This is a genomic window from Amycolatopsis sp. NPDC004378 (assembly GCF_053602455.1).
Genome location: NZ_JBSGDR010000002.1, coordinates 1 through 54,694 on the forward strand (window position 1 = coordinate 1; position 54,694 = coordinate 54,694).

Annotated in this window: 58 protein-coding genes; 27 read left to right on the forward strand and 31 right to left on the reverse strand. The window is 70.9% G+C overall.

From position 1 onward, the window contains the following. Positions 1–134: 134 nt before the first annotated feature. The 4 genes from ACWEN0_RS07505 (at position 135) to ACWEN0_RS07520 (ending at position 4,757) form a co-directional block, all read left to right on the forward strand. Positions 135–425: a hypothetical protein gene (locus tag ACWEN0_RS07505; RefSeq protein ID WP_451969919.1), complete on the forward strand. Its 291-nt coding sequence runs from the start codon at positions 135–137 to the stop codon at positions 423–425. A 135-nt stretch (positions 426–560) separates the two neighbouring features. Beyond that, entirely contained in the window at positions 561–1,706 is a 1,146-nt protein-coding gene (locus tag ACWEN0_RS07510) for an LLM class flavin-dependent oxidoreductase (RefSeq protein WP_451969921.1), read from the forward strand. A gap of 306 nt (positions 1,707–2,012) precedes the next feature. Further along, a complete protein-coding gene (locus ACWEN0_RS07515; protein ID WP_451969922.1) occupies positions 2,013–3,272 on the forward strand; it encodes an MFS transporter in 1,260 nt (419 codons plus the stop codon). A gap of 381 nt (positions 3,273–3,653) precedes the next feature. Further along, positions 3,654–4,757 carry a GGDEF domain-containing protein gene (locus ACWEN0_RS07520; protein ID WP_451971932.1) on the forward strand — a complete coding sequence of 368 codons (1,104 nt, stop codon included), beginning with the start codon at positions 3,654–3,656 and terminating at the stop codon, positions 4,755–4,757. 4 nt (positions 4,758–4,761) lie between these two features. Here ACWEN0_RS07520 and ACWEN0_RS07525 read toward each other — a convergent pair whose 3' ends face one another. Beyond that, entirely contained in the window at positions 4,762–5,406 is a 645-nt protein-coding gene (locus ACWEN0_RS07525) for a TetR/AcrR family transcriptional regulator (RefSeq protein WP_451969923.1), read from the reverse strand. A gap of 88 nt (positions 5,407–5,494) precedes the next feature. Here ACWEN0_RS07525 and ACWEN0_RS07530 point away from each other — a divergent pair, with 88 nt between their 5' ends. Beyond that, positions 5,495–6,709 carry a lipase family protein gene (locus ACWEN0_RS07530; RefSeq protein ID WP_451969924.1) on the forward strand — a complete coding sequence of 405 codons (1,215 nt, stop codon included), beginning with the start codon at positions 5,495–5,497 and terminating at the stop codon, positions 6,707–6,709. 70 nt (positions 6,710–6,779) lie between these two features. Here the strand turns inward: ACWEN0_RS07530 and ACWEN0_RS07535 are convergent, their stop codons facing one another. Continuing rightward, on the reverse strand, positions 6,780–7,190 hold the full coding sequence (locus tag ACWEN0_RS07535; RefSeq protein ID WP_451969925.1) for a DUF3151 domain-containing protein: 411 nt from the start codon (positions 7,188–7,190) through the stop codon (positions 6,780–6,782). Between the two features lie 231 nt (positions 7,191–7,421). Between ACWEN0_RS07535 and ACWEN0_RS07540 the strand changes: the two genes are divergently transcribed. From ACWEN0_RS07540 to ACWEN0_RS07550, 3 genes are read left to right on the forward strand one after another with little or no spacing between them, the layout of a single operon-like run. Further along, a complete protein-coding gene (locus tag ACWEN0_RS07540; RefSeq protein WP_451969927.1) occupies positions 7,422–8,594 on the forward strand; it encodes a hypothetical protein in 1,173 nt (390 codons plus the stop codon). 22 nt (positions 8,595–8,616) lie between these two features. Then, the gene (locus ACWEN0_RS07545) at positions 8,617–8,895 is read left to right on the forward strand and encodes a type II toxin-antitoxin system Phd/YefM family antitoxin (protein ID WP_451969929.1); all 279 of its coding nucleotides are present in this window, start codon (positions 8,617–8,619) and stop codon (positions 8,893–8,895) included. After that, positions 8,888–9,292, forward strand: a complete 405-nt coding sequence (locus ACWEN0_RS07550) for a type II toxin-antitoxin system VapC family toxin (RefSeq protein ID WP_451969930.1) — start codon at positions 8,888–8,890, stop codon at positions 9,290–9,292. Before ACWEN0_RS07545 ends, ACWEN0_RS07550 begins: the two co-directional genes overlap by 8 nt. A gap of 79 nt (positions 9,293–9,371) precedes the next feature. Here ACWEN0_RS07550 and fbaA read toward each other — a convergent pair whose 3' ends face one another. Then, a complete protein-coding gene (gene fbaA / locus ACWEN0_RS07555; RefSeq protein WP_451969932.1) occupies positions 9,372–10,403 on the reverse strand; it encodes a class II fructose-bisphosphate aldolase in 1,032 nt (343 codons plus the stop codon). Between the two features lie 152 nt (positions 10,404–10,555). Next, the gene (locus ACWEN0_RS07560; RefSeq protein WP_451969933.1) at positions 10,556–11,380 is read right to left on the reverse strand and encodes an LLM class F420-dependent oxidoreductase; all 825 of its coding nucleotides are present in this window, start codon (positions 11,378–11,380) and stop codon (positions 10,556–10,558) included. A gap of 63 nt (positions 11,381–11,443) precedes the next feature. Here ACWEN0_RS07560 and ACWEN0_RS07565 point away from each other — a divergent pair, with 63 nt between their 5' ends. From ACWEN0_RS07565 to ACWEN0_RS07590, 6 genes are all read left to right on the forward strand, one after another. Continuing rightward, positions 11,444–12,370, forward strand: coding sequence for an aldo/keto reductase (locus ACWEN0_RS07565; RefSeq protein ID WP_451969934.1), 927 nt, complete (start codon positions 11,444–11,446; stop codon positions 12,368–12,370). 55 nt (positions 12,371–12,425) lie between these two features. Then, complete coding sequence (locus ACWEN0_RS07570) at positions 12,426–13,337, forward strand: SDR family oxidoreductase (RefSeq protein ID WP_451969936.1); 912 nt, start codon at positions 12,426–12,428, stop codon at positions 13,335–13,337. 2 nt (positions 13,338–13,339) lie between these two features. Next, positions 13,340–13,813, forward strand: coding sequence for a pyridoxamine 5'-phosphate oxidase family protein (locus ACWEN0_RS07575; RefSeq protein ID WP_451969938.1), 474 nt, complete (start codon positions 13,340–13,342; stop codon positions 13,811–13,813). A gap of 81 nt (positions 13,814–13,894) precedes the next feature. After that, a complete protein-coding gene (locus ACWEN0_RS07580) occupies positions 13,895–15,367 on the forward strand; it encodes a flavin-containing monooxygenase (RefSeq protein WP_451969939.1) in 1,473 nt (490 codons plus the stop codon). Then, complete coding sequence (locus tag ACWEN0_RS07585; protein WP_451969941.1) at positions 15,364–16,221, forward strand: metal-dependent hydrolase; 858 nt, start codon at positions 15,364–15,366, stop codon at positions 16,219–16,221. Before ACWEN0_RS07580 ends, ACWEN0_RS07585 begins: the two co-directional genes overlap by 4 nt. Further along, a complete protein-coding gene (locus ACWEN0_RS07590) occupies positions 16,218–17,207 on the forward strand; it encodes a PDR/VanB family oxidoreductase (protein ID WP_451969943.1) in 990 nt (329 codons plus the stop codon). Before ACWEN0_RS07585 ends, ACWEN0_RS07590 begins: the two co-directional genes overlap by 4 nt. Here the strand turns inward: ACWEN0_RS07590 and ACWEN0_RS07595 are convergent. After that, positions 17,202–17,486, reverse strand: coding sequence for a YciI family protein (locus tag ACWEN0_RS07595; protein WP_451969945.1), 285 nt, complete (start codon positions 17,484–17,486; stop codon positions 17,202–17,204). The genes ACWEN0_RS07590 and ACWEN0_RS07595 overlap by 6 nt on opposite strands. 189 nt (positions 17,487–17,675) lie before the next feature. On the opposite strand from ACWEN0_RS07595, the gene ACWEN0_RS07600 reads away from it, so the two are divergent. The 4 genes from ACWEN0_RS07600 (at position 17,676) to ACWEN0_RS07615 (ending at position 20,621) form a co-directional block, all read left to right on the forward strand. Next, a complete protein-coding gene (locus ACWEN0_RS07600; RefSeq protein WP_163046624.1) occupies positions 17,676–18,248 on the forward strand; it encodes an RNA polymerase sigma factor in 573 nt (190 codons plus the stop codon). Positions 18,249–18,339: 91 nt separating this feature from the next. Then, positions 18,340–19,491 (forward strand): N-acetylglucosamine-6-phosphate deacetylase, encoded by a 1,152-nt coding sequence (gene nagA, locus ACWEN0_RS07605; RefSeq protein WP_451971935.1) that lies wholly within the window; start codon positions 18,340–18,342, stop codon positions 19,489–19,491. Positions 19,492–19,517: 26 nt separating this feature from the next. After that, positions 19,518–19,874: a hypothetical protein gene (locus tag ACWEN0_RS07610; protein ID WP_451969946.1), complete on the forward strand. Its 357-nt coding sequence runs from the start codon at positions 19,518–19,520 to the stop codon at positions 19,872–19,874. A gap of 45 nt (positions 19,875–19,919) precedes the next feature. Then, complete coding sequence (locus tag ACWEN0_RS07615) at positions 19,920–20,621, forward strand: DedA family protein (RefSeq protein WP_451969948.1); 702 nt, start codon at positions 19,920–19,922, stop codon at positions 20,619–20,621. 70 nt (positions 20,622–20,691) lie between these two features. Here ACWEN0_RS07615 and ACWEN0_RS07620 read toward each other — a convergent pair whose 3' ends face one another. Both ACWEN0_RS07620 and ACWEN0_RS07625 read right to left on the reverse strand, forming a co-directional pair. After that, positions 20,692–22,083, reverse strand: a complete 1,392-nt coding sequence (locus tag ACWEN0_RS07620; RefSeq protein ID WP_451969950.1) for an FAD-binding oxidoreductase — start codon at positions 22,081–22,083, stop codon at positions 20,692–20,694. A gap of 56 nt (positions 22,084–22,139) precedes the next feature. Then, the gene (locus ACWEN0_RS07625; RefSeq protein ID WP_451969952.1) at positions 22,140–22,565 is read right to left on the reverse strand and encodes a PPOX class F420-dependent oxidoreductase; all 426 of its coding nucleotides are present in this window, start codon (positions 22,563–22,565) and stop codon (positions 22,140–22,142) included. 261 nt (positions 22,566–22,826) lie between these two features. Here ACWEN0_RS07625 and ACWEN0_RS07630 point away from each other — a divergent pair, with 261 nt between their 5' ends. From ACWEN0_RS07630 to ACWEN0_RS07645, 4 genes are all read left to right on the forward strand, one after another. Next, positions 22,827–23,357, forward strand: coding sequence for a MarR family winged helix-turn-helix transcriptional regulator (locus ACWEN0_RS07630; protein WP_451969954.1), 531 nt, complete (start codon positions 22,827–22,829; stop codon positions 23,355–23,357). Beyond that, entirely contained in the window at positions 23,354–25,948 is a 2,595-nt protein-coding gene (locus ACWEN0_RS07635) for a DHA2 family efflux MFS transporter permease subunit (RefSeq protein WP_451969956.1), read from the forward strand. Before ACWEN0_RS07630 ends, ACWEN0_RS07635 begins: the two co-directional genes overlap by 4 nt. Then, positions 25,945–26,766, forward strand: a complete 822-nt coding sequence (locus tag ACWEN0_RS07640; protein ID WP_451969958.1) for a YceI family protein — start codon at positions 25,945–25,947, stop codon at positions 26,764–26,766. The genes ACWEN0_RS07635 and ACWEN0_RS07640 overlap by 4 nt, the downstream gene beginning before the upstream one ends. A 131-nt stretch (positions 26,767–26,897) precedes the next feature. Continuing rightward, entirely contained in the window at positions 26,898–27,566 is a 669-nt protein-coding gene (locus tag ACWEN0_RS07645; protein WP_451969960.1) for a DedA family protein, read from the forward strand. A gap of 1 nt (position 27,567) precedes the next feature. Here ACWEN0_RS07645 and ACWEN0_RS07650 read toward each other — a convergent pair whose 3' ends face one another. The 7 genes from ACWEN0_RS07650 to ACWEN0_RS07680 form a co-directional block, all read right to left on the reverse strand. After that, complete coding sequence (locus tag ACWEN0_RS07650) at positions 27,568–27,981, reverse strand: VOC family protein (protein WP_451969962.1); 414 nt, start codon at positions 27,979–27,981, stop codon at positions 27,568–27,570. 176 nt (positions 27,982–28,157) lie between these two features. Next, a complete protein-coding gene (locus tag ACWEN0_RS07655; RefSeq protein WP_451969964.1) occupies positions 28,158–28,898 on the reverse strand; it encodes an SDR family oxidoreductase in 741 nt (246 codons plus the stop codon). Continuing rightward, positions 28,895–29,530, reverse strand: a complete 636-nt coding sequence (locus ACWEN0_RS07660) for a nucleoside/nucleotide kinase family protein (RefSeq protein ID WP_451969966.1) — start codon at positions 29,528–29,530, stop codon at positions 28,895–28,897. The genes ACWEN0_RS07655 and ACWEN0_RS07660 overlap by 4 nt, the downstream gene beginning before the upstream one ends. After that, positions 29,527–30,360 carry a PfkB family carbohydrate kinase gene (locus ACWEN0_RS07665; RefSeq protein ID WP_451969967.1) on the reverse strand — a complete coding sequence of 278 codons (834 nt, stop codon included), beginning with the start codon at positions 30,358–30,360 and terminating at the stop codon, positions 29,527–29,529. The genes ACWEN0_RS07660 and ACWEN0_RS07665 overlap by 4 nt, the downstream gene beginning before the upstream one ends. Continuing rightward, the gene (locus ACWEN0_RS07670; protein WP_451969969.1) at positions 30,357–31,166 is read right to left on the reverse strand and encodes an ATP-binding cassette domain-containing protein; all 810 of its coding nucleotides are present in this window, start codon (positions 31,164–31,166) and stop codon (positions 30,357–30,359) included. The genes ACWEN0_RS07665 and ACWEN0_RS07670 overlap by 4 nt, the downstream gene beginning before the upstream one ends. Beyond that, positions 31,163–32,152, reverse strand: coding sequence for an ABC transporter permease (locus tag ACWEN0_RS07675; protein ID WP_451969971.1), 990 nt, complete (start codon positions 32,150–32,152; stop codon positions 31,163–31,165). Before ACWEN0_RS07675 ends, ACWEN0_RS07670 begins: the two co-directional genes overlap by 4 nt. Beyond that, the gene (locus ACWEN0_RS07680; protein WP_451969973.1) at positions 32,149–33,165 is read right to left on the reverse strand and encodes a substrate-binding domain-containing protein; all 1,017 of its coding nucleotides are present in this window, start codon (positions 33,163–33,165) and stop codon (positions 32,149–32,151) included. Before ACWEN0_RS07680 ends, ACWEN0_RS07675 begins: the two co-directional genes overlap by 4 nt. 106 nt (positions 33,166–33,271) lie before the next feature. On the opposite strand from ACWEN0_RS07680, the gene ACWEN0_RS07685 reads away from it, so the two are divergent. Together ACWEN0_RS07685 and ACWEN0_RS07690 are read left to right on the forward strand one after the other, a co-directional pair. Continuing rightward, the gene (locus tag ACWEN0_RS07685; RefSeq protein ID WP_451969975.1) at positions 33,272–34,309 is read left to right on the forward strand and encodes a LacI family DNA-binding transcriptional regulator; all 1,038 of its coding nucleotides are present in this window, start codon (positions 33,272–33,274) and stop codon (positions 34,307–34,309) included. A gap of 72 nt (positions 34,310–34,381) precedes the next feature. Next, the gene (locus ACWEN0_RS07690) at positions 34,382–35,248 is read left to right on the forward strand and encodes a LacI family DNA-binding transcriptional regulator (protein ID WP_451969977.1); all 867 of its coding nucleotides are present in this window, start codon (positions 34,382–34,384) and stop codon (positions 35,246–35,248) included. 7 nt (positions 35,249–35,255) lie between these two features. On the opposite strand, the gene ACWEN0_RS07695 is transcribed toward ACWEN0_RS07690, so the two are convergent. After that, on the reverse strand, positions 35,256–36,248 hold the full coding sequence (locus ACWEN0_RS07695) for a glycoside hydrolase family 76 protein (protein WP_451969978.1): 993 nt from the start codon (positions 36,246–36,248) through the stop codon (positions 35,256–35,258). Positions 36,249–36,299: 51 nt separating this feature from the next. Here ACWEN0_RS07695 and ACWEN0_RS07700 point away from each other — a divergent pair, with 51 nt between their 5' ends. Continuing rightward, positions 36,300–38,438, forward strand: a complete 2,139-nt coding sequence (locus tag ACWEN0_RS07700) for a molybdopterin-dependent oxidoreductase (RefSeq protein ID WP_451969980.1) — start codon at positions 36,300–36,302, stop codon at positions 38,436–38,438. Here the strand turns inward: ACWEN0_RS07700 and ACWEN0_RS07705 are convergent, their stop codons facing one another. From ACWEN0_RS07705 to ACWEN0_RS07760, 12 genes are all read right to left on the reverse strand, one after another. Further along, a complete protein-coding gene (locus ACWEN0_RS07705; RefSeq protein WP_451969982.1) occupies positions 38,439–39,095 on the reverse strand; it encodes a TrmH family RNA methyltransferase in 657 nt (218 codons plus the stop codon). Positions 39,096–39,110: 15 nt separating this feature from the next. Then, positions 39,111–39,503 carry a DUF2784 domain-containing protein gene (locus tag ACWEN0_RS07710; protein ID WP_451969984.1) on the reverse strand — a complete coding sequence of 131 codons (393 nt, stop codon included), beginning with the start codon at positions 39,501–39,503 and terminating at the stop codon, positions 39,111–39,113. Positions 39,504–39,614: 111 nt separating this feature from the next. Beyond that, on the reverse strand, positions 39,615–39,773 hold the full coding sequence (locus tag ACWEN0_RS07715; RefSeq protein ID WP_451969986.1) for a hypothetical protein: 159 nt from the start codon (positions 39,771–39,773) through the stop codon (positions 39,615–39,617). 22 nt (positions 39,774–39,795) lie between these two features. Further along, positions 39,796–40,233 (reverse strand): Asp23/Gls24 family envelope stress response protein, encoded by a 438-nt coding sequence (locus ACWEN0_RS07720; protein ID WP_451969988.1) that lies wholly within the window; start codon positions 40,231–40,233, stop codon positions 39,796–39,798. Positions 40,234–40,303: 70 nt separating this feature from the next. Then, the gene (locus ACWEN0_RS07725) at positions 40,304–40,615 is read right to left on the reverse strand and encodes a hypothetical protein (protein WP_451969990.1); all 312 of its coding nucleotides are present in this window, start codon (positions 40,613–40,615) and stop codon (positions 40,304–40,306) included. Next, entirely contained in the window at positions 40,612–40,968 is a 357-nt protein-coding gene (locus ACWEN0_RS07730) for an Asp23/Gls24 family envelope stress response protein (RefSeq protein ID WP_451969992.1), read from the reverse strand. The genes ACWEN0_RS07725 and ACWEN0_RS07730 overlap by 4 nt, the downstream gene beginning before the upstream one ends. Beyond that, positions 40,965–41,552 (reverse strand): Asp23/Gls24 family envelope stress response protein, encoded by a 588-nt coding sequence (locus ACWEN0_RS07735; protein ID WP_451969994.1) that lies wholly within the window; start codon positions 41,550–41,552, stop codon positions 40,965–40,967. The genes ACWEN0_RS07730 and ACWEN0_RS07735 overlap by 4 nt, the downstream gene beginning before the upstream one ends. Continuing rightward, entirely contained in the window at positions 41,543–42,097 is a 555-nt protein-coding gene (locus tag ACWEN0_RS07740) for an RNA polymerase sigma factor (RefSeq protein ID WP_451969996.1), read from the reverse strand. Before ACWEN0_RS07740 ends, ACWEN0_RS07735 begins: the two co-directional genes overlap by 10 nt. Before the next feature lie 80 nt (positions 42,098–42,177). Then, entirely contained in the window at positions 42,178–42,741 is a 564-nt protein-coding gene (gene pyrE / locus ACWEN0_RS07745; protein WP_086671745.1) for an orotate phosphoribosyltransferase, read from the reverse strand. Between the two features lie 27 nt (positions 42,742–42,768). Continuing rightward, on the reverse strand, positions 42,769–45,222 hold the full coding sequence (locus ACWEN0_RS07750; protein WP_451969998.1) for an ABC transporter permease: 2,454 nt from the start codon (positions 45,220–45,222) through the stop codon (positions 42,769–42,771). Continuing rightward, positions 45,222–45,956, reverse strand: coding sequence for an ABC transporter ATP-binding protein (locus ACWEN0_RS07755; RefSeq protein WP_451970000.1), 735 nt, complete (start codon positions 45,954–45,956; stop codon positions 45,222–45,224). Before ACWEN0_RS07755 ends, ACWEN0_RS07750 begins: the two co-directional genes overlap by 1 nt. Positions 45,957–46,032: 76 nt before the next feature. Then, positions 46,033–46,800: an SDR family NAD(P)-dependent oxidoreductase gene (locus tag ACWEN0_RS07760; protein WP_451970002.1), complete on the reverse strand. Its 768-nt coding sequence runs from the start codon at positions 46,798–46,800 to the stop codon at positions 46,033–46,035. 71 nt (positions 46,801–46,871) lie between these two features. Here ACWEN0_RS07760 and ACWEN0_RS07765 point away from each other — a divergent pair, with 71 nt between their 5' ends. Next, positions 46,872–47,549, forward strand: a complete 678-nt coding sequence (locus tag ACWEN0_RS07765; protein ID WP_451970003.1) for a hypothetical protein — start codon at positions 46,872–46,874, stop codon at positions 47,547–47,549. On the opposite strand, the gene ACWEN0_RS07770 is transcribed toward ACWEN0_RS07765, so the two are convergent. The 4 genes from ACWEN0_RS07770 to ACWEN0_RS07785 form a co-directional block, all read right to left on the reverse strand. Further along, the gene (locus tag ACWEN0_RS07770) at positions 47,546–48,304 is read right to left on the reverse strand and encodes a hypothetical protein (protein WP_451970005.1); all 759 of its coding nucleotides are present in this window, start codon (positions 48,302–48,304) and stop codon (positions 47,546–47,548) included. The genes ACWEN0_RS07765 and ACWEN0_RS07770 overlap by 4 nt on opposite strands. Positions 48,305–48,541: 237 nt before the next feature. Continuing rightward, complete coding sequence (gene clpB, locus ACWEN0_RS07775) at positions 48,542–51,136, reverse strand: ATP-dependent chaperone ClpB (protein ID WP_451970007.1); 2,595 nt, start codon at positions 51,134–51,136, stop codon at positions 48,542–48,544. A gap of 96 nt (positions 51,137–51,232) precedes the next feature. Then, positions 51,233–52,420 carry an MFS transporter gene (locus ACWEN0_RS07780; RefSeq protein ID WP_451970009.1) on the reverse strand — a complete coding sequence of 396 codons (1,188 nt, stop codon included), beginning with the start codon at positions 52,418–52,420 and terminating at the stop codon, positions 51,233–51,235. 116 nt (positions 52,421–52,536) lie between these two features. Further along, complete coding sequence (locus tag ACWEN0_RS07785) at positions 52,537–53,022, reverse strand: MarR family winged helix-turn-helix transcriptional regulator (protein ID WP_451970011.1); 486 nt, start codon at positions 53,020–53,022, stop codon at positions 52,537–52,539. A gap of 333 nt (positions 53,023–53,355) precedes the next feature. Between ACWEN0_RS07785 and ACWEN0_RS07790 the strand changes: the two genes are divergently transcribed. After that, a complete protein-coding gene (locus tag ACWEN0_RS07790) occupies positions 53,356–54,531 on the forward strand; it encodes a globin domain-containing protein (RefSeq protein WP_451970013.1) in 1,176 nt (391 codons plus the stop codon). The last annotated feature ends 163 nt before the right edge of the window (positions 54,532–54,694 follow it).

Genomic DNA, 54,694 nt, shown 5'->3' on the forward strand with positions numbered 1-54,694 from the left:
CACCCGCTATGCCAAACGCGCCGCCTATTACCAGGCTGAGCTCACCATCGCCGCAATCGTGCTCTGGCTCCGATGACTTACAGGACAGCTCCTAGGCGCCCGGGCCTTCTCGGCACCACTCGCACTGCGAAGACGTGACGGCTGAGATCGGCCCGCCGCACCGCGTCCACACCGCGCAGGACGTCGTCGGCACCCTGCTCAGGGGCAACTGGGCGATCTTCGCACACGAATGGGCCGACCCCGGGGGGATCGACCCGGCGCACTGGCGGGACGTCGTCGAGGCGGCCGCGGAAGCGGCCGGGGTCGACGTCGAGTTCGTCATCATCCCGCGCCGGTCCCTGACCGTCGTGTTCAACCGCGCCGCCCCGCCGACCTTCGACCAGGTGCGCGCGTCGATCGAGGTGATCGAACGCCGGCGGCGGTGAGTTCCACCCTGCGGACTTCGTTGCCGCGCCCGCGTCACGGGCGTAGTTCTGGCAGTACCGAGGCGAGAAGGTTTTGGCCAGCGGCGCGCAGCGCCTCCGTTGAGGGCGGCGGTGGGGGCACGGATGGAGGACGGAATGCCGGTCGAGTTCCTGGGCATCGGGGGCACGCACGACGGGTCCGAGACGCACGCCCGCTCCGGCGGGGTGTTCGACAAGGAGTACACGCTGCGCCTGGCCCGCGCGCACGAGGACTTCGGCTGGGACCGGGTGCTGTTCGCCTACGGCTCCGGCTCGCCCGACCCGGCGCAGGCCGCGGCCTACGTCGCCACCAAGCTCGACAAGCTGCAGATCCTGCTCGCGCACCGCCCGAACGTCTCGTACCCGACGTTCGCGGCGAAGACGTTCGCGACACTCGACCAGATCTCCGACGGCCGCCTCACGGTGCACTTCATCACCGGCGGCAACGACCACGAGCAGCAACGCGAGGGCGACTACCTCACGAAGGACGAGCGCTACGGCCGGACGCGCGAGGCCATCCAGATCATCAAGAAGGCCTGGACGTCCGACGAGCCGTTCGACTTCGAAGGCCAGTACTACCGCTTCGCCGACTACGTCAGCGACGTCAAGCCGGTGCAGAAGCCGCGTCCGGACGTCTCCTTCGGCGGCTCTTCGCCCGCCGCGTACGCCGCCGGAGGGGCCGAAGCGGACATCTTCTGCCTCTGGGGCGAGCCGCTGGCCCAGACCGCGGAGCAGATCGAGTCCGTCAAGGCGGCCGCGGCGGCGGCCGGCCGCACGGACGTGCCGCGGATCCAGGTCGCGTTCCGGCCGATCATCGCGCCGACCGAGGAGCTGGCCTGGGAGAAGGCGTACGCGACCGTCGGGGCGATCAAGGACCGCACGAAGGGCGGGCAGCCGCTGACCCGGCGGCACAAGCTCACCGAGCCCGAAAACACCGGCTCGCAGCGGCTCCTGGCGCTGGCGGCCCAGGGCGAGCGGTTCGACCGCGCGCTGTGGACCCCGACGGCGGCCGCGACCGGCGGCGCCGGCAACTCGAACGCGCTGGTCGGCACGCCGGAAACGGTCGCGCAGGCCCTGCTGGACTACTACGACCTCGGCGTCGAGATCCTGTCGGCCCGCGGCTACGACATGCTCGGCGACACGATCGACTTCGGCCGCTACGTCATCCCGATCGTGCGGGAAGAGGTGGCCAAGCGCGACGCCGAGCGGGCCGCCGGGCGCACCCGGACCCCCGCGGAGGACGCCCTCGCCGTCGACGGCTGATCCCGCTCTTCTCCCGGTAGCCACCTCGCGAACGCGAGGTGGCTACTTTTGCCTCTGGTCCTCCGCCAAGGGGTACGGAATGATCCATTAGTGACTCCTGGGCGACCGGTCAGACACTGCGGGCTATCGTCTGACCCGTTCAGGACACGTCCGTGACACCTTGGATACCGGCGAAAGAACCTAGAGATTTACCAACCGTCACGGGACACTGGCTGAGGTAACTCACGTACCGTGACTGCCTCATGACCGACCGGACGTATCGTCGCCGGGGGTCACGGTCTGCACGATGAGGTCGGGAGATAGCGCATGGCAGCACCGCGGGATCGCGTCACGTTCCGCGAGGTGTTCGGGATCGCGGAGTTCCGGGCGCTGTGGTTCGGGGAACTGCTGTCGATCGCCGGCGACCAGCTGGCGCGGGTCGCGCTGTCCATCCTCGTCTTCACCGTCACCGGGTCCGCCACGCTGACCGGCCTCACCTACGCGCTGACGTTCGCTCCGTCGCTGATCGGCGGCATCTTCCTGACCGGCCTCGCCGACCGGTTCTCGCGCCGCACGGTGATGGTCACGGTCGACCTGCTGCGGGCCGCCCTGATCCTGCTCGTCGCCATCCCCGCGCTGCCGTTCTGGGCGGTCTGCGTCCTGGTCGCCGCCGTCTCGCTGCTGAACCCGCCGTTCAAGGCCGCACAGCTCGCGCTGCTGCCGCAGATCCTCGAGGGCGACCGGTTCGTCGTCGGCATGGGCGTGCGCAGCATGACCGTGCAGTCGGCGCAGCTGCTCGGGTTCGCCGGCGGCGGCGCGCTGCTGCTGGCCCTCGACCCGCACCTCGCGCTGGTGCTCGACGCGGCCACGTTCCTGCTCTCCGCCGCCTTCGTCCGGTTCGGGGTGCAGGCCCGGCCGCCGGCCGCGAACGCCGAGAAGCGGAAGTCCTTCTTCGCCATGGTCGGCACCGGCAGCCGGGTGGCGTTCGCCAACCCCGCGCTGCGGGCCCTCGTGCTGTTCACCTGGCTGATGGGCCTGCTGCCGGTCTACGAGGGGATCGCCGCGCCGTACGTCTCCTCGGCGGGCGGCGGACCCGAGCTCGTCGGGCTCCTGCTCGCGGCCGACCCGGTGGGCAGCGTGATCGGCACGTTCGTCTTCACGCGGTGGGTGCCGGCCGCCGCCCGGCCGAAGCTGATCGGCCCGCTGTCGGCGCTGTGCGCGGTGCCGATGCTCGTCGGCTTCGCGCAGCCGAACCCGTGGGTGTCGATCGTCCTGTTCGTCCTGTCCGGCGCGTTCGGCTCGGTCGCGCTGCTGCAGGCGACGGCGTCGCTGACGCTGGCCGTGCCGGACGAGAACCGCGCGCAGACGATGGGACTGTCCAACACGGGCTTGACGACGATGCTCGGCATCAGCCCGCTCATCGGCGGGGTCCTGACCGACCTCGTGGGGGCGCAGACGACCGTCGGCATCTTCGGCGTTGCCGGATTGATACTCACGGCGCCGCTCGCCCTGGCGTGGTACCGATCCCTGAACGCGGACCGTTCCAAACCCGTGAACGACGAAGCCCCGCGCGCCGAGCACGCCTGAACCACGTGCTCCACGCGCGGGTGTACTAGACCTCGCGACCTTGCGGTGCGCCCTGCTACTGGTCTCTGGTTCGCATCGCTGGTCACCCTTCATCCGGCGTCAGGAAAAAGGTACACACCGAAAGCCCTTGTGGACAGGAGGCAAACGGGCTGAAACTGTCCGTGAGTGGGTTGTCACCGCGCTACAGCGCAAGAGCTTGGGGGAAAAATGGTCACATCGGGGGAACGATCTGGACAAGGCCTGATTTTTGGTGTTGCCGACTGGGCGCTGTGGCGGCGACCGCCACGCTGGATCGCGCTCACCCTGACCGCCATCACCGCGGCGGTCACGTGGGCGGTCGCCGCGGCTTTCACCACTCCGGCCACTCCTGACCAGTTCGGCATGTTCGGCCTGCTGCTGGGGCTGGCCGTCGCGCAGAACGAGATCAGCCGCCGCATCGAGCGTGCCCGGCGCAGCCTGAACGAAACCTCCCACGTCAACATGACGTCGGTCTGGCTCATCCCGGCCGGCCTGCTGCTGCCCGCGCAGCTGGTCGCCCTGCTCAGCGTGTCGCTGTACGTCAACATGGCGCTGCGCAGCTGGTCGGGCACCCGCCCCGGGCAGCCCCACCGCGTCGCGGCCAACGCCACGACCGCCAGCCTGTCGGCGTGCACCGCCGGGCTCGCGGTGCTCGTCTCACCGCAGATCAGCGTGCCGACCGTGTGCCTCGCGGTGGCCATCTACTTCGTCGTCAACGCCCTCCTCACCAGCCTCGGCCTCTACCTGGCCAACCAGGCGAACGCCACGGTGGAGGGGTGCCTGGGGAACATGGACGACAACCTGCTGGAGCTGGCCACCCTGTGCGTCGGCGGGCTGCTGGTGATGGTGCTGACCGACGAGCCGCTGCTGTCGGTGCTGGTCATCCTGCCGCTGTACGTGCTGCAGCGGTCCATGCTCATCAAGCGGCTCGAGGAGCTCGCGACCACCGACCAGAAGACCCAGCTGCTCAACGCCACGACCTGGCAGGACGGGGCACAACGGGAGATCTCGCGCGCCGAGCGGGAAGCCGGCACCTTCGGCGCCATGATGATCGACCTCGACCACTTCAAGCGGATCAACGACACCTACGGGCACCTCGCGGGGGACGACGTGCTCAAGGCGGTCGCCGCCGTGGTCAAGCAGGAGACGCGCGCCCACGACCTGGTCGGCCGGTTCGGCGGCGAGGAGTTCGTCGCCCTGCTGCCCGCGACCTCCAAGGAGGACGCCATCGTCACGGCGGAGCGGATCCGGCAGCGGGTCAGCGAGCTGGTCATCAGCACGAAGACCAACGAAGGCGCGGCTGTCGACATCGAACGCCAGACCGCCTCGATCGGCGTCGCCTCCTACCCGCTCGACGGGTCGTCGATCGAGGAAGTGATGGCCTCGGCCGACGCGGCCGTCTACGCCGCCAAGCACGGCGGACGCAACCGGGTGGTCGGGTCCGCGGCGCTGATGGCCGCGGCTTAGCGCCTCACCGCAGCCGGTCGATGACGTCGCTCGCCTTCGTCTGGAGGCGGGCGACGCCGCCGACCGTGAATTCGGTGAGCAGGTCGATCAGGGCTTCCTGGTCCGGCGGCTCGCCGTCCCAGGTCGCCTGCACCAATGACTCCGTCATCGCGAAGAAGAGCGTGACGAGCGCGCGGTCGGCGCGGCCCGAATCGATGCCGTGCGCGGCCCACCGCTTGCGGGCGGCGTCGGCGTAGACGACCGCCAGTCTCTCCCTCAACCGGGTGAGAGCGGGGTCGCCCGCGCGCTCCGCCGCCCGGAGTACGCCGTAGGCCTCGGGGCTGTCGGCGACGAACGTGACCATGTTGGCGTAGTTGGCCCGCGCCCAGGCCCGGAGACCGGGCTGGAGGTCGGTCACCGCCGGGCTCGCGATGGCGGCGAAGGCCTGCTCCTCGGTTTCGGCCACGACCTCGGCGAACAGCGTCGCGCGGTCGCCGAACTGCTCGTAGACCGCCTGGCGCGAGACGCCGGCTTCGCGGGCGATCTGCTCGATCGTCGCGCCCTGCATCCCGTGCTGCGCGACGACCTTCGCGGTCGCGTGCAGCACGCGGGCGCGCTGCTCCCCGACCGGGAGCTTGCGCGGCCGTCCGCGCGGCGCCGGGCTTGACATGGTGACCCACCTCACCTGATTCTTTTTCCGACACCTCTGTCTGAAAAGGTGTTCCCCGCGCACTAGTCCTGCTCAACGAGGAGCAAGCATGCGTATCTTCTCTCGCCGCGCCCTCTCCGCGGCGGTCGCCACGGTTTCGGTACTGGCCCTGGTGGCTCCCGGCGCCTCCGCGGCGTCCTTCTACGACCCCCCGTCACCGCTCCCGGCCGGGAGCAACGGCGACGTCATCCGGCACGAGGCGTCGACGTTCTACATCGACCCGGTCCAGCTGATCAAGGCCGACGCGGACGTGCAGCGGATCATGTACCGCAGCACCGACACGCACGGCTCGCCGATCGCCGTCACCGGCACGGTGCTGACCCCGCGCTCGGCCTGGCACGGCACCGGCGTGCGGCCGATCGTCTCCTACGCCGTCGGCACGCAGGGCGAAGGCGACGACTGCGCGCCGTCGAAAGCGCTTGCCGCGGGCTTCGAGTACGAGGGCCCGTTCATCGCCGGGCTCCTGACGCGGGGCTACGGCGTCGTCGTGACCGACTACGAAGGACTCGGCACGCCGGGAGACCACACGTACGTCAACCGCGCGTCGGAGGGCCACGCCGTGCTCGACGCGATCCGCGCGGCGCAGCGGCTGCCGGAGGCGAGTCTGCCGCCCGACGGCCCGGTCGCGATCGCGGGCTACTCCCAGGGCGGTGGCGCGTCGGCCGCCGCGGCGGAGCTGCAGCCGAGCTACGCGCCGGAGTTGAACCTGAAGGGCGCGTACGCCGGCGCGGTGCCGGCCGACCTGGCGTCGGTGGCGAAGAACCTCGACGGCCACTACGCGGTCGGCTTCCTCGGGTTCGCGCTGGTGAGCATGAACTACGCGTACCCGGAGCTGAACATCCCGGCCCTGCTCAACGCACGGGGCAAGCAGCTGTTCGAGCAGGTCCGGACCGAGTGCACGGTGGAGGCGATCGCCGCGCACGCGTTCACGCAGTCGTCGACGCTGACCACCGACGGCCGCTCGCTCGTCGCGTACCTCGGAGAGGAGCCGTACGCGTCCCGGGTGGCCGAGCAGAAGATCGGGACGCTCAAGCCGACGGCGCCGGTGCTGATCGTCCACAGCGCACTCGACGACATCGTGCCCTACGCGCAGGACCGCGACCTGGGCCGGACGTGGTGCGGCAAGGGCGTGAAGGTGCAGTTCAGCACGTCCCTGGTGCCCACGCACGTGCTCACCGCCGTGCGCGCGTACCCGGAGGCGTTCGCCTGGCTCGAAGGCCGCTTCGCCGGCCTCCCGGCAGTCAGCAACTGCGGCCTCTTCTGAGGGTCTGCCGCGGCTTGTCGTGAGTGTTCAGGGCGGTGAGATCCGCCCTGAACACTCACGACGTCGGGTTTCACTTCAGGCCGGTGGCTTCCGCGGCGGCGGGGTCGGAGTCCGCGAGGAACGTGCGGCAGCGGTCGTACTCCTCGGTTTCGCCGATCTTCCCGGCGGCCTTGCCGAGGACGGCGAGGGCGCGCAGGAACCCCTGGTTCGGGCGGTGCGCCCACGGCACCGGGCCGAAGCCCTTCCAGCCGGCGCGGCGCAGCTGGTCGAGACCCCGGTGGTAGCCGGTGCGGGCGTACGCGTAGGCCGCGACGGTCTCGTCCGCGTCCAGGGCCTTCTCGGCCAGCGTGGCCCACGCCTCGCTGTAGTCGGGGTGTTCGGCGGCGACGGTCGCCGGGTCGCTCCCGGCGTCGAGCGCGGCCTGGGCGGCGGTGTGCTCGGGCAGCAGCGTCGGCTCGGGGCCGAGCAGGTTGTGCGTCATGGCGCCCATTCTGCCTTCAGAGGAACAGGGCCCCGAGCACACCGCCGCCGGCCAGCACCAGCGCGCCGATCAGGACAGCGGCCACAAGTCGTTTCGGCATCATGGCGGCACACCATGCCAAGCCGCGCACGGTGAAGGCAAATCGTCCACCCTTAGGGGTGACACCCCATTTTCGCGTCCTTTGCCACTGTCTTGGCCCGCTCGTGACCATGACCGGCCATGATGTCCGGCATGGCCAAGGCAGTCGACGTCCCGGCGGACGTGATCCCGCGCAGCCCGATCGGCAAGACGCGGCTGTTCTTCTCGCGGCACTGGCACCGCGGCGCCCCCGGGCAGCCGACGCCGGAGTGGGTCCTGCGGTTCTGCTACGGGATGTGGCTGGCGGCGTTCGCGTTCAAGCTGCTCGGCTCGTCGTGGGACATGTCGTGGCACTTCATGTGGCTGCGCGACGACCTGGCGCCGCCGCACCTCATCAACACCGTCGGCACGGTGATCATCGTCGTGCTGGTGGCGATCCACAGCTACACGGGCCTGGGCTGCGACCGGACGTCGCTGCGGCTGATGCAGATCGGTCTGCTGACGTTCCTGGTCGCGGCGCCGCTGGACGTCATCAACCACCGCGTCAACGGCCTCGACCTGACGGCGTGGAGCCCGTCCCACATGATGCTCTACCTGGGCACGGGCATCATGCAGGCGGGCGTGCTGCTGGGCTGGGTCCGGCTGTCGCCCCCGGGGCGCTTCCGGACGGGTGTGCTGCTGGCGCTGTGGGCGTTCTTCCTCGAGAACACGTTCTTCCCGAACGGCCAGCAGGAGTACGGCATCCTGGGCCTGCGCGCCTGGGAGCGCGGCGCCCCGGAGGCCGAGCCGTCGCTGCTGACCTTCGCGGCCAACCAGATCGGCCACCCGGTCGACCGCGCGGCGATCCTACACTTCACGATGCCGATCCCGGAGTGGGTGTACCCGCTGTGGGGCATCGGGGTTTCGGCGCTGATCCTGGCCCTGGCCCGGCACACGCTGGGCCGCCGCTGGTCGGCTTCCCTGGTGGCCCTGGCTTATGTCGCTTATCGGTCCGTGATGTGGCCCCTGCTGCTCGGGCTCGGCTTCCCGGTGTCGACGGTGCCGTTCTACCTGCTGCTCGTCGGGCTGGCGGTGGATCTGGCGTTCACGATGGGCACGGGGGTGCTGCAGGCGGGCGCGGGAGCTTTGCTGGTGACGGCGTTCGGCTACGGCGGGCTGTGGCTGCAGGCGCAGTTCCGGCCGTGGGTACTCGGCGACGCGCACACGGAGTCGGCCCCGCCCGTGGCGTACTGGACGGCCTTGGTGGTGCTGGCCGGGGTGTTCGTGCTGTGGGCGGCGGCCGGTCCGGCTACGCGCCGGTGGTCCGCGAGGCGGGTAACCGCGTAGCACGACGCGCTACACTCGACTCGTGAAGGTGATCAGCCAGCGGGAGTTCCGCAACAACTCGGCCGCGGTCATGGACGCGGTCGAAGCGGGCGAGACGTTCCACGTCGCTCGCAACGGCGTGGAGATCGCCGAGCTGCGCCCGGTGCCGCGCCTGCCGCGGTTCACCGCGGAAGAGCTGGTCGAACGGCACAAGCGGCTGCCCAAGGTGGACGCGGCGGCGCTGCGACGGGAAGCCGACGAGCTGTTCGGCGAGGACCGGATCGGCGACGACGACAACCCGTGGGAACGCGAGCGTGGCTGAGCGGCACGCAGCCGGGGTGCTCGACACCTGCACCTACATCGACCTCGACACCCTGGACCCGAAGGCGCTCCCGGAATTTCCGGAGATCACCGCGGTCACGATGGCGGAACTCCACCAGGGCGTCGTCACGACGGCGGACCCCGCGGTGCGTGCGGTGCGCAACGAGCACCTGGGCGCGGCGATCGTCGAGTTCACCCCGTTGCCCTTCGACGGAGAAGCCGCGGCGCGCTACGGAACCCTGGTCGCCTTGACGATCGCCGCGGGCCGCTCGCCCCGGCCACGACGGCTGGACCTGATGATCGCCGCGATCGCCTCGGTGCGGAATCTTCCCCTCTACACACGCAATGCCCGCGACTTCAAGGGCTTGGAGTCCCTGCTGGAAGTCGTCGAGGTCTGAACCGGGCCTCGACGAGGCGACACGTCCCGCACACGACGAAGGGCCGCCACGGTGTTCCGTGGCGGCCCTTCGTGGTGTCCTACTTGACCTTCGTGCCTGCCGAGCCGAGGGCCTGGCAGGCCTCGACCACGCGCTGGGCCATGCCGGCCTCCGCGGCCTTCAGGTACGACCGGGGGTCGTAGACCTTCTTGTTGCCGACCTCGCCGTCGATCTTCAGGACGCCGTCGTAGTTCTTGAAGAAGTGGTCGACGATCGGGCGGGTGAACGCGTACTGCGTGTCCGTGTCGACGTTCATCTTCACCACGCCGTACGACACCGCCTCGCGGATCTCCTCCGGGAGCGAGCCCGAGCCGCCGTGGAAGACCAGCTCGAACGGCTTCGAGCCCGCGGGCAGGCCCAGCTTCTTCGCCGCCGCCTCCTGGCCGCCCTTGAGGACGTCCGGGCGCAGCTTCACGTTGCCCGGCTTGTACACGCCGTGGACGTTGCCGAAGGTCGCCGCCAGCAGGTAGCGGCCCTTCTCGCCCGCGCCCAGCGCGTCGATCGTCTTCAGGAAGTCGCCTTCGGCGGTGTAGAGCTTCTCGTTGATGTCGTGCGCGACGCCGTCTTCCTCGCCGCCGACGACGCCGATCTCGACCTCGAGGATGATGTGCGCGGCCGCGGCCTTGGCGAGCAGCTCCTGCGCGATCTCGAGGTTTTCGTCGAGGTCGATCGCCGACCCGTCCCACATGTGGGACTGGAACAGCGGGTTCTGGCCGTTCTTGACGCGCTCGGTCGAGATCTCCAGCAGCGGGCGGACGAAGCCGTCCAGCTTGTCCTTCGGGCAGTGGTCGGTGTGCAGCGCGACGTTGACGTCGTACTTCGCGGCCACGACCTGGGCGAACTCCGCGAGCGCGGTCGCGCCGGTCACCATGTCCTTGACCTTCTGGCCGGACGCGAACTCCGCACCACCGGTGGAGAACTGGATGATCCCGTCGCTCTCCGCCTCGGCGAACCCGCGGATGGCGGCGTTCACGGTCTCGGACGAGGTCACGTTGATGGCCGGGTACGCGAACTCGTTCGCCTTGGCCCGGTCGAGCATCTCCGCGTAGACCTCGGGGGTCGCGATGGGCATCGGTATTCCTCCTTGGCAGGGATGGGTCCCGACCGCATCGTACGAGGTGTACCGCCGTCGCACACCGGTCCCCGCACGGAAACTTCTCCGCACGTCGAATCGGTTCAGAAGGGGACGCCCGGCCGCCGGGCGAGCCGGCGGCCGGACGGGGATCACAGCAGCTCGGCGGCCAGCGCCCGGTAGCCGGGCCACGGGTCCTCGTTCAGGACCTGGACGACGACCTGGTCCGCGCCCGCGTCGAGGTGGGCCGACAGCCCGCGCGCGACCGTCGCCGCGTCGCCGTGCAACGCCAGCGCGTCGATCAGGCGGTCGCTGCCCTCGCCCTCCAGGTCGGCGTCGGTGAAGCCGAGTTTCCGCAGGTTGGCGACGTAGTTCGACAGCCCGAGGTAGTACTTGACCGTGGTGCGGCCGATCGCCCGCGCCTCGGCGGCGTCCGTCGACAGGACCACCTTGTGCTCCGGGGCCAGCAGCTTGCCCGCGCCGAGGATCCCCCGGGTGTCGCGCGTGTGCTCCGGGGTCGTCAGGTACGGGTGCGCGCCGGCCGTGCGCTCGCCCGACAACGCCACCACCTTCGGCCCGAGCGCCGCCAACGCCCGCCCGCCGACGGGGACGCCCGCCTTGTCCAGCCCGTCGAGGTAGTCGACCAGGGCCGCGTACGGCTTCTTGTACTCCTTTGTCGCTTCGCGGTGGCCCGCGCCGACGCCGAGCAGGAAGCGGTCCGGGTACTTGCCCGCGATCCGCTCGTACACCTTCGCGATCGACGCCGGGTCGTCCTGCCAGATGTTCACGATGCCGGTCGCGATGACCAGCGAGTCCGTCGCCGCGAGCAGGTCGTCGACGGAGTCGAGGTCGCCGGCGCCGGGCGAACCGCCCAGCCAGATCGCGCCGTAGCCGAGCTTCTCCGCTTCCGTCGCGAACTTCGCGTCGACGTTCGCGTGGTACCGCCAGATTCCGAGCTTGCCCAGTTCGATAGCCATGGAACACTCCAACGCGTGAGACGGCGATTTTCCTCCCGGTACCGACAAACTAACGTCGATGGCATGACCAAGCTGGGCAACACCGATCTCGACGTCTACGGCCTCAACCTCGGCGGCAACGTCTTCGGCTGGACGGCCGACGAGCCGCAGTCCTTCGCCGTGCTGGACGCCTACACCGCGGCCGGCGGCAACTTCGTCGACACCGCCGACCTCTACGGCGGTGGTGGCGGCTCCGAAGAGATCCTCGGCAACTGGCTGGCCGCGCGCGGCAACCGCGACGACGTCGTGGTCGCGACCAAGGTCGGCATGTGGGACGGCCGGCCGGGGCTGTCCGCGAAGAACATCCAGGCCGCGGCGGAGGACTCGCTGCGCCGCCTCAAGACCGACCACATCGACCTCTACTACGCCCACCGCGACGACCCGGGCACCCCGCTCGAGGAAACGCTCGAAGCGTTCGACGCGCTGGTCCGCGCGGGCAAGGTGCGCCACCTCGGCGCGTCCAACTACAGCGCCGAACGGCTCGCCGAAGCCCTGTCGGTTTCGGACCGGAACGGGCTCGCGCGGTTCGCCGTGCTGCAGCCGCACTACAACCTCGTCGAGCGCGACTACGAGCGTGACCTCGCCCCGCTCGTCGCACGCGAGGGTCTCGCCACCCTGCCGTACTTCGCGCTGGCCAAGGGCTTTCTCACCGGGAAGTACCGCACGAAGGGCGCCGGAAGCGACAGCCCGCGCGCCACCCGGGCGGAGTCCTATTTGGACGGCGACGGCGAGCGCGTGCTCGCGGCGCTGGACGAGGTGGCGGAGGCGCGCGGCGCATCGGTCGCCACGGTGGCGCTCGCCTGGCTGCGGCAGCAGCCGACCGTCGCGGCCCCGATCGCCAGCGCCCGCACGCCCGAGCAGCTCACCGACCTGATCGCGTCGGTGACCCTCGACCTGACTCCGGAAGAAATAGCGGCGCTTTCCCGTGAAAGTGACCCTACTGTCGGGTAGCTTACTGCGGGTAAGGTGGGGTACGGTGCCCTCAAGTGACATCTAGGAGGGCACCGTGGCCAACCCGTTTTCGCTGCTGAGCGGCACCAAGAAGGTCGACGGCAAGGTCGTGCTGATCACCGGCGCCGCCCGCGGCATCGGCGCCGGGCTGGCCGAACGCCTGGCCGCGCGCGGCGCGAAGGTCGCCCTCGTCGGGCTCGAAGCCGAAGAGCAGCAGAAGGTCGCTGGCCGGATCGGGCCCGGCGCGAAAGCCTGGGAAGCCGACGTCACCAGCTGGGACGCCCTCAATGACGCAGTGACCGGCGTGGTCGAGCACTTCGGCGGCATCGACATCGTGATCGCCAACGCCGGCATCGCGACCGCGGGCTTCGTCCGCTCGGTCGACCGGGCCGCGTTCGAGAAGGTCATCGAAGTCGACCTGCTCGGCGTCTGGCGCACGTTCCGCGTCACGCTCCCGCACGTCATCGAGCGCAAGGGCTACCTGCTGGCCATCTCCAGCCTCGCCGCGATCACGCACGCGCCGGGCATGGCGAACTACGCCGCCGCGAAGGCGGGCGTCGAAGCGTTCTCCAACAGCCTCCGCGCCGAGGTCGCCCACCTGGGCGTCAAGGTCGGCGTCGCGCACCCGACGTGGATCCGCACCGACCTCGTCGAGAGCGCCGACGCGCACCCGGTGTTCGGCAAGCTCCGCGCGTCGATGCCGGGCCTGATCGGCAAGACCTACCCGCTCGACGTCGCCCTCGACGACCTCGAAGCGGGCATCCTCAAGCGCGCCCGGACCATCCACGTGCCGCGCTGGGTCGGCGGGCTGAAGCTCCTCCGCGCGTTCTTGCCGCCGATCATCGAGATCGGGTCGCGCAGCCGGGTACCTTCGGCGGACAGGGCCGCGCTGGCCGACATCGAGGCCCGCGGCGCGTTCGAGTCGGCGGTCACCGGCCACGGCGGCCGGGCCGCCACCAAGGGGTGAGCATGTCCCGTCGCGACCAGATCCGGATGACCGAGGACGAAGTGCGCGCGTACTTCGCCGAGCAGAAGGTCATCAACGTCGCCAGCGTCGGCCCGAACGGCCGGCCGCACCTCGCGCCGCTCTGGTACTTCCCGCACGAAGACGGCGTCGCCACCTGGACGTACGGCACGTCGCAGAAGGCGAAGAACCTCCGGCGGCTGCCCGAGGCGACCGTGCTCATCGAGGACGGCGACAGCTACGAAAAGCTGCGCGGCGTCTCGCTCGAGGCCGACGTCCAGCTCGTCGAGGACACGGCGGAAGTCACCCGGATGGGGATCACGCTCATGCAGCGCTACGCCGGCGCCAAGCCCGGCGACCCGGTTCCCGATGAGCTGAGTGCCTTCATCGCAGGTCAGGCCCCGAAACGCATCGGGCTGATCTTCCACCCGACGAAGATCGTCAGCTGGGACCACACCAAGCTCGGTGGGACGTACTAACCAGTAGGGAGTACTTCCAAGTAACTGTTACCTGAGGTAACGTCATCTGGGCAGCCAACTCGACGCAGCGGAGGCCGACAGATGACCGAGCGGTTCAAGGTCGTAATCGTGGGCACCGGGTTCTCCGGGCTCGGCCAGGCGATCCAGCTCGAAAAGGCCGGCATCCGGGACTACGTGATCCTGGAGAAGGCCGGCGAGGTGGGCGGCACCTGGCGCGACAACTCGTACCCCGGGTGCGCGTGCGACGTGCAGTCGCACATGTACTCGTTCTCCTACGAGCAGAACCCGGACTGGTCGCGGTCGTTCTCGCCGCAGCCGGAGATCTTCGAGTACCTCAAGGGCGTCGCGGACAAGTACCGGCTGCGCGAGAAGATCCGGTTCGGCGTCGAGCTCACCGGCGCCCACTGGGACGAAGGCGAGCGCCGCTGGACGGCGACGACGAAGGACGGCCGCGAGTTCGTCGCGCAGTTCCTCGTCTCCGGTGTCGGGGGCCTGCACATCCCGCAGGTCCCCGAACTGCCCGGGATCGCGAAGTTCAAGGGCCAGACCTGGCACTCCGCGCAGTGGAACCACGAGTACGACCTGCGCGGCAAGAAGGTCGCCGTGGTCGGCACCGGCGCCAGCGCGATCCAGTTCGTCCCGAAGATCGCCCCCGACGTCGCCGAGCTGACGCTCTTCCAGCGGACGCCGCCGTGGATCATGCCGAAACCCGACCACGCGATGCCGTCGTGGGCGCAGCAGCTGTTCAAGCGCGTGCCCGGCACCCAGCGGCTCTACCGCAACGCGCTGTACTGGTTCCTCGAGGTCCGCGCCGTCGGCTTCAACGGCCACCCGGCGATCATGAAGGCCGGCGAGCTGATCGCGAAGCGGCACATCGCCAAGGGCGTCAAGGATCCCGCGCTGCGCAAGAAGGTCACGCCGGACTACACGATGGGCTGCAAGCGCGTCCTGATCTCCAACGACTACTACCCGGCGCTGAACCGGCCGAACGTCGACGTGAACACGTCCGGCATCAAGGAGGTCAAGGCGCACTCGATCGTCGACGCGGCGGGCGTCGAGCACGAGGTCGACGCGATCGTCTACGGCACCGGCTTCAAGGTGACCGACGCGCTGGAGTACCTCGACATCACCGGCGTCGACGGCCGTGACCTGGCCAAGGAGTGGGCCGCCGAGGGCATGCGGACGCACAAGGGCATCACCGTGTCCGGCTTCCCGAACCTGTTCTTCCTGCTCGGGCCGAACACCGCGCTGGGCCACAACTCCGTCGTGTTCATGATCGAGTCGCAGGCGAAGTACGTCGTCGACGCGATCAAGCTCGCCGACTCCCGCGACGCGGCCGCGCTCGACGTGCGGCCCGGCGTGCAGGACAAGTTCCAGCAGGAGATCCAGGACAAGCTCGTCAAGGGCGTCTGGACGCAGGGCGGCTGCAAGAGCTGGTACCTCGACGCGAAGGGCGTCAACCGGACGATCTGGCCCGGCTTCACCTGGCGCTACTGGCTCGAGACGCGCAAGGTCGACCCGGCCGACTACGAGCTGTCCGGGCGCTCGTCATGACTTCCCCGGACGAGCAGATCGTCCTGCACGCGCGGGACGTGAAGTTCGACTGGGCGGCGCTGCCGATGCACTGGATCCCCGGCGAGCCGCAGGCCACGCACACCATCAACGTGCTGCACCTGGCGCTGCCGGAGGGCGAGCGCTGGTTCGTCGAGGTGTTCAAGCAGGCGGTGCCGCTGATCCGGGACGACCGGCTCAAGGAGGACGTCCTCGGCTTCATCGGGCAGGAGGCGGTGCACGCCGAGGCGCACGACGGTGCCGCGGCGCACCTCGAAGCCGCCGGCGTGCCGGTGCGGCCGTTCGTCGCGCAGATGGAGTGGCTGTTCCGGAAGCTGCTCGGCGACCGCGACCTGACCGGGCGGGCCGCGGAGGAGTGGCTGGTCGAACGGCTCGGCATCATCGCCGCGATCGAGCACTACACGGCGTTCCTCGGCCAGTGGGTGCTCGACGCGCCGCTGGAGGACGCCGGCGCCGACCCGGTGATGCTCGACCTGCTGCGCTGGCACGGCGCCGAAGAGGTCGAGCACCGGTCGGTCGCGTTCGACCTGTTCGTGCACCTCGACGGCCGGTACACGCGCCGGGTGCGCAGCATGGCGGCCGTGACGCCGGTGCTGGCGTGGGTCTTCGCCCGCGGCACGCGCTACCTGGTGCGCAACGACCCGACCCGCCCGGGCCGCGCGTCCCTGCGCGGGTACCGCCGGGCGGCGAAGCGGGGGCTGCTGCCGACCGGACGTCAGCTGCTGCGCGAAATCCGGCCGTACTTCCGGAAGTCCTACCACCCGGCGGAGACCGGGAACACCGAACAGGCCGTGGCCTACCTGGCGAGCTCACCCGCCGCCCGGGCGGCGGGATGACGCTCGGCCGGCCCGCCCGGCTGGACGGCAGCGGCCGGACCGACCACCTGATGTCCACTTTGGTCGGTGTCGTGGGCGTTTACCGCCGGCTGTCGCGCTTCAGCGGGAAACGCCGTCCGCCGGTGCGGGCGGTGGACCGGAACCTGCCGCTGGTGGTCGAATCCGTCGAACCCGAGGCCGAGGGCGTGGTCGGCCTGCGCCTCGCGAACGGGTCGGCGTTGCCGGGCTGGCGGCCGGGCGCGCACCTCGACCTCGTGCTGCCGTCCGGGCTGGTGCGACAGTATTCGCTGTGCGGCGACCCGTCCGAAACGGACCATTACCGCATCGCGGTGCGGAAGGTCGGCGTCGCGTCGGCCGAGGTCCACGCCCTCACGGCGGGCACGCGGGTCACCGTGCGCGGGCCGCGGACGGCGTTCCCCTTCGTCGGCCCGGGACCGTTCTGGTTCATCGCGGGTGGCATCGGGATCACCCCGATCCTGCCGATGGTCCACCGCGCGGAGGCCATCGGCGCGGACTGGCGGCTGGTCTACGCCGGCCGCAGCCGCGCGTCGATGCCGTTCCTGGACGAACTGCCGGACGACGACCGCGTCCGGATCCGCCCGGACACCGAGTACGGCATCCCGGCGTCGGGCGCCGAACTGCTCGACGGCCTGCCGGACGGCGCCTCGGTGTACTGCTGCGGCCCGGCGCCGATGATCAGCGGTGTCCGCGTCGACCTGGCGCTGACCTCGGGCGCGGTGCACTTCGAGCGGTTCGCACCGCCGCCGATCGTCGAAGGCGAGCCGTTCCAGCTGACTTTGCGCAGGTCGGGTCGAGTGCTCGAGGTTCCGGGCGACCGGACCGCCCTCGACGTCCTCCGCGAAGCGCGGCCGGGTACGGCGTACTCGTGCCGCCAGGGCTTCTGCGGGACGTGCGCGGTGCCGACGGCCGGCGGCGGGTCCATGCGGATCTGCGTCGACCGCGGCACCGCGGTGCTCGACCTATGACCCCTCGGGGACCCAGGCGCCGATCACCGGCTTGAACTCGCGGACGCTCCGCTCGGCGATGACGCCCTCCAGGAAGTACGGGTCCCGGTCGATCGTCTCCTTGAGGTGCGCTTCGTCGTCGGCCTGGTAGAGCGTGAGGCCGCCGGTGCCGTCGCCGAGCGGCCCGGCGACCGCGACCCGGCCCTCCTCGGCCAGCTTGCCCAGGAACTCGCGGTGGCGCGGCCGCACCTCCTGGAGCTTCTCCTGGACGTAGGTGATTTCGACGAGGTACCAGGCCATGCGGATCTCCGTGCTCGGACGGGCGGGACGCGACCGACGCTACCCTGTGTCCCAGCATCCGAACTCTGGCGACGCGGGGCCAACCCGATAGGCTAGGCGTGCGTCAGTACCTGTGTGAGCGCTGTGAATACCGTGAACCTGCTGACGCGGCACACCGTGCAAACCGGGGTCGAGAACAGGCAGGGGTTCATGCTCGAGGGCAATGCGGAACGCAGTGTCGAGGCGACCCTCGGCCACCTGCGGGTCATGGACGGTCCGGCACCGGCTCAGACAGCCGCGCCGCTGACCCTCGAAGACCTCTACCGCCAGCACCGCATGCGGCTGGTCCGGCTGGCGATCCTGCTGGTCGACGAGCCCGCGACCGCGGAAGACGTCGTCCAGGAGGCCTTCACCGGCCTGCATCGCAACTGGGGCCGCCTGCGCGACGCCGCCGCCGCGGTCGGCTACCTGCGCACCGCCGTGGTCAACGGGTCGCGCAGCGTGCTGCGCCGCCGCAAGACCGCGCGGGAGTACGTGCCGCCGCACGCGGTCAACGCGCGGTCCGCCGAGAGCCTCGCGATGCTGTCCAGCGAGCACCAGGCCGTGGTCAGCGCGCTGTCCAAGCTGCCGCCCCGCCAGCGCGAAGTGCTGGTGCTGCGTTACTACGGTGGGCTGAGCGAGGCCGAAATCTCTGAGGCCGCAGGCATTTCCAAGGGTACCGTTAAATCGACCGCCAGCCGGGCTCTCGAGGCACTCCAGAAGGCCATGCAGGCCCCACAGTGACCCGGGTGGACCATTCCGATCACTGAGTCGTATCACCATGCTTGGTCCAGACCAATATATGCTGGGGGGCGTGAGAGGCGCCGGAGATTTCGTGATCATGGGCGGCCGGGTCGCAACCCCGGACCGTCTACTCGACGACGGCTGGGTGGCCGTCACCGACGGGCGGATCGCCGGCGTGGGTTCCGGGACCCCGCCGTCGGGCGAGTACGTGGACGTCGGCGGGGCACTGGTCGTGCCCGGGTTCATCGACACCCACTGCCACGGCGGGGGAGGTGCTTCGTTCACCTCCCTCGATCCCGAAGAGCTCCTGACGGCGGTGCGAGCGCACCGCCGTCACGGCACCACGACCATGCTCGCCAGCCTGGTGTCCGACCCGGTGGACATCCTGCGTGAGCAGGTCGCGGCGCTGCGTGAACTCGCCCAGGACGGCGAGGTCGCGGGCATCCACCTGGAGGGGCCGTTCATCTCGAAGGCCCGTTGCGGGGCGCACGACCCGGAGACGCTGCTCGAGCCGGACACCGGCACGGTCGACAAGCTCCTGAGGGCCGGCCAGGGCGCGATCCGGATGGTCACCATCGCCCCCGAGCTGCACGGCGGCGTCAAGGCCGTCCGGCAGCTCGCCGAATCGGGCGTCATCGCCGCCATCGGGCACACCGACGGCGTCGAGGAGCAGCTGCTGCCCGCCATCGACGCGGGTGCGACGGTCGCGACCCACCTGTTCAACGGCATGCGGCCGCTGCACCACCGCGAGCCGGGCCCGGTCGGGGCGCTGCTGGACGACGAGCGCATCACGATCGAGCTCATCTGCGACCTGGTGCACCTGCACCCGACGGTCGTGCGGCTGGCCGCGAAGCACGCGGGCCGCAACCGCACGGTGCTCATCACGGACGCGATGTCGGCCACCGACGCGGCGGACGGCCGCTACACGCTGGGCCGGCTCGAGGTCGACGTCCACGACGGCGTCGCGACCCTCGCCGACAACGGCTCGCTGGCCGGCAGCACCCTGACGATGGACACCGCCTTCCGCAATCTCATCCGGGGTGCGAAACTCGGCATCCTCGACGCGGTGCACGCGACGTCGCAACGACCCGCCGAGCTGCTCGGCATCGCCGGCCACACCGGCATGCTGTGCCAGGGCTACGCGGCCGACATCGTGATCCTCGACCAGGACCTGCGGCCCGCGAAGGTGCTGCGCCGGGGTGAATGGGTCGCCGAGGTGGGAACGGCTACCTTGAGCACCTAGGTCTGAGCACGAGGAGACGGGCGGAGATGAGCGAGCCGAAGGACCCCGAGCAACTGCTGGCGGACGCCCTTCGCGCGCAAGCGGTCTTCGCCCCTTCGGCGTCGCCTGCGTCGGCTCGCGAGCCCGAGCAGGCCACTGACGCCGTCCCGACCAGCGCGATCAACGAGCTGCCGTCGGCGTACGGGCTGCTGTCCGGCGCGAGCGCGGACTCCCTGGAGCGCGAGCGGGCGGCACTGGACCCGGTCGCCGAGGCGCCGACGGCGTACACCCCGCCGCCGCCACCGAGGCCGTCGGCGCAGCTGCCCGCGTACTGGATCCTGCTGCTGGCGGTGCTGCTGGGCCTCGCGGCGGGGTCCGTGGTGGGCCTGCTCACGCTGGTCTGAACGGGTCTCAGCAGCGGCTCAGGGTGACCCTGTACCGTTTTCCAGGTGATTCTCGCCCAGAGCACGGTCAACACGATGTCGCTGCTGCCGTCATGGCTGGACCCGCAGCACCTGCTGAGCGGCCTGACGACGCCGGTCCTCGCGGTGCTGTGCCTGATCATCTTCATCGAGAGCAGCATCTTCCCGGTGCTGCCCGGTGACTCCTTGCTGTTCACCGCGGGCCTGTTCATCGCGAACGGCACGCTCGACGCGCCGTTGTGGCTGGTCTGCGTCCTGGTGACGGTCGCGGCGCTGCTCGGCAACGTCGTCGGCTACTACATCGGCTACTTCGCCGGGCCCAAGCTGTTCAACCGGCCGGACTCGAAGTTCTTCAAGCGCGAGTACGTCGACAAGACCCACGAATTCCTGGAGAAGCACGGCCCCAAGGCGGTCGTGCTGGCCCGGTTCGTCCCGTTCGTGCGGACGTTCATCACGTGGATCGCGGGCATCGGCCGCATGGACCCGAAGCGCTACTTCACGTACACGATCATCGGCGGCATCCTCTGGGCCGCGGGCATCACGGTGCTCGGCTCGCTGCTGGGGAACATCTCGTTCATCCGGAACAACGTCGACGCGATCTTCGTGCTGATCGTGCTGGTGTCGGTGGTCCCGATCGGCCTGGAGTACCTGAAGTCCCGCCGCGAGAAGAAGGCGGCGGCGACCGCCGACCCGGACGTCACGCAGCGGATCCCGCGCATCAAGGACTGAGGGCGGCCCCCGGGCCGTCGACCGGCGGACCGGTCCGGGCGGACGCGGCACGACCAGGTCATCGAGAACACTAGGTCATCGAGAACATCGAGCCCGGGTTGAACAGGTTCTCTGGGTCGAGGGCCTGCTTGATCTGCCGGTGCACGCGCATGCCCACCGGCCCGATCTCGCGCTCCAGCCACTCGCGCTTGATCTTGCCGACGCCGTGCTCGCCGGTCACCGTGCCGCCGAGGGACAGGCCCACCTCGAGGATCTCGTCGAACGCGCGGCGGGCGCGGGCGAACTCGTCCGGGTCGTCCGGCTGGTAGACGATCGTCGGGTGCATGTTGCCGTCGCCGGCGTGGCCCACCACCGCGATGCGCAGGCCGACCTCTTCGCTGATCTTCTCGCACCCGTGGATCAGCTCCGCGATGCGCGTGCGGGGGACGCACACGTCGTCCGTCAGCCAGACGCCGTACGTCTCCAGCGCCGTCAGCACCACGCGGCGGGCCTGCAGGAGCATCCGGCCCTCTTCGAGGTCTTCGGTCGTGTACGCGAGGTCCGCGCCGCAGTCGACGCAGATCTGCTCCAGCGCCGCCAGCTCGCGGCGGGCGACCTCGCCGCCCGCGTCCGACTGGCCGAGCAGCAGCGCCTTGCAGTCCGAGCCCGCGCCGAGGTCCGTCTTCAGGTACGCCTCGGACGCCTTGATCGAGGACGCGTCCATGATCTCCAGCAGCGACGGCACGAGTCCTTCGCGGACCACGCGGGCGACGGCTTCCCCGGCCGCTTCGGTGGTCGTGAAGCCCGCGACGAGCGTCGCCGGTGCCTGGGGCAGCGGCTTGAGCTGCACCGTCGCCTGCGTGATGACGCCGAGCGTGCCCTCGCTGCCGACGAACAGCCGGGCGAGGTCGTAGCCGGCGACCCCCTTCACCGTGCGGCGGCCGGTCTTGAGCAGCGACCCGTCGGCCAGGACGACCTCCAGGCCGAGCACCGAGTCGGTGGTGACGCCGTACTTCACGCAGCACAGGCCGCCGGCGTTGGTCGACAGGTTGCCGCCGATCGTGCACCAGTCGTAGCTCGACGGGTCCGGCGGGTAGAACAGGCCGTCCTTCTCGACGGCGTTGCGGAAGTCCAGGTTGACGACGCCGGGCTGCACCACGGCGAGCCGGTTCCCGGCGTCGATCTCGACGATCTCGTTCAGCTTGGTCAGCGACAGCGTGACGCAGCCGTCGATGGCGTTCGCGGCGCCGGAGAGCCCGCTGCCCGCGCCGCGCGGCACGATCGGCACCTTGGCCTCGGCACACGCCTTGACGACGGCCTGCACCTCCTCGACGTTCGCCGGCAGCACGACGGCGAGGGGCTTGCCGGCCGGCGCCAGCGGCATCATGTCGCGCGCGTAGGACGCCGTGACGTCGGAGTCGGTGAGCACGGCGCTCTTGCCGAGGAGGTCGCGCAGCCGGGTGACCAAAGCTTCGTTGCCCATGGCCTCATCGTAAGCCCGGATAGTCCGCACTGCGGAACTTCTATTTCAAAACGGCCCTACCGGACCAAGCCCAGCAGCTTGTCGACGTGCACCCGCAGCAGCACCCGCTGGTCGCTGACCATCGCGTCGCGGTACTCGTCCCAGTCGGGGTGTTCGCCCGCGGCCCGGCGGTAGTAGTCGACGAGCGCTTCCACCGTCGCGTCGTCCCGCGAGGCCGCCGGGGCCGTCAGCTCGGCGCGGCCCTCGGCGACGACGTAGCTCCAGCCGTCTTCGCTGCCCACGTGGTACGTCACCCGCGGGTCGCGGCGCATGTTCTTCGTCTTCGCCCGGGTTTCGGTGATCGACGCGGTGATCGTGTTGGTCGCGGGGTCGTAGAGGTGCGTGATGGTGGACAGCTGGGGCCGGCCGTCGCGGCGGATCGTGGCCAGGACGCCGTGGCGCTGCGTGGCGATGAAGTCCTTCAGAGCTGTGTCGTCGGTCATACCCGGTTCAACCCGCGGTGGCCGTCTTTGTTCCGCCCTCGACCGGGTATCCGCGTCACCCATAAGTGCTGATCAGCACGGCAGAGGACGACAAAAGGGACGAACGAGGGCGCGGAAATCTGCTTGCATCGGACAACTAAAGTGTGTTGTGACACATCGGGTGGTCCACGGCTTGCACAACGGTCCGTGAAGGCACATTCTTGCCGTAGGCAACTAGTTGCAGCCGCCAACCAACGCCTCGCCCGCGTGAAGGACTCAGCAATGGCACCGAACAGCTCCGCCACCCGGCCCACGGCCGAACTGGACCTCGCCGACCAGCTCGGGCACGAGCTCGTCCGCCTGGTCCGCCTGATCAACAAGGCGAAGTCCCAGGTGTCCAAGCAGGGGCCGGACGGGATCGAGCGGGCGGCCTACGCGATCCTCTTCACCCTCATCCACGAGGGCCCGCAGCGCACCAGCCGGCTCGCCGAGTCGCTCCACTCCGAGATCTCCACGATCAGCAGGCAGTCGAGCTCGCTCGTCCAGCACGGCCTGGTCGAGCGCCAGGCCGACCCGGAGGACGGGCGGGCCTGCCTGCTCGCGCCGACGGCCGAGGGCATGCGGGTGTTCGAAGAGAACCGCAAGCAGCGCAACCAGTGGCTGGCCGAAGTGCTCGGGGACTGGACCGAAGGGGAGATCCAGACCCTCAACCGGCTCTTCGGCCGGCTCAACACAGGTATCGAGAACCACTCTCCACAGCTGGCCGACGCGCACCCGTCCGCCAGTGCACCGGCCAAGGGGGCCAACGCATGAGTTCCACCACCGAAGCACCCGCTCTGCCCGAGGTGGGGCAACCACCCCGGCTGAGCCACCGCCAGATCGTCACGATCCTGAGCGGCCTGATGTGCGGCATGTTCCTCGCCGCGCTGGACCAGACGATCGTCGGTACGTCGATCGTCAAGATCGCCAACGACCTGCACGGCTTCGACCTGCAGGCGTGGGCGACCACGGCGTACCTGATCACCTCGACGATCGTCACGCCGATCTACGGCAAGCTCTCCGACATCTACGGCCGCAAGCCGTTCTACCTCGCCGCGATCACGATCTTCGTGGTCGGTTCGCTGGCTTCGGCCTTCTCGCAGTCGATGTACGAGCTGGCCGCGTTCCGCGCGGTGCAGGGCCTCGGCGCCGGCGGCCTGATGTCGCTGGCCATGACGATCCTCGGCGACATCGTGCCGCCGCGGGAGCGGGCCAAGTACCAGGGCTACATCCTGGCCGTGTTCGGCCTGTCCACGGTCCTCGGCCCGGTGCTGGGCGGCTTCTTCGCCGGCATCGAGCACGCCGGCAGCATCTTCGGCTACGACATCCACGGCTGGCGCTGGGTCTTCCTGATCAACGTCCCGATCGGCATCATCGCGCTGTTCGTCGTCGCGCGGGTGCTGAACGTGCCGCACGAGCGCCACGACCACAAGATCGACTGGTGGGGCGCGCTCGCCCTCGTCGTCGCGGTCGTGCCGTTCCTGATCGTCGCCGAGCAGGGCCAGAAGTGGGGCTGGGGCGACCAGAAGGCCATCCTCTGCTACGTCGTCGGCGGCGTCGGCATCATCGCCTTCATCGCGATCGAGCGGTGGATGAAGGAAGCCGCGCTCATCCCGCTGCGGCTGTTCAAGAACTCGACGTTCACCGTGGCGATCATCGGCGGTGTCATCGTCGGTGTCGCGATGTTCGGCGCGATCACGATGATCCCGCAGTTCATGCAGGTCGTGCAGGGCTACACGCCGACCGAGTCCGGGTTGCTGATGCTGCCGCTGATGGCGGGCATCATGACCAGCTCGATCGTCTCCGGCCGGCTCACCGGGAAGACCGGGCGCTACAAGATCTTCCCGATCATCGGCACCATCCTGATCGCCGCCGGCGCGTTCTTCTTCGCGCAGGTCAAGTACGACTCGCCGCTGTGGCACCCGCTGGTCGCGGCCGCCATCATCGGCCTCGGCCTCGGCCAGTGCATGCAGACGCTGATCATCGCGGTGCAGAACGCGGGCCCGCGCAGCGACATGGGCGTCTCGACCGCGTCGGCGACGTTCTTCCGGCAGATCGGTGGTACCGCCGGTGTCGCGATCTTCCTGACGATCCTCTTCAACACCCTGCTGCCCAACATCACCAAGGCGTTCGGCGGCAAGCTGCCGGCCGGCGCGGGCGGCGGGATCGGCGACCTGTCGAGCAACACCAGCAACATCCAGAGCCTGCCCGAGGCGATCAAGACCCCGGTGCTGGTCGGCTTCACCGAGTCGATCACGACGGTGTTCTACGTCGCGGGCGCGGTGGCCCTGCTGGCCACGATCGTGCTGCTGTTCATGAAGGAGATCCCGCTGACCAACGCGGCCCCGGCCGCGGCGGCCATGGAGGGCGGCGAGGCGCTGCTCGAGGCGGAGGACCACGCGGACGAGCCGACCGAGATCGTCGAGCCGGTCAAGCCGGCCGACCGCGAGCCGGCCCTGGTCGGCGGCGGGAAGCACGCGCTGAGCACGAACGGCCACGGTGACTACCAGGCCGTGTCGGGTGCGCTGCCGATCACGAACTCCGTCGCGGACTCCGGGCTCGACGTCCCGGTCGGCGCGGGTGGCGTGCCGGTGACCGGGCACGTCCGCCGCCAGGACGGCAGCCACGTGCCGGGTGCCGCGCTGACCCTGATCGACCAGCGCGGCCGCCAGGTCGCGCGGGCCACCGGGGCGGGCGACGGCAGCTACTCGGTGCCCAGCCAGGGCCCGGGCGCGTACGTCCTGATCGTGTCGGCCCACGGCCACCAGCCGCAGGCCTCGAGCGTCGTGATCAGCAACGGCCCGGCGACGGTCGACGTCACGCTCACCGGCTCCGGCGAGCTGACCGGCACCGTGCGGGCGGCCGCGACCGGCTCCCCGCTGGCGAACGTGACGGTCACCCTGACCGACGGCCGGGGCGAGGTGAACGGCGCGTTCATCACGACCGCGGACGGCACCTACGCCTTCGTCGGGGTCGGCGCCGGGGCGTACACCCTGGTCGCGAGCGGCCCGGGCCACCGGCCCGTCGCGGTGACGCTGACCGTGCCGGACAGCGGCGTGCTGCGCCACGACGTCGAGCTCGCGAGCTCGGTGCTGCTGACCGGCACCGCGCGGACCGAGGGCGACCGGGTGGTGCCGGACGCGCGGATCACCGTGCTCGACGCCGAAGGCAACGTCGCGGCCGTCGCCCGGACCGACGCCGAAGGCCGGTACGTCATCAGCGACCTGCCCGCGGGCGCCTTCACGGTGGTCGCGAGCGGTTACCCGCCGGCGACCAGCCAGGTGGAGCTGACCGGCGGCGAAGCGGGCCACGACGTCAAGCTGAGCTACGACCAGGCCCTCGACGAGCTGGTCGACCGGTCATGACCGGGCTGCGCGCGACCTTCCGCACGGCCGAGGGCTGGGCGGTGGAGCACGCGGTGCTCACCGTCACCGACCCGGCCGGGCGGCAGGTCGCCCGGCAGGCGGCCGACGTCCGCGGGGAGGTCGTCACCGACGCCCTCCCGGCGGGCACCTACACCGCGGTCGTCACGGCGGCCGGGTACACCCCGGTCGCCAAGATGACGCAGGTCGCCTCGGACGGTTCCGGTTCGCTCGGCGACGTCGTGCTGGCCCCGGTCGCCGAGGCGATCGACCTGCCGCCCGCCGGGCCGTGGGTGATCGACCCGATGCACTCGTCGGTCGTCGCGACCGCGCGGCACCTGGGCATCGCGAGCATCAAGGCGCGGTTCCCGGACGTGTCCGGCCGGATCGAGATCGGCCGCCCGGCGGAACGCTCGTCGGTGCACGCCGAGATCAAGGCGGCGACCATCGACACCGGCATCAGGATGCGGGACGACCACCTGCGCTCGGCGGACTTCCTCGACGTCGACGTGCACCCGGTGATCACGTTCACCAGCACCGGGCTGCACCAGCGCGGCGTGGACTCGTGGACGCTGGCGGGCGAGCTGACGCTGCACGGCGAGCGCCGCGAGATCGAGCTGGAGCTGACGTACGGCGGCTGGGGCCCGGACCCGTGGGGCGGCGTGCGCGCGGCGTTCCACGCCGAGACGACGCTGCACCGGAACGACTTCGCGATCAACTACAGCGCGATGGTCCGCGCCGGCGTCGCGGCGGTCGGCACGACCGTGAAGGTCGAGCTCGACATCGAAGCGGTCCAAGGCGAATCGCTGCCGCAGTTCTGAGCCGTCTCTTCGGGAAGGCCCTCTCACCGCAGGTGAGGGGGCCTTCACCGTTGGTGAGAGAAGAATCTTCCGGAGAGCTCGTTTTGACCGTTCGCCGCGGAGCGTTCACCTGGGCCACGTAGGCTCCCCGTGTGAACGTCGTGAGCATGGAGGCCGCGGGCGTCGGCGTGAGCTGGCTGGACACCGCCGGCCCGCTGCTCGTCTGGGTGATCGTGCTGAGCTTCGTGCTGGTCGAGTGCGCGCTGATCATCGGGCTGTTCCTGCCCGGTGATTCGCTGCTGTTCGGCGCCGGCGTGGTGCTGGCCCAGCACGGCTCGGACCTGAACGCGTGGCTGCTGTCGGGCGCCGCGCTGGTCGTCGCCGTGCTCGGCAACCAGATCGGGTACTACATCGGCCGGGGCAGCGGCACCAAGCTCATCGCGCGCCGCGACGGCAAGGTGCTGAACCGGCACAACCTCGAGCGCGCGCAGCGGTTCCTGGACCGCAAGGGCTTCTTCGCGATCGTGGCGGCCCGCTGGATCCCGTGGATCCGCACGCTGGCGCCGCTGATCGCCGGCGCCGCCCGGATGGACCCTCGCCGCTTCATGGCCGCGACCGCCCTCGGCGGCGTGCTCTGGGTGCCGACGCTGGTGCTGCTCGGCTACTACGGTGCGGGCCTGCTGGACGTGCTCCCGTGGCTGAAGACGGCGGCCCTGTGGGTCAGCATCGCGTTCTTCGTCTTCGGCACGGGCTACGGCGTGGTGCGCTACCGCCAGGAAATGCGGCGCCCGGTCGACGAGCGCGACGACGCGCGGGCCTGAGTCACAGCTCCGGGTCGGCCCAGATCTCCAGCTGGATGCCGTCCGGGTCGCGGAACACGACCACCTGCGAGCCTTCGAAGGTGCGCGACGGCGCGGCCGGCAGGTACGAGACCCCGAACTCGGCGAGGCGGCACTCCCATTCGGCCAGCTCGGCGACCGAGCCCACCCGGAAGGCGACGTGGTCGAGGCCGGTGCGGCGCTCGTCGAACCCGCGTCTGCCGGTGTCCGCGTGCTGGACCAGCACCACGGAGAACTCGTCCCCGGCGGACCGGAGCACGACCTTGCGCAGTCCCGTGTCCGGCTCTTCGCGCCGGATGACCTCCTCGAGGTCGAGGACCCGTGCGTACCACGGCACGCTGCGGTCCACGTCGGTCACGGTGAGCGCGAGGTGGTGCACGGACATGAGTTTCGCCATGGCTTCCGAAGCCGTCCTTTCTCGTGGCGGCTTCCCAGAGTTGCACAGCGTTCGCCCACCGAAACGAGGGTGACCAAGTTCCCCGTCCGATCGTGATCTCGCCGTCTCCGGGCGTCCCAGCAGGCGGACGTCGGTGACCGAAGGTCATGCGCGATTATCGGAGAGTACTCGTCCGATCACCGGCCGCCACCGACGTCGAGCACCGCGCCCGTCGTGAACGACGACGCCGGCGACAGCAGGAACAACACCGCCTCGGCGATCTCGGCCGGCTGCCCGGCGCGGCCCATCGGGATCTGCGGCGCGTACTTCGCCATCCGGTCCGGCAGGCCGGCGGCCGCGTGCAGGCCGGTGTGGATCATCCCGGGCGCGACGGCGTTGACCCGGACGCCCTCGCCCGCGACCTCCTGCGCGAGCCCGAACGTCATGGTGTCGACGGCGGCCTTCGACGCCGCGTAGTGCACCCACTCGCCGGCCGAGCCGGTGCGCGCGGCCGTCGAGGAGATGTTGACGATCGCGCCGCCCCCGCCGCCGTAGCGCGTCGACATCCGGCGGACCGCCTCGCGGCAGCACAGGAACACCCCGGTGACGTTCACGTCGAGCGTGCGCCGGACGACCTCGACGTCGTAGGAGTCGAGCCGCCCCGGCGTGTTGCCGACGATCGCGGCGTTGTTGACCAGCGCGTTCACCGGCCCGAGCTCGGCGGCCGCGTCGAACAGCGCGCGGACGTCGTCCTCGGCCGAGACGTCCGCGCGGACCGCCAGCGCCTGGCGCCCCGACGCACGCACCCGCGAAGCGACCTCCTCCGCGGGCGCGGGATCACCGGAGTAGTTCACGACGACGTCGTGGCCGCGCTGAGCCGCCAGCGTGCAGATGGCGGCGCCGATCCCGCGGCTGCCGCCCGTGACGACGAGGGTCAAATCGCGAAGTTCGCCAGCGGCAGGTTCTCCAGCACCAGGTCCGCGCGGTCGCGCGTCTGCGAGATGAGGTCGGCGTTGCGCTGGTCCGAGCCGAGCGCGCGGCGGCGGGCCTCGACCAGCGAACGGCCGTAGCGGCGGTGGCGCGACACCAGGCGTTCGATCCGCTCGGGCTCGTCCGGCGCGAGGAACCAGGCCTCGGTGAGCAGCGGCCGGATACCGCTCCACGGGTCGTCCGGCAGCAGCAGGTAGTTGCCCTCGGTGATCACCAGCTGGACCTCCGGCGGCACCGCCACGGCCCCGGCGATCGGCTCCTCGATCTCGCGGCGGAACTCCGGCGCGTACACCGTCTCGCGGCCTTCGGCGAGCCGCTTGATCATGTGGAAGTAGCCGGCCGCGTCGAACGTGTCCGGGGCGCCCTTCCGCTCGGTGCGCTCCAGCCGGCGCAGCTCGACCTGCGCGAGGTGGAAGCCGTCCATCCCGACCACGGCGGCGCGCGAGCCGAGCGCGTTGGCGATCGCCCAGGCCAGCGTGGTCTTGCCGGACGCGGGCGCGCCGATGATGCCGAGCACGTTGCGCTGCCCCCGCACGGTCAGGCCCTCGGCCCGGGCCAGCAGGTCGTCGAACGCCGTCATGTCCTGTTCCTTCCTGCGATCGCGGTCGTCCACGACCGCGGTCCCACCTGCCGCACCCGTTCGGCGGCCACCTCGTTGGCGAAGCGGATCCGGTCCGTCACCGTCGGTTCGCGCGGCACGGCCACGGCGAGCGCGCCGTGCCAGACGTCGCCCGCACCTAGTGTGTCTCGCGCTTCGACGTCGGCGACAGGCACCTCACCCGAGCGTCCGTCCGCAGTGGACCACCGCACCGGCCCGGGACCCGCGGTGGTGATGACGGTGGGGACGCCGCGCTCGTGCAGGCCGGGCTCCGGCGCCCGGAAGTGCGCGGAACACGCGGCGATGTCGACCAGCGGGAGCAGCTCGTCGAGCACGGGCTTCCAGCTCCCGGCGTCGAGCACGACCGGCGCCGCTGTCCCCCGCGCGACGGCCAGCGCGAGTTCCGGGTAGTGCCCGTCGAGCAGCACCACGTCCGCTTCGGGAACCGGCACTTTCTCGTGAAAGGGCCGGTCCGCGGCGTTGCGGGCGACGACCGTGCGCTCTCCGTCGCGGTCTCGGACGGCTACCGCGCTGACCGGGGGTGGGTCCGCGAGCGAAGGCACGAGGTCGATCAGCCGGACGCCGTGCGCTTCGAGGTCGGCGCGGGCGAGGGCCGCCAGCGGGTGTGCGCCGAGGACGGTCAGCAGGGTCGCCTCGACACCGAGCGCGGCGGCCGTCACCGCGGCGTTCGTCGCGGGCCCCCCGGCCGCGACGTCCACCCGCAGCGACTGCACCTTCTCGCCCGGCGCCGGAAGCTCGTCGACCCGCTGGATCACGTCCACGGTGCACAAGCCCGCCAGCAGCACCTTCATTTCAAGCCGGCCACGTGGGTCGCGGCGGCGGCTTCTTCGACTTCGCCGTTTTCGTTGAGCCGCAACGCACCCGTGAGCAGGCCGACGACCTGGTTCATCGAGTGCGTCTTCGGCGAGACGACCGCGACGCGCTTGCCGAGGCGGTGCACGTGGATGCGGTCGGCGATGTCGAAGACGTGCGGCATGTTGTGGCTGATCAGCACCACCGGCAGGCCGCGGTCGCGGATCCGGCCGATGAGGTCGAGCACCTTGCCGGACTCGGCGACCCCCAAGGCGGCCGTGGGCTCGTCCATGATCACGGCCTTGGTGCCGAACGCCGCGGCCCGCGCGACGGCGACACCTTGCCGCTGGCCACCCGAGAGCGTCTCGACGGGCTGGGTGATGGACTTGATGTTGATGCCCAGTTCGTCGAGGATCCGCTGCGCCTCCGACCGCATGGTGCCGGTGTCGAGCTTGCGGAACAGCCCGAACGGTCCCTTGAGCCGTTTTTCCCGGCCCAGGAACATGTTCGACGCGATGTCGAGCGCGGGCGCGACGGCGAGGTCCTGGTACACCGTCTCGATGCCGTAGTGGCGAGCGTCCAAAGGAGACTTGAAGTGGACGGTCCTGCCGTCCACTTTGATCTCTCCCTCGTCGGGGATCACCGCGCCCGAAAGGGCTTTGATGAGCGACGACTTGCCGGCGCCGTTGTCGCCGACCACGGCGAGCACCTCGCCGGGCAGCAGGTCGAAGTCGGCGCCGTCGATGGCGGTCACCCGGCCGTAGCGTTTCACCAGCCCGCGGGCCTGGAGGATCGGTTCGGTCATGACTGCTGCTGCCTCCTCGCGATCCGGTCCACCACGACGGCGGCGATGAGCAGGGCGCCGGTGGCGAGGTCCTGGTAGTTGCCGTCGACGTTCATCTGCGTGAGGCCCGACCGCAGCACGGCCACGACCAGCGCGCCCATCAGCGTCCCGAGCACCGAGCCGCGGCCGCCGAAGAGGCTCGTCCCGCCGAGGACGACGGCGGTGATCGAGTCGAGGTTGCCGAGCTGGAACTGGTTCGGGTCGGCGTTCGGCGTCCGGCCGAGCGCCTGCCAGGCGGCGATGCCGAAGGTCAGCCCGGCCACGATGTACACCGACAGCACCGTGCGGTTGACCTTGATGCCGGACAGCCGCGCGGATTCCGGCGCGTTGCCGACCGCGTAGACGTGCTTGCCCCACGCGGTTTTCGTCAGCGCGTACCAGACGCCGAGGTACATCAGCAGCGCCAGCGTCATGCCGTAGGTGATCGGGATGCCGCCGAAGAGGTAGCGCTTGGTGCCGAGCCACTGCAGCAGCCCGTCGGTCACCGGGACGGCCTGGCCGCCGGCGATCAGCTTCGACACCGCGGTCAGCATGGTGAACGTGCCGAGCGTGATGATGAACGCGGGCAGCTTGACCCGCGTGGCGAGGCCGCCGATGAAGATACCGACGATGATCGTCAGCACGACCCCGGCGAGCAGCGCGACGAAGCCGTTCGTGCCGGCCGCGGCGAGCTTCGCCATGATCAGCGTCGCGACGACCATCGACGACGCGTTGGACAGGTCGATGCCCGCGATCAGGATGACGAGCGTCTGTCCCAGCGCGAGCGTCCCGACGACCAGCGACTGCTGGACCACTGTGGACAGGTTGTCGAGGTCGAAGAACGTGTCCGTGGCGAGTGAGAACACCACGATCGCGACGACCAGCGCGAGCGCCGGGCCGACCGCGGGGGCGCGGAGGAGGAACTCGCCGAGCGACTCACGTTCCTTGGTGGCCACTGCGGTTGTCATTTCTGGCCTCCCCAGCAGTTCTGCAGGCCCCACGCCGAATCGTGGCTTTCGATGCCGGGCAGGGGTTTGTCGGTGATCACGGCGGACCCGGTGTTCACGAAGCCGCTCGGCTTCTTGCCGGTCTTGGCGTAGTTCACGGCGGCGAGCACGCCCTGTTCGGCCATCTTCTTGGGGAACTGCATGACGGTCGCGGCGAACTGGCCGTTCTTGACGTTCTGGACGCCCTCGCAGCCGCCGTCGATCGAGCCCATCACGATCTGGTTGGTGAGCCCGCGCGCGTTCAGGGCCGCGTAGGCGCCGCGGCCCATCGGCTCGTTCATCGAGTAGACGGCGTTGATGTCCGTGCTGCGCTGCAGCAGGTTCTCCATGCCCTGCTGGGCGAGGCTCTGGTCGCCGTTGGCCGCGGTGTGGCCCTTGATCTCCGGCGAGCTGTCGGTGAGCCCGATGCCCTTGAGGAACCCGCCGTGGCGCTGGGTGTCGACCGAGCTGCCGGCCGTCCCGTCCACCATCAGCAGCTTCGCCGGGACGCCCTTGAGCGCCGCCTTGACGTACGCGCCCTGCTGCTCGCCGGCCGCGAAGTTGTCGGTGGCGAAGGTGGCGTCGACGGCGTCGGCCGGTTCGGTGGCGGTGTCGAGGGCGATGACCAGGATCCCGGCGTCGCGGGCGTCCTTGATGGCCTTGAGCACGCCGGTCGACGAGCTGGGCGTGATGAGGATCGTGTTCGCGCCCTGCTGCACGAGGTTTTCGATGGCGCGGACCTGGCCGTCGTTGTCGCCGTCGAACTGGCCGGCGAGCGCGCTGAAGTCGGCGCCGTTGGCCTGCGCGGCCGCTCTCGCGGCGTTGCGCAGTTCGACGAAGTAGGGGTTGGTGTCGGTCTTGGTGACCAGTCCGACCTTCGCTTTGCCGCTGCCACCGGTGTTGGTGTTCCCGCCCCAGTGGCGTTCGACCGTGCACCCGGTCGTCGCGGCGAGGACGGCGGCCAGCGTGAGCGCGGTGAGACTTCGCTGTCTCATGGGTTCCCACCCTTTATGTGTGTCGAAGCTTGCCGATGGTCGGGAAGGTAGACAGACTGATGCCCGGACGCAAGCGTTTGCGCAAACGCTTGCCGGGAAGGATGGAATGCCCCAGCCGAGATCTTCGCGGCCGACCCAGCGAGACATCGCCGAGCTCGCCGGCGTCTCGATCACGACAGTCTCCCACGTGGTGAACGGGACGCGCGCGGTCGCCGAGGACACCAAGGCGGCCGTGCTGCGGGCGATCGAGACCACCGGCTACACCGGCGACGCGATCGCCCGGTCGCTCGTCACCGGCGGCACGCGGTCGATCGGGATGGCGATCTCGCTGGTCGCCAACCCGTACTTCGCGACGCTGATGCAGGCGATCGAGCGGGAGGCGTCGGCGCACGGGTACACGGTCCTGCTGGCCGACACCCACGACACGGCGGACACCGAGCGTGACACCGTGCGAGCGCTCCGCTCCCGGCGCGTCGACGGCCTGCTCATCACCCCGGCCCCCGGCGACGGGCCGGTGATCGGCGAGCTCGTGTCGCTGGACGTGCCGACGGTGCTGATCGACCGGCTGGCCACCCGCGGCGACGTCGACCAGGTGGGCACGGAGAACATCCAGGCGACGTCGGCGCTCACCGCGCACCTCGCGACGCTCGGGCACCGCCGGATCGGGATGATCAGCGGCGCGCCCGGCCTGTCGACGAGCGAGGAGCGCGTGCTGGGCTACCGGCTGGGGCTGGGCCGGTCCGGGCTGACGTGGTCGTCCGACCTCGTGGCCTGCGGAAACTCTTCACAGGAGGGCGGCGCGCTCGCGGTGAGCACGCTGCTGGCGCTGCCCGAGCCGCCGACGGCGCTGGTCGTCGGCAACGACAGCATGATGGTCGGCGTGCTGCACGAGGCGCGGCGGCGTGGCCTGAAGATCGGGCAGGACCTGCCCGTGGTGGTCTACGACGACGTCGAGTGGGCGGACCTGGTCGACCCGCCGCTGACGACGATGGCGCAGCCGATCGAGGAGATCGGGCGGCAGGCGGTGCGGCTGCTGCTGGCCCGGATCAACGACCCGTCGCGCGCGGCCGAGACGGTCCGGCTGGCACCTACTCTGCGTCACCGTGAGTCGTGCGGCTGCCCGTCGATTCACTCACATCAGTGATTCTGGTGTTTTGACGCCTCGGCGCGGCCGCTCAGCGGATACCTTTCGGCTGAGCGTTTGCGAGGGCTGGTTATGACGGCACTTTCGCCGGAGCTCCGGTTGTGGGACCCCCCGGTCACCTACCGGATCGGCGTCGCGATGGGTACGCACGCGAACCCCTACTCGAGTGAGCTGCTGCGCTCGATCAGGGCAGCGGCAGCCCAGGCCGGGTGCGACGTCACGCTGGCCGAAACCGGGGACACCGTCAGCGAGGAAGCCGCGGTGGTGCGCGCCCTGCGGGCGGACCTCGTGGACGGCGTGCTGCTGGTGCCGTCGGTCGGCGACGAAGCCGTGGTCAACGGCCTGGTGCGGATGGGCGTGCCGACGGTCCTGGTCGACCGGGTCGCCGCCCGCAACGACGTCGACCAGGTGGGCACGGAGAACGTGCACGCGGTGGCGTCACTGGTCCGCCACCTCACCGAGCGCCGGCACCGCAAGATCGGGTTCGTGTCCGGCGAAGACGGCCTGGACATCAGCCGCGAGCGCGTCCGCGGCTACCGGCTGGGGCTCGAGCAGGCCGGGCTGCGCTTCAACCGCGAACTGGTCGAGGGCGGCTTGTCGACCTCGGGCGGCGCGGCCCGCGCGACGGCCAAGCTCCTGGACGGCTGGCCGTCTCCGACGGCCCTGGTGGTGGCGGACGAGGCGATGCTGGTGGGGGTCATGTACGAGGCCCACCGCCGCGGCATCCGCATCGGCTCGGAGCTGGCGGTGGTCGGCTACGGCGACATGGACTGGGCCCGCCGGGTCAGCCCGGCGGTGACCACGCTCGCCCAGCCGGCAGCGGACATCGGCCGCCGCGCGGTGCAGATGCTGCTGGCCCGGATCTCGGACCCGGACCGGCCGGCGGAGTCGGTGCTGCTTTCGCCGAGGTTCGTGCACGGCGCGTCCTGCGGGTGCTGACCTCGGCTCACGACAGCGTCGCGGCGGCTTCCAGGAGCATCCAGCCACCCACCTGGACCGACAGATCCCGCTCCGGCGCGTCCTCCGGCAGGGGCGGCGAAGGTGCCGGGCGGTCCCAGAACGCGCTGAACAGCGGGCCCGGGGACGCGCCCGACCAGCAGGCCTCGGCGGAGGCGAGCACCAGCGATCGCGCCGTAGTGGCTTCCGGACCCGGCAGCGCCTTCGCCGCCAAAGCCAGGTAGCGCGCCAAGATCGCGCCGAACAGGCCGCCGTCTCCGCCGCTTTGGCCGCAGATCACACCGCCCGGGGCGCAGTGCTCGGACACCGCGCGGACCGTGCGCGCCGCTTTGTCCACCAAGGACAGTTCGAGGCACGCGCCGAGGTAGACGCCTTGGCAGTACGTGTAGATGTGCTTGACCAGCTCGCCCGTGCCCGCGCGGATGCCGTCCCACACCAGGCCCGACGAGGGATCGACCAAAGTGGACGACATCCAGTCGGTCATCTCCCGGGCCCGGGAGAGGTTTCCCGACCGGGCGTGGAAGATCGCCGCCGGGCCGTTGGCCGGGGCGTTCTTGAAGTCGTCGCCGCGGCGCCACCAGATCCCGCCGCCCGCCGCCGGTGTCCAGCCCGACAGCAGCTGCGTGTCGATCGCCGCGATCGCCGGGGCGACGTCGATGCCCAGGGCCTGGACCCGTTGCAGGGCAAGGCCGAGCCACGCGATGTCGTCGTAGTAGTCGTTCGTCCAGCGGCCGAAGTTGCGCAGCCGCACCGAACGCACGAAAGACCGGATCACCGTCAGACGCGCGGGCGTCGGCGCACGAAGCTGCGCGTCGACCAGCGTGTCCAGCAGGTGGGCCTGCCACCAGTAGTTCCAGTGCCAGTGCAGCCGCTGGCCGGGCGACGGGGGCCAGCCGCTGCGGCCGAGCACCGTGCCGGGCAGGGCCCACACCCGGCGCAGGTGCCGCGAGGTCACCGCGCGTTCGGCGGCCGAGACGTCCATGGCGCAATCGTGCCTTGCCCATCGACATACCGCTCGGTATGTTGGGGTGCCATGACGACAGCTCACGTCACCTGCCCGCTGTGCGAAGCCACCTGCGGCCTCGAAGTGACGCTCGACGCGAACGAGCAGGTCACGCGGGTCAAGGGTGACGAGAAAGACGTCTTCTCGAAGGGCTACATCTGCCCGAAGGGCGCGTCACTCGGGGCTCTGCACCACGACCCCGACCGGCTGACCGCGCCGCTGCTCAAGCGCGACGGCGAGTTCGTCGAAGTCAGCTGGCAGGAGGCCTACGACGAGATCGACCGCCGGCTCCCGCCGATCCTCGAGGAGCACGGCCGGGACGCCGTCGCGGTCTACGCCGGCAACCCCGGCGTGCACAACATCGCCCTGACGCTCTACGGCCGCGTGCTCTACAAAGCCTTGGGCACCAAGAACTTCTACAGCGCGACGTCGGTCGACCAGCTGCCGAAGCACTACTCGTCCGGCACCATGTTCGGCGACCCGCTCGCCATCCCGGTGCCCGACCTCGACCGCACGCGGCACCTGCTCGTCCTCGGCGCGAACCCGCTCGTCTCCAACGGCAGCCTGATGACCGCGCCGGACATCCGCGGCCGGCTGCGCGGGATCCGCGAGCGCGGCGGCAAGATCGTCGTCGTCGACCCGCGGCGCACCCGCACCGCCGCGTTCGCCGACGAGCACCACGCCATCCGGCCCGGCACCGACGCGCTGCTGCTGTTCGCGCTGGTCAACGTCCTGTTCACGGAGGACCGCGTCGCACCCGGGCGCCTCGAAGCACACCTCGACGGCCTCGACGAGGTCCGCGAACTGGCCCGGCCGTTCACGCCCGAGGCCGTCGCCCCGCGCACCGGGATCGAAGCCGGCGAGATCCGGCGGATGGCACTCGAGCTGGCCGAGGCCGAGAACGCCGTCGTCTACGGCCGGATCGGCACCACGACCCAGACGTTCGGCACGGTCGCGAGCTGGCTGGTCGACGTCCTCAACGTGCTCACCGGCAACCTCGACGAGCCCGGCGGCGCGATGTTCCCGCTGGCCGCGTGCCAGCCGACCGGCAACCGGCGGCCGTTCGCCGTCGGGCGCTGGCGCAGCCGCGTGCGCGGCTACCCCGAGGTCGTCGGCGAACTCCCGGTCGCGACGCTCGCCGACGAGATCGAAACCCCGGGCGAGGGCCAGGTCCGCGCGCTGATCACGGTCAGCGGCAACCCCTGCCTGAGCACGCCGAACGCCGGGCGCCTCGCCGAAGCCCTGAAGAACCTCGACTTCATGATCTCGGTCGACGTCTACCTGAACGAGACGTCCCGCCAGGCCGACGTCATCCTGCCCGGCCCGTCCCCGCTCGAACGCCCGCACTTCGACCTGGCCTTCTACCAGCTTTCGGTGCGCAACGTCGCCAACTGGACGCCCGCGACGCTGCCGTCGAAGCTGCCGCAGGAGTGGGAGACGATGCTGCGGCTCACCGGCATCGTCACCGGTCAGGGTCCCGAAGCGGACGTCGCGGCACTCGACGACTTCGTCGCGGCCGACGTCGCCCGCCGCGCCGGGCTCGAGGTCACCCACGACCGCACCGGCCCCGCGCGGCTCGTCGACCTGATGCTGCGCGCCGGGCCCTACGACGTCACGCTCGCCGACCTCGAAGCCGCGCCGCACGGGATGGACTTCGGCCCGCTGAAGCCGCGGATCCCCGAGGTGCTGTGCACGGCGTCCGGCCGGATCGAGCTGGCGCCGGAGACGATCGTCGCCGACGTCCCGCGGCTGCGTGCGGAGCTGGACCGGCCGGTCGACGACGGGCTCGTGCTGATCGGCCGGCGGCACCTGAGCTCGAACAACTCGTGGATGCACAACCTGGCACCGCTGGTCCGCGGCGGCAACCGGTGCACGGTCCTGGTGCACCCGGCCGACGCGACGCGCCTGGGCCTCACCGACGGCGCGCTGGCGTCGGTGACCTCGCGCGCCGGGAAGCTGGAAGTGCCGGTGGAGGTGACCGACGAGGTCCGGCCGGGCGTGGTCAGCATCCCGCACGGCTGGGGCCACGACGTCGACGGCGCCCGGACGCGGGTGGCGCGCGCCAACCCGGGCGTCAACTCCAACCTGGTCGCGGACGAGACGCTGCTGGACGTGCCGTCCGGGACGTCGGTGCTGAACGGGATCCCGGTCGAGGTCGCGCCGGCCTAGCTACCAGGCCCGGGAAAGGTCGGCGTGCTGCCGGATCCAGGCGTGCATGACGATCCCGGCCGCGACGCCCGCGTTGATCGACCGCGTCGTCCCGAACTGGGCGATCGACACCGTGAGCACCGCCGCGTCGCGCGTCGCCTCGGACAACCCAGGCCCTTCCTGGCCGAACACCAGCACGCACTCGCGCGGCAGCGTCGCCGTCTCGACGGGCTCGGACCCCGGTGTGTTGTCGACGGCCACCACGGCCAGGCCCTGCGATGCGGCGAAGGAGACCAGCCCGGTGACGTCGTCGTGGTGGCGGAGGTGCTGGTAGCGGTCGGTCACCATCGCGCCGCGGCGGTTCCAGCGGCGGCGGCCGACGATGTGCACCTCCGCCGCCGCGAACGCGTTCGCCGTGCGGACCACCGTGCCGATGTTGTGGTCATGCTGGAAGTTCTCGATGGCGACGTGGAACGGGTGCCGTCGAGCGTCCACATCGGACACGATCGCCTCGCGGCGCCAGTAGCGGTACGCGTCGACGACGTTGCGGCGGTCGCCTTCGCGCAGCAGCTCCGGGTCGTACCGCTCGTCCGACGGCCAGGCACCCGGCCACGGGCCGACGCCGACCTCTTCGCGGCTCACCCACTCGGTGGGTCCGGCGTCGGGAGAAGTGCTCACCCGGACGATTGTCGCCTAGCCCAGGCGCACCCGGTGCGTCCGGGCGTCCTCACTGTGGTCGCGGTGGCGCCAGCGGTGGTAGACGCCGGCGTAGGAGTACACGACGACCGCGATCGCGACGACGCCGATCGCCGGCAGCCACGACCGCGGGAACACCGTGTCGTACAGGTAGTAGGCGTTGAAGCCGCCGGGCAGGTCGCCGAGGCCCTGCTGGTGCCGGAAGTAGTTCTCCAGCGCGGTGAACGGGCACGGCACCGGCGCCACGTTGACCAGCACGCCCCAGACGACCCCCAGCATGTGGACGAAGATCAGCTTCGGCCAGCGCCAGGCGAGAAAGCCGCCGAAGCCGATGAGGAGCAGCGCCAAGATGTGCACCGCGACAGTCACGTCGGCCAGGAACTTCGCCATCACACGCCCCCTTCACCGAACCCCCTACCAGCGACTTTACTCCGCTGCGGGGCCCTGATCGCCCTCCTGAGTGCCCCGCTGTGTGATGTTTAACCCAGCGGAGCAACCCATTCACCTGGGCGGTGACGGCGGGGTTACGCCTGGTGGAAACTCCGGCGGGCGCTTGGCCGGGTACTTCGTCGGCTCCTCACGGGGGTACTGCTCCGGCGGCTTCTTCCACGGCGGCAGCCCGGGCCGGTCCGGCTCGTCGGGCTTCGACGGCTCGTCCATGCCCTCGACGGTACGCCGGGGATCACTGCACGCGGTCGCTCGGCGCGGGCTCGTCCTCGGGGAGGTGGACGTCGTCGACGCTGATGTTCACCTCGACGACCTGCAGCCCGGTCATCCGCTCGATCGAGGTGATCACGTTGCGCCGCACCGACCGCGCGAGGTCCGCGATCGAGATGCCGTACTCGACGAGGATCTGCAGGTCGACGGCCGCCTGCTTCTCGCCGACCTCGACCGAGACGCCCTGCCCGGTGCTGGCCGAGGCGCCCGGGATGCGGTCACGCAGGGCGCCGAACGCCCGCGCGGCGCCGCCGCCGAGGTCGTAGACGCCGCTGATCTCGCGGGCCGCGAGCCCGGCGATCTTCCGGACCACGGTGTCGGCGATGGTCGTGGTGCCCTGCTTCGTGACGAGGGCGCCGGTCTCGGTCTCGGTCACGGCCTTCTTCTCGGCGGTCGCGGTCATGGCGGTTCCTCCCTGGATGTCCTGGGCCACAAGGGCTTTCGTCACTGAGGACAACCACGGCGGGACACCGTCACTGTGACGTGGGTCTCGCGAACGCCGCACCGTCGAGGTCCGTGACGATCAGCTGCAGCCGGGCGTCGGCCCACGCCGTGTCCGCCAGCACCGGCCGCACGACCTCGGCCGCGCGGTCCAGCAGCGGCGGGAGCGGCAGCCGCGTGGCGATCAGCCGGATCCGGACCAGCTCCGGCGACAGGTCGACGGCCAGGCCGGCCCAGTCCACCGGCAACCACGTCGTTCCGGGCGAAACCGGCGTCGCCGGCCGGAGGCCGTCCACCGCTTCGAGGGCGCCGACGATCTTCTCGACGGCTTCTTCGGCGGTCACCGCGGCTCGATGTCCAGAATGGACACCGAAACCTCGTCGACGGCCAGGCCGGTCTGCTCGGCCACGAACCGGCCGACCGACCGCTGCACCGCCCGGCCGACCGCCGCGGCCTGGTCGGCCGCCGCCGTGACCAGGTCGACCTCGACCGTCACCCGGCTGTCCGCGGTGCGGACCCGGACGCCGTCGGCCGGCGCCGGGTCCAGGCCCTTCCAGCGCTGGCGGGCGGCCCGCGTCCACGCCGTCACCAGGCCGCGCAGGCCCGGTTCGAGCCGCACCACGCCGGGCGTGGTGATCGCCGCCTTCGCCGCCACGCTGGCGATCACCGGATCGGCGATGACGTACTCAACGCTCATTCCCCTGACTCCCCGACCGCATCTTCCGAAACCGTGTCTTCCTCGAAGAGGTCGTCGACCAGCAGGTCGAGCTTCGCCAGCGTCAGGCCCACCCGGGCCGCGGCCGCCGCGGTCACCCGCTCCCGCACCAGCGACAACGCCTCACCGCCCGTAGCGTTCCGCAGACTCACCGCGAGGGTGAGGTCCACTTCGACGACGCCCCCGGCGACGGTCCGCACCCGGCAGCGCCGCGCCCGGACGCCGTCGACCGTGTCCGCCGCGTAGCGCAGCACGGCCGCCACGGCCTGCTCGCTGACCTCGACGAGCCCGGGTTCCGGCGTCGGCAGCGGCACCATCGAACCGCGCCGCACCTCGGCCCGGACCGCGGACATGATCCGGCCGAACAGGTCCGGCGGCGGCACGTCCTCCTCGGCCACCAGCTCCGCGGTCGCCTCGCGCAGCGCCAGCAGGCTTTCCCGCGCGGTCCGGCAGTGCGGGCAGGTCAGCTCGTGCTCGTCGGCCAGCCCGGCGCCGACCGCGTCGAGCCGCTCCCACACCTGTTCGACATCGCGTTCGCAGGGCAGCTCGTAGTCCGTCATCGCCATGGCTTCATCACCTCCGCCAGCTGGGCCCGTGCCCGCGCGATCCGGCCGCGCACCGCGGTCGCGTTCGCGCCGACGACTTCGCCGATCTCTTCGTAGGACCGGCCGTGCACCTCACGCAGCAGCCAGCACGCCCGCTGTTCGGGCGTCAGCTGCGCCAGCGCCGCGTTCAACGCCGCGAGCTGCCCGCTCACCTGGGCGGCCCGCTCCGGCTGGAGGTCCGCCCGCGGCGACTCGGCGGTGTCCAGGTCGACGTCGGCCTGGGGCTTGCGCGCGCGGATGACGTTGAGGCAGCGGTTCGTGGTGGCCCGGTAGAGCCAGCCGACGAACGCCGCGTCCTCGCCGAGCTGGTCGAGCTTGCGCCAGGCGTTGAGGAAGACCTCCTGCACGACGTCCTCGGCGTCGCCGCGGTGGGCGAGCATCTTCACCGCGAGCCGGAACATCTGCCCCTGGTAGCGCAGCACGAGCTGCTCGTACGCCCGGACGTCGCCGTCCCGCGCGCGACCGACGAGGGTCGCGTCGTCGAGCGGTGTAGCGGTGGTCGTCACGGCACCTCCTCGGAGGGAGGACACCGGAAGCCGGAAAACGTCACGGGGTGATTGTCGGTGACCTGCGTCACCGGGGCGAATCAGTCGAGGCCGAGGTCGTCCTTGCCCAGGACGTACCGGTACTCCAGGCCTTCCTTCTCGATGGCTTCCCGCGCCCCGGTGTCGCGGTCGACCACCGTCACCACGCCGATCACGTTCGCGCCCGCTTCACGCAGGGCGGCGACCGCTTCGAGGACGCTGCCGCCGGTCGTGGACGTGTCCTCCACCGCCAGCACGCGCTGCCCCCGGACCTCCATGCCCTCGATGCGGCGCTGCATGCCGTGTTCCTTGACGGACTTCCGGACGACGAACGCGTCGAGCACGACCCCGTCGGTCGCGGCCGAGTGCAGCATCGCCAGCGCGACCGGGTCGGCGCCGAGCGTCAGGCCGCCCGCGGCGACGTAGTCCCAGTCCGCGGTGAGCTGGCGCAGCAGCTTGCCGATCAGCGGCGCGGCCGCGTGGTGCAGCGTCGCGCGCCGGAGGTCGATGTAGTAGTCGGCTTCCTTGCCGGACGCCAGGGTCACTTTTCCGTGCACCACGGAAAGATCGGTGACCAGCCTGGCCAGTTCGAGTTTCGCCGCTTGATCCAACCCGGGGTTCGCCACGGCCGAGAGTCTTACATACGGCCGTGCTCACTCCCCGATGGATGTGGCGTCGACCGGACGCCCGCGCGTCGCCGCCCAGGCCGGGACGAGGATCGCGACGAGCGCGAGCACGACGGCGATCGCGAGCACCACCAGGTAGATCGCCGGCGGCCCGGCCGGCAGCACCGATCCGCTCACCACGAGGCAGAACGGCACGATCGCGCCCGCCGCGGTCGCCGTGCCGAGCAGCACCGCGATGGCCGCGATCAGCCCGCCTTCGATGCCGGCCATCCGCAGCACCTGGCCGCGCGTGAACCCGCTCAGCCGCTGCAGCCCGAACTCGCGACGCCGTTTCGAGGTCGCCATCACCAGCGTGTTCACCACGGAAATCACCGTGTACGCGATGATCATCCCGACGAGCAGGTAGTTGACCCACGCGCCGACCTCGTTGCCCTTCGCGTGCGCCGCGATGAGCGCGTCCCGGTCGCCGACGACCACCGGCAACCCCGCGGTCGCCTCACGAAGGCGCGAAGTCAGCGTCGCCTTGTCGACACCTTCAGCCGCCCGCACCAGTACCTGCGGGGCGAGGCCGATCGTCGTGTGCGGTGCGAGCAGCGACGCGGGCAGGACGAGCCGTTCGAACCCGGCGCGCTGGTGCTCGACGGCGGCCACCCGCACGTCGACCGGCGCGCCGTCGCCGAGCCGCAGCGACAGCGTGTCGCCGACGTGGCGGCCGAGCGTATCCGGCACCGCGATCGCGGTCCCGGAGAGCTCGCTGACCCCGAGGGCGGGCCAGCCGTCCTTGTCCTGGTTCGAGTCGAACGGCTTCTCGACGAACACCGTGCTCGTGACGTACTCGGAGGCACCGGCGACCCCCGGCGTCGACCGCACGCGCCCCAGCACCGACGGGTCGAGCCCGCCGGGCCCGGCGACGACCGCGTCCGCGCGCAGGTCCTGCGTGTACGCCTGGTTCGAGACGGCTTCCTGGGTGGTCTGCAGGTAGATGTTGGCGGTCGCGATGCCGACCGCGAGCATGATCGGGGTGACCGCGCCGGCCGTCCGCACCGCGCCGACCCGGGTGTTGAGCAGCGCGACCCGGCCGTTGACGCCGGTGAAGGCCTGCACCGGCCAGCGCAGCAGGGTCGCCATCACCTTCGTGACGCCGGGGCTGATCGCCGCCAGGCCGAACGCCCACAGCATCACCGCCGGGCCGGCCGTGCTGGCCGCGACCGGGCCGGTCATCACGGCGACCGTGACGATGGCGAGCGCCGTCCCGCCCGCGAAGCACAGGATCGCGGTGATCAGCCGGATCGGCGTCAGCCAGCGGCGTTCGACGGCCGCCTCGGCCAGCGCCTCGGTCGGGCGGACGCGGGAAGCCCGCCGTCCGGCGACGAAGGACGCCGCGAAGACCGCCAGCAGCGACGCACCCGCGGCGACGATCGCCGGAACCCAGCCCTGCTCGAACCGCAGCACGTCCGGCACGACGTGGTTCGCCGCGAGCTGCCCGAACAGCCAGTTCCCGAGCACCGGCCCGAGCACGACCGCGGCGGCGACCGCGAGCAGCCCGACGACCAGCGCCTCGCCGAGGACCATCCGCCGCAGTTGCCGCGGGGTGGTGCCGATCGCCCGGAGCAACGCGAGTTCGCGCTGGCGTTGCTGGGTGGACAGCGTGAGCGTGCCCGCGACGACGAACACCATGACCATCGCCGACAGGCCGCCGGAGACGGCCGAAAGCACGATCAGGTCTTCGCCACTCTTGCCGACCTCGGGGAACTCCAGGGCCCCGCGGTCGGTGCCGGTGGTGACGATCCCCGCGTCCCCGACGACGGCCGACACCGCGGCGACGTCACCGCCGAAGACGCCGATGGTGTCGAACTGCCCGGGGTGCCCCGAGAGCCTTTCCGCGTCCGACGCCGCGAAGAACAGCGCCGAGTCCCGCATGGCCTGAGGCGCCTTCGCAACCCCCGAGACGCGGTACTGACCGATGGTGCCGTGCGCGGCGACGGGCAGAGTGGTCCCGACGGCGATCCCCATGTCGGCGTCAACGACCACTTCACCCGGCTTCGGCGCCTCGCCGGTCAACGTGTACGGCGTCAGCACGGCGGAATCCCACGCGTGCCCGAGCGCGCTCGCCCCGCCGGCCTGCGCCGGGAAGCTGACCTCGCCGACCACGTTCGTGACGCCGGGAACCGCGTGCAGGCGGTCGGCCAGGGCCGCGTCGACCCGCACGCGCTCGGGCAGGGTGGCGTTCTTGTGCTTGTCCTTGTGCTTCTCGTCGGGGTCGAGTGCCGCCGGGTCGGTTTCGGGCACCGCGAGCGTTTGCTGCCCGCCGACGACGATCGGCGCCGCGGCCAGCCGCTGCACCGGCGTCTCGGACCGGATGCCCGTCTCCATCAGGCCACCGCACGCCGAGACGATCAGCGCGCCGAAGAACACGGCGACGAACGTCGCCAGGAAGCCGCCCTTGCGCAGGCGCAGCGTCCGCATCGCGAGGGAGAACATCAGGCCGCCACCCGGTCCCAGGCACCCAGGTGGGTCATCCGCTCGGCGACGGCTTCCGCGGTCGGCCGGGCCAGGCGGCCGGCGATCCGGCCGTCGGCCAGGAAGACGACCTGGTCGGCGTAGGAGGCGGCGACCGGGTCGTGCGTCACCATGATCACCGTCTGGCCGGACGCCCGGACGGAGTCGCGCAGCAGCCCGAGCACGTCGGCGGCGGTACGGGTGTCGAGCGCGCCGGTCGGCTCGTCGGCGAAGAGCACGGCCGGGTCGGTGACCAGGGCGCGCGCGATCGCGACGCGCTGCTGCTGGCCGCCGGAGAGCTGCCCTGGCAGGTGCTTGCGGCGCCCGTCGAGGCCGACGTGCGCCAGGATCCGCGCGACCAGCCGCTTGTCCGGGCGCTTCCCGGCCAGCTGCAGCGGCAGCACGACGTTCTGCTCGACCGTCAGCGCCGGGAGCAGGTTGAACGCCTGGAAGACGAAGCCGACGCGGTCGCGCCGCAGCTTCGTCAGGTAGGTCTCGCTCTTGCCGTCGAGGTCCTGGCCGTCGAGCACGACCCGGCCCGACGTCGGCCGGTCGAGCCCGGCCGCGCAGTGCAGGAACGTGCTCTTGCCCGAACCGGACGGGCCCATCACCGCCGTGAACCCGCCGCGCGGGAACGAGATCGAAACCCCGTCCAGCGCCACCACACCGCCGTACTCCTTGCGCACGGCCTCGAGCCGAACCGCCTCATTCGTCATGCGGAAAACGCTAGGGATCCCGCTGGGGAACCACCCTGGTGCGCGCGTGCGTCTTGCCGGTGGGGACAGCCCTACTTCACGTGCGGCCCTTGCCGCCGAAGCCGCCGCTGATCCGCCGCAGCACCGCCCGCGGCAGCAGCCCGCCGATCGCGACGACGGCCTTGTACTGCAGGCTCGGCACGGAGATCACCTTGCCGCGGCGCAGGTCCGCGAGCGCTTCGCCGACCACCTGTTCGACACCCAGCCAGGCGATTTTCGGACCGGGCTTGCCGATGCCGGCCCGCTGGTGGAACTCGGTCGCGGTGAACCCGGGGCACAGCGCCATCATGCGGACGCCCTTCGGCAGCGACGCGGCGATGCCTTCGGTGAACGACGTGACCCAGTTCTTGCTGGCCGTGTAGGTCGAGCCGCGGCCGCTGAAGAAGCCCGCGACGCTGCTGACCTGGATGATGTCGCCGCGCCCGCGCCGGATCATGCCCGGCAGCACGGCCCGCGTCAGCCGCAGCACGGCGGTGACGTTGACGTCGAGCTGGCGCTGCAATGCGTCCGGCGGGATGGTCCAGAAGTCCCCGTTCAGCCCGAAGCCGGCGTTGTTCACGAGCAGGTCGACCTTGCCGTCGGCGAGCCGCTCCTCGACGGCCGCTCGTCCGTCCACTTCGGACAGGTCGGCGGGCAGGACCTCGACCGCGACCCCGTGCCGTTCCCGCAGCTCGGCGGCGTACGCCTCCAGCCGCGCGGTGTCCCGGGCGACGAGCACCAGGTCGTACTTCTCGGCGGCGAGCGTGCGCGCGAACTGCGCGCCGATCCCCGCGGTGGCTCCGGTGATCACAGCGGTGGTGGTCATGTGGGTGAACACTACCCACGGCTAACGGCCTCCGGGTGCAGCCGATTTGCCGCCGGGTTATCGTCCCGATCATGGGTAAGCACAGCAAGCGCAAGAGCGGCTACCTGCCCATGGTCGCCGCCGGCGCGGCGCCCGTCGCCCTCCTGCTCGCGGCACCCGCGACCGCGCTCGCGAGCCCGTCCGACCTGACGCTGCCGCTCGACCACCGGCACACCACCACGCTCGACCAGGACGACGGCACCTTCTCGGTGACGCGGCACGACGTCGTCGCCAAGCGGCTCGGCGACGTCCAGGTCGTGTCCGACCACACCGAAGCCGCCGCCACGCGCGGCGACCGCGCGGGCCTGCTCGAACGCGGGAGCCAGGGCGTCTGGCTGGGCCACGGGTCCGACGTCCTGAGCGAGCACGCCGAGCAACTCGACGCGGGCCTCTTCACCGGCGACCTGACCGGGGGCGTCGCCGCCCGCCGGTCGTCCGGGCAGGCCGTCGACCTGGGCCAGCTCGGCGCGGTCGGCGCGACGTCGGAGCATCACGTCATCGGCAGTTTCTCCGGCGTCCTCGACGTCGGTCAGCAGTACGAAGCCGGCGGCCAGCTGGGCCCCGCGTCCGGCCTGGTCAGGACGTCGCAGAGCCTCTCGTCGGGCTCGATCAGCGGCGACCTCGGCGTCGACCACGTCGTCCACGCCCGCGGCACGCTCGACCAGCACCCCGCCCTGACGGCGAGCGTCCTGGACCAGCCGGTCCTCTAGTCCCGCGGCGGCTCGGCGGGCGGCGGCTGCTGGACCGGCGTCCCGGTGGGCGGGGTGGGCGGGGCCTGACCCGGCGTCGGGATCGGGGCGCTCGCCTGGTGGCGGCCCGCGTCGTAGTCCTCGTCGAACGGGTCGACGATGTCCGCGATCTCCCCGAGGTCGCGCAGCAGGCGCTCGAGCCGCGACGGCCCGGCGGTCGGGACGACGCTGGCCAGCACCCACTCGTTCTCCAGCCAGGCCACGCCGACGTCGCCACCGAGCTGGTCCGCGGCGTCGACGAGCTCCTGGGTGATCACGGCACGGGCGCCGTCGGCGTCGTCCGCGAAGGCGTAGCGCGAGCCGATCGGGCCGAGCATCTCGGGCATGTCGGCGCGCTGGAACGGCACGCTGGACAGCCACATCTCGATGGGGATCCGGTGCTTCTTGTTGCAGCGCACGGCGACGACGACCGCGGGGATCTGCCCCTCGGACTCGATGTCGAAGATGAACACCGGGCGGCGGCCGTCGGAGGTGAAGGTCGAGCCCGCGACGACGTTCACGGCGGCGTCCGCGCCGAAGTAGCCGATCGCCCCGCCGGACCACTGCTGCGGCAGCCGTTCGTCCTCTTCGACGAACTGCCAGCCGCGCAGCTGGGCCCAGCGCATGCGCTCGCGGTTGCGCGACCCCTCCTTCGCCCGGTCGGCAGCGAGCAGCCCGAGGCCCGCCACCAGGGCGACGGCCGCGATGACGAACCAGATCCACGCCGGAATACCCACGGCCGTCAGCGTATCGCCTGCTACGCCGAAGAGATGATCGCCGGTCCCCGTGTCGCCGGGCCCGTTCGGACCATTTCCGGCCCCGCGAGTCGACAAATCGCCTAATCACAGGATTCAGTCAGCGCTTCAAGGCACCCGAAGAACGTGGCGCGATCGGCCGTCCGGCCGGCCACTGTGGACGAAAACGGGCCAACCGGCGCCGTCTGTGCAGACGGACGCCGGTCGGCCTGGTGAAACTCAGACGCGCTCGACGGTCAGCGCGTCCCCGGCTTCCAGCTCCGGGATGTCGACCCGGACGGTGTCGCCGTCGCGGATCTCGCCGGACAGGAGCTCCTTCGCCAGCTTGTCGCCGATCGCCGACTGGACCAGGCGCCGCAGCGGGCGGGCGCCGTAGATCGGGTCGAAGCCGTTGAGGGCGAGCCACTCACGGGCGCCGTCGGTGACCTCCAGGTGCAGCCGGCGCTGGGCCAGCCGCGCGGCCAGCCGCGCCACCTGGATGTCCACAATGGACGTCAGCTGCTCGGTGCCGAGCGAGTGGAACACGACGATGTCGTCCAGCCGGTTGAGGAACTCCGGCTTGAACTGCCGCTGGACCACCGAAAGCACCGCGTCGTTGCGCTGCCGCTCGTCGAGCGACGGGTCGGCGATGGCCTGCGAGCCGAGGTTCGACGTCAGGATCAGGATGGTGTTGCGGAAGTCCACCGTCCTCCCTTGGCCGTCGGTCAGCCGCCCGTCGTCGAGGACCTGCAGCAGCACGTCGAAGACGTCCGGGTGAGCCTTCTCCACCTCGTCGAGCAGCACCACCGAGTACGGCCGCCGCCGGACGGCCTCGGTGAGCTGGCCGCCCTGGTCGTAGCCGACGTAGCCCGGCGGGGCACCGACCAGGCGCGCCACCGAGTGCTTTTCGGCGTACTCGCTCATGTCGATGCGCTGCATCGCGCGCTCGTCGTCGAACAGGAACTCGGCCAGCGCCTTGGCCAGCTCGGTCTTGCCGACGCCGGTCGGGCCGAGGAACAGGAACGAGCCGGTCGGGCGGTCGGGGTCGGCGACGCCGGCCCGGCTGCGGCGCACCGCGTCCGAGACGACCTGCACGGCCTCCTTCTGCCCGATGACGCGGCGGCCCAGCTCCTCCTCCATCCGGAGCAGCTTGCCGGTCTCGCCTTCCAGCAGCCGGCCGGCGGGGATGCCGGTCCACTCGCTGACCACGTCGGCGACGTCGTCCGCGCCGACCTCTTCCTTCAGCATCACGTTCTGCTGGCTGGCCTCGCTCGCCTCGGTCGCGGCCTGGAACTCCTTCTCCAGCGCCGGGATCCGGCCGTAGCGCAACTCGGCGGCCTTGCCCAGGTCGCCGTCGCGCTCGGCGCGCTCGGACTCGCCGCGCAGCTGCTCCAGCTGTTCCTGGAGCTCGCGGACGCGCTCGATCGAGCCCTTCTCGTTCTGCCAGCGCGCGGTGAGCGCGGTCAGCGTCTCGCGCTTCTCGGCCAGCTCGGCGCGCAACGCGTTGAGCCGCTCCTTCGAAGCGTCGTCGCTCTCCTTGGCGAGGGCCATCTCCTCGATCTCGAGCCGGCGGACGGCCCGCTCGACCTCGTCGATCTCCACCGGCCGCGAGTCGATCTCCATGCGCAGCTTGGACGCGGCCTCGTCGACCAGGTCGATGGCCTTGTCCGGCAGGAAGCGCGCGGTGATGTAGCGGTCGGACAGCGTCGCGGCGGCCACCAGCGCGGCGTCCGTGATCCGGACACCGTGGTGCACCTCGTAGCGCTCCTTCAGCCCGCGAAGGATCGCGATGGTGTCCTCCGGCGACGGCTCGCCGACGAGCACCTGCTGGAAGCGGCGCTCCAGGGCGGCGTCCTTCTCGATGTGCTGGCGGTACTCGTCGAGGGTGGTCGCGCCGACCATCCGCAGCTCGCCGCGGGCGAGCATCGGCTTGATCATGTTGCCCGCGTCCATCGCGCCCTCGCCGGTCGCGCCGGCGCCGACGATCGTGTGCAGCTCGTCGATGAAGGTGATGACCTCGCCCGCGGAGTCGGTGATCTCCTTGAGCACGGCCTTCAGCCGCTCTTCGAACTCGCCGCGGAACTTCGCGCCGGCCACCATCGACCCGAGGTCGAGGGCGACGACGCGCTTGCCGCGCAGCGACTCCGGCACGTCCCCGGCGACGATCCGCTGGGCCAGCCCTTCGACGATGGCCGTCTTGCCGACGCCCGGCTCGCCGATCAGGACCGGGTTGTTCTTGGTGCGCCGCGACAGCACCTGCACGACGCGGCGGATCTCGGTGTCGCGCCCGATGACCGGGTCGAGCTCGCCGTTGCGGGCGCGCTCGGTGAGGTCGACGCCGTACTTCTCCAGCGCCTTGAACGTGCTCTCCGGGTCTTCGCTGGTGATCCGGGCGGAGCCGCGGACCTTGACGAACGCCTCCTGCAGCGCGTCCGGCGTGGCGCCGTGGCGCTTGAGCAGGTCGGCGACCTGCCCGCCCTCGGTGGCGAGCCCGACGAGCAGGTGCTCGGTCGAGACGTACTCGTCGCCCAGCTCGGTGGCCAGCTTCTGGGCACGCGTCAGCGACTTCACGGCGAAGGTGTCGAACTGCGGGCTCGACACCGTCGCGCCGGTCGCGGACGGCAGCGCCGCGATCAGCGGCTCCAGCTCCTTGTGCACCACCCCCGGGTCGGCCCCGACCGCGGTCAGCAGCGGTGCGGTCAGCCCCTCACCCTGCGCCAGCAGGGCGCCCAGCAGATGGGCGGCCGACACGTGCGGGTTGCCGGCCATGGTGGCCGCCTGCGCCGCGGACGAGATCGCCTGCTGGGTCTTCGTGGTCGGGTTGAAAGCGTCCATCCCTCACCTCATGCTCGGTTACTCAAAAGTCCAGGTGACCGGCCTGGCCAAGGCCAGCCGACAAGTACAACGCACGAAAACTTGAGTCTGTTCCGCTCAACTCTGACCGGGGGCGACGGCGCTCGCCGGCAACCGCGAGCCCAGCATCCCGAGCCCGGCCACGGCGACGCCGGCGCACGTCCCGACCAGCACCCAGGGTAACCAGTCGGCGACCGAGAACAACGCGACGACCGCCGGCGCGAGCACCTGCGCCACGGTGAACGCGTACTGGTACGCAGCCAGGTAACGGCCGCGGGCCACCGGAGGTGCCGCGGCTTCGGCCAGCGCCCCCGAACGCGGGCCGAAAACCAGGTCGCCGGCGGCGAACACCAGCGTCGACACCAGCAGGTACACCACCCGCCAGCCCGCGGGCACGAGCAGCACACCCAGGCTGACCAGGCACCACGCGGCGAACAACGCCGAGCCGGCCCGCATCGCCGTGATCCGGGTCAGGTTCGCGGTGAGCCGCAGCGCAAGGGTGCCGCCGACGCTCGTCAGCACGGTCAGCAGCGCCAGGATCGCGCCGGGCAGCCACGCGGGGCCGTGCAGCCGGTCGAGCACGAACACCGGGGTGCCGATCAGGAAGAAGTCGAGCGACAGCCCGAAGAGCCCGCTGAAGAGGATCAAGCCGAGGTAGGGCCGGTCGCGCAGCACCTTGACCGACCGTTCGCAGCGCGGTTCACGCGGCCGGGCCGGCCGGACGAAGACGGCGAGGATCGACGCGGCCGCGAAGAACGTCGCGGCGTCGACGACCAGCGCGATCCGGTAGCCCGTCGCGTCGAGCCAGGTCAGCAACGCGCCCGCGACCAGACCGCCGAGCCCGAAGCAGCCGGCCCGCACCATCCCGGCCTCGGCGAACGGCCGGTCCTTGGGGCCGTCTCCCGCGACGTCGGCGATCAGCACGTAGAGGGAGCTGTAGAACAGCTGCTGCCCGGCGGCGAGCAGGACGGCGGCGACCACGACCGGGCCGGCGCCGTCGGCGAGCAGGTAGGCGCCCGCGCCGGCGGCCTGCAGCACCTGGGCGCCGATCACCACGGCGCGCGGCCCGACGCGGTCCACGAGCCGGCCGGCCAGCGGCGGCACGACCAGACCGCCGACCGTGCCGAGTGTGACGGCCGTGCCGGCCATCGCCAGGGGCACACCGACCACCTGGGTCACGTAGACCAGCGCCAACGGGAGGAAGAGACCTGAGCCGAAGTTGTCGATTCCCAACGCGCACAGCAGCGCGAACCGGCTACGCGTCACATAGCGAAGGTAGCCCCGGAAAACGCCGTCGAGTCAGGCCCGAACGGACACATTCCGACGTGCAAAATGCCACTACGAGTGTTACCGCAGCGGAACTGCGTCAACTGGCCGAGTGATCACTTCGCCTGCTCGGCCATCCAGGCGGTAGTGCCCAGCGCCCGGCGCAGGTCGGCGTTCATCTCGGCGAGCCGCCCGGTGAGGTCGGTGACGCGCTCGTCGTCCCAGCCGCCGAGCGCCTTCTCCATGAACTCCAGGTAGTTGGCCCGCCAGCGGGCGAGCTCGGCCCGGCCCTTCTCGGACACGCTGACCAGCGACGCCCGGCCGTCCTCGGGCGCGGGACGGCGGTCGACCAGGCCCGCGGCGGACAGCTGCGTGATCTGCCTGCTGACCACCGAGAGGTCGACGAACCGGCGTTTCGCCAGCTCGGACGGCCGCGCCTCGCCGTTCTTCGCCAGATCCGACAGCAGCATCGCGGCCGCCGGGTGCAACCCCGGCTGGTCCTGCCAGGCCTGCATGACCCAGGCGTGCTGGAGCTGCGACGCGGTCTTCAGCTCGCGCATGAGCTCGACCCGGACGTCGTCGTCGGTGTCGTCGAAGCCCATCGGACCCTCCCGCACAGCCATTACTTGTGTAATACAAGTTTATTGCGCATCGCTTGCGCGAGCAAGGATCGTCCTGGTGAGGTCGCCCACGCCGTCACCGGGAGCGATACACCCGGTCGGAGCAACAATGCGGGCAAAAGGCCGCCCGGCAGCTACCCTGCGGACGGACCGCGCGCGGCGCGGACGAGTAACGAGGTGGCAGCAGTGGCGATGGACCGAGGAGGCGGCTGTGAGCGGCGGTGTCCGATCACACGCGCCCGTCCCCGCACCCGGGCCGGCGGTGCATGACCGGGTGCTGTCGCTTTTCCGTCCCCGACCAGCGAACACCAACCCATGACAGCCGACTCAGTAAGCCCGCTTCCCCGGTCTTCGTCCCCGCGTGAGGCCCCAGCCGCCGTCGTCGCGATGGTCCGGCTCATCCGGGACAGCTGGGCCAAGTCCGAGCCGTACATCGCGGAGATCTCGCAGTTCTTCTACGGGATGCTGTTCACCCTCGCGCCGACCACGCGCGACTTCTTCCCGATCAACATGGAGATCCAGCGCGGCCGGCTGGTCCGCGCCCTGGTGCACATCGTGCAGATGGTCGACCGGCCCGACGACCTCGCGCCGTTCCTGCGCCAGCTCGGGCGCGACCACCGCAAGTTCGGCGTGGTGCCCCGCCACTACGAAGCCGTCGGCACGGCGTTGCTGGCGTCGCTGAAGAACCACCTCGGCCCCGAGTGGACGCCCGAGGTCGAACGGGCCTGGGCCGAGGCGTTCACCATCGCCGCGCGGGCCATGCAGGACGCGGCCGCGTCCGACACGAACCCGCCGTCGTGGTCGGCGACCGTGGTCGAGCACCGGCGGCTGACCTGGGACCTCGCCCTGGTGCGGCTGGTGCCCGACCAGCCCGTGCCCTACCACCCGGGGCAGTACGTCAGCGTCGAAGTCCCGCAGCGGCCGCGGCTGTGGCGCTACCTCTCGCCGGCGAACGCGCCGCGCGAGGACGGCGGCATCGAGTTCCACGTCCGCGCGATCGACGGCGGCTGGGTGTCCAGGGCGATAGTCAGCCACACGCAGCCGGGCGACGTCTGGCGGCTCGGCCCGCCACTCGGCCGGATGACGGTCGACCGCGAAGCGTCACGAGGCGTGCTGATGATCGCCGGCGGGACGGGCGTCGCGCCGCTGCGCGCGATCCTCGACCACCTCGCGCTGTGGGGCGACAACCCGAAGACCCACCTGTTCTACGGCGGACCCACCCGCGAAGACCTCTACGACCTCGAAGAACTGCGCGCGCTCGCGTCGACCAACCCCTGGCTGACCGTGACACCCGTGGTGGAGCGCGGCGGCGACGTCCCCGGCTTCGAGCAGGGCACGCTCGCCGAAGCCATCACGCGGTACGGCGCCTGGCCGCAGCACGACGTCCTCGTCTCCGGCTCGCCGGCGATGATCCGCGCGACGGTGTCGCGCATGCTGGTCGCGGGCAGCGCGCTGGACCAGATCCAGTACGACCCGTTCACGATCGACTAGTTCGCGTTCCCGGCAAATGCAATACGCTTTTCCGGTGAGCAGTTCCAGCTAAATAGACACCCGGCATCGGGTGAATCGGGCGGGAGATCATTTTTACGCTGTGCCAGCCGGGGTTGACCCGCCGTGGCGAAATTGGTCCGTTCGGGCGGGAACGCGCGTAATC

What these genes read in the sequence shown, in the direction of transcription:
- ACWEN0_RS07510 (WP_451969921.1), top strand. Translation starts at nt 561, where the DNA reads ATGCCGGTCGAGTTCCTGGGCATCGGGGGCACGCACGACGGGTCCGAG.
- ACWEN0_RS07515 (WP_451969922.1), top strand. Translation starts at nt 2,013, where the DNA reads ATGGCAGCACCGCGGGATCGCGTCACGTTCCGCGAGGTGTTCGGGATC.
- ACWEN0_RS07520 (WP_451971932.1), top strand. Translation starts at nt 3,654, where the DNA reads ATGTTCGGCCTGCTGCTGGGGCTGGCCGTCGCGCAGAACGAGATCAGC.
- ACWEN0_RS07525 (WP_451969923.1), bottom strand. Translation starts at nt 5,406, where the DNA reads ATGTCAAGCCCGGCGCCGCGCGGACGGCCGCGCAAGCTCCCGGTCGGG.
- ACWEN0_RS07530 (WP_451969924.1), top strand. Translation starts at nt 5,495, where the DNA reads ATGCGTATCTTCTCTCGCCGCGCCCTCTCCGCGGCGGTCGCCACGGTT.
- ACWEN0_RS07535 (WP_451969925.1), bottom strand. Translation starts at nt 7,190, where the DNA reads ATGACGCACAACCTGCTCGGCCCCGAGCCGACGCTGCTGCCCGAGCAC.
- ACWEN0_RS07540 (WP_451969927.1), top strand. Translation starts at nt 7,422, where the DNA reads ATGGCCAAGGCAGTCGACGTCCCGGCGGACGTGATCCCGCGCAGCCCG.
- fbaA (WP_451969932.1), bottom strand. Translation starts at nt 10,403, where the DNA reads ATGCCCATCGCGACCCCCGAGGTCTACGCGGAGATGCTCGACCGGGCC.
- ACWEN0_RS07560 (WP_451969933.1), bottom strand. Translation starts at nt 11,380, where the DNA reads ATGGCTATCGAACTGGGCAAGCTCGGAATCTGGCGGTACCACGCGAAC.
- ACWEN0_RS07565 (WP_451969934.1), top strand. Translation starts at nt 11,444, where the DNA reads ATGACCAAGCTGGGCAACACCGATCTCGACGTCTACGGCCTCAACCTC.
- ACWEN0_RS07575 (WP_451969938.1), top strand. Translation starts at nt 13,340, where the DNA reads ATGTCCCGTCGCGACCAGATCCGGATGACCGAGGACGAAGTGCGCGCG.
- ACWEN0_RS07580 (WP_451969939.1), top strand. Translation starts at nt 13,895, where the DNA reads ATGACCGAGCGGTTCAAGGTCGTAATCGTGGGCACCGGGTTCTCCGGG.
- ACWEN0_RS07585 (WP_451969941.1), top strand. Translation starts at nt 15,364, where the DNA reads ATGACTTCCCCGGACGAGCAGATCGTCCTGCACGCGCGGGACGTGAAG.
- ACWEN0_RS07590 (WP_451969943.1), top strand. Translation starts at nt 16,218, where the DNA reads ATGACGCTCGGCCGGCCCGCCCGGCTGGACGGCAGCGGCCGGACCGAC.
- ACWEN0_RS07595 (WP_451969945.1), bottom strand. Translation starts at nt 17,486, where the DNA reads ATGGCCTGGTACCTCGTCGAAATCACCTACGTCCAGGAGAAGCTCCAG.
- ACWEN0_RS07600 (WP_163046624.1), top strand. Translation starts at nt 17,676, where the DNA reads ATGCTCGAGGGCAATGCGGAACGCAGTGTCGAGGCGACCCTCGGCCAC.
- ACWEN0_RS07610 (WP_451969946.1), top strand. Translation starts at nt 19,518, where the DNA reads ATGAGCGAGCCGAAGGACCCCGAGCAACTGCTGGCGGACGCCCTTCGC.
- ACWEN0_RS07620 (WP_451969950.1), bottom strand. Translation starts at nt 22,083, where the DNA reads ATGGGCAACGAAGCTTTGGTCACCCGGCTGCGCGACCTCCTCGGCAAG.
- ACWEN0_RS07625 (WP_451969952.1), bottom strand. Translation starts at nt 22,565, where the DNA reads ATGACCGACGACACAGCTCTGAAGGACTTCATCGCCACGCAGCGCCAC.
- ACWEN0_RS07630 (WP_451969954.1), top strand. Translation starts at nt 22,827, where the DNA reads ATGGCACCGAACAGCTCCGCCACCCGGCCCACGGCCGAACTGGACCTC.
- ACWEN0_RS07635 (WP_451969956.1), top strand. Translation starts at nt 23,354, where the DNA reads ATGAGTTCCACCACCGAAGCACCCGCTCTGCCCGAGGTGGGGCAACCA.
- ACWEN0_RS07640 (WP_451969958.1), top strand. Translation starts at nt 25,945, where the DNA reads ATGACCGGGCTGCGCGCGACCTTCCGCACGGCCGAGGGCTGGGCGGTG.
- ACWEN0_RS07650 (WP_451969962.1), bottom strand. Translation starts at nt 27,981, where the DNA reads ATGGCGAAACTCATGTCCGTGCACCACCTCGCGCTCACCGTGACCGAC.
- ACWEN0_RS07660 (WP_451969966.1), bottom strand. Translation starts at nt 29,530, where the DNA reads ATGACGGCGTTCGACGACCTGCTGGCCCGGGCCGAGGGCCTGACCGTG.
- ACWEN0_RS07665 (WP_451969967.1), bottom strand. Translation starts at nt 30,360, where the DNA reads ATGAAGGTGCTGCTGGCGGGCTTGTGCACCGTGGACGTGATCCAGCGG.
- ACWEN0_RS07670 (WP_451969969.1), bottom strand. Translation starts at nt 31,166, where the DNA reads ATGACCGAACCGATCCTCCAGGCCCGCGGGCTGGTGAAACGCTACGGC.
- ACWEN0_RS07675 (WP_451969971.1), bottom strand. Translation starts at nt 32,152, where the DNA reads ATGACAACCGCAGTGGCCACCAAGGAACGTGAGTCGCTCGGCGAGTTC.
- ACWEN0_RS07680 (WP_451969973.1), bottom strand. Translation starts at nt 33,165, where the DNA reads ATGAGACAGCGAAGTCTCACCGCGCTCACGCTGGCCGCCGTCCTCGCC.
- ACWEN0_RS07685 (WP_451969975.1), top strand. Translation starts at nt 33,272, where the DNA reads ATGCCCCAGCCGAGATCTTCGCGGCCGACCCAGCGAGACATCGCCGAG.
- ACWEN0_RS07690 (WP_451969977.1), top strand. Translation starts at nt 34,382, where the DNA reads ATGACGGCACTTTCGCCGGAGCTCCGGTTGTGGGACCCCCCGGTCACC.
- ACWEN0_RS07695 (WP_451969978.1), bottom strand. Translation starts at nt 36,248, where the DNA reads ATGGACGTCTCGGCCGCCGAACGCGCGGTGACCTCGCGGCACCTGCGC.
- ACWEN0_RS07700 (WP_451969980.1), top strand. Translation starts at nt 36,300, where the DNA reads ATGACGACAGCTCACGTCACCTGCCCGCTGTGCGAAGCCACCTGCGGC.
- ACWEN0_RS07710 (WP_451969984.1), bottom strand. Translation starts at nt 39,503, where the DNA reads ATGGCGAAGTTCCTGGCCGACGTGACTGTCGCGGTGCACATCTTGGCG.
- ACWEN0_RS07715 (WP_451969986.1), bottom strand. Translation starts at nt 39,773, where the DNA reads ATGGACGAGCCGTCGAAGCCCGACGAGCCGGACCGGCCCGGGCTGCCG.
- ACWEN0_RS07720 (WP_451969988.1), bottom strand. Translation starts at nt 40,233, where the DNA reads ATGACCGCGACCGCCGAGAAGAAGGCCGTGACCGAGACCGAGACCGGC.
- ACWEN0_RS07730 (WP_451969992.1), bottom strand. Translation starts at nt 40,968, where the DNA reads ATGAGCGTTGAGTACGTCATCGCCGATCCGGTGATCGCCAGCGTGGCG.
- ACWEN0_RS07735 (WP_451969994.1), bottom strand. Translation starts at nt 41,552, where the DNA reads ATGGCGATGACGGACTACGAGCTGCCCTGCGAACGCGATGTCGAACAG.
- ACWEN0_RS07750 (WP_451969998.1), bottom strand. Translation starts at nt 45,222, where the DNA reads ATGTTCTCCCTCGCGATGCGGACGCTGCGCCTGCGCAAGGGCGGCTTC.
- ACWEN0_RS07755 (WP_451970000.1), bottom strand. Translation starts at nt 45,956, where the DNA reads ATGACGAATGAGGCGGTTCGGCTCGAGGCCGTGCGCAAGGAGTACGGC.
- ACWEN0_RS07760 (WP_451970002.1), bottom strand. Translation starts at nt 46,800, where the DNA reads ATGACCACCACCGCTGTGATCACCGGAGCCACCGCGGGGATCGGCGCG.
- ACWEN0_RS07765 (WP_451970003.1), top strand. Translation starts at nt 46,872, where the DNA reads ATGGGTAAGCACAGCAAGCGCAAGAGCGGCTACCTGCCCATGGTCGCC.
- clpB (WP_451970007.1), bottom strand. Translation starts at nt 51,136, where the DNA reads ATGGACGCTTTCAACCCGACCACGAAGACCCAGCAGGCGATCTCGTCC.
- ACWEN0_RS07785 (WP_451970011.1), bottom strand. Translation starts at nt 53,022, where the DNA reads ATGGGCTTCGACGACACCGACGACGACGTCCGGGTCGAGCTCATGCGC.
- ACWEN0_RS07790 (WP_451970013.1), top strand. Translation starts at nt 53,356, where the DNA reads ATGACAGCCGACTCAGTAAGCCCGCTTCCCCGGTCTTCGTCCCCGCGT.